This is a genomic window from Streptomyces sp. NPDC005423 (assembly GCF_040606415.1).
GTDB lineage: Bacteria > Actinomycetota > Actinomycetes > Streptomycetales > Streptomycetaceae > Streptomyces.
On sequence record NZ_JBEXET010000014.1, the window covers coordinates 38,919 to 96,075 of the forward strand.

The 57,157-nt window shown below is 72.2% G+C and carries 52 protein-coding genes and 1 riboswitch (1 of these 53 running past the window's edge); of the genes, 34 read left to right on the plus strand and 18 right to left on the minus strand.

All coding sequences use genetic code 11. From position 1 onward, the window contains the following. Positions 1-157 precede the first annotated feature (157 nt). On the plus strand, positions 158-391 hold the full coding sequence (locus tag ABZT12_RS17165) for a (2Fe-2S)-binding protein (protein WP_356384257.1): 234 nt from the start codon (positions 158-160) through the stop codon (positions 389-391). 22 nt (positions 392-413) lie between these two features. On the opposite strand, the gene bfr is transcribed toward ABZT12_RS17165, so the two are convergent. Continuing rightward, the gene (bfr, locus tag ABZT12_RS17170) at positions 414-890 is read right to left on the minus strand and encodes a bacterioferritin (RefSeq protein WP_356384260.1); all 477 of its coding nucleotides are present in this window, start codon (positions 888-890) and stop codon (positions 414-416) included. Positions 891-1,051: 161 nt separating this feature from the next. On the opposite strand from bfr, the gene ABZT12_RS17175 reads away from it, so the two are divergent. Then, a complete protein-coding gene (locus ABZT12_RS17175; protein WP_356384263.1) occupies positions 1,052-1,669 on the plus strand; it encodes a sulfite oxidase-like oxidoreductase in 618 nt (205 codons plus the stop codon). Here the strand turns inward: ABZT12_RS17175 and ABZT12_RS17180 are convergent. The 5 genes from ABZT12_RS17180 to thiO form a co-directional block, all read right to left on the minus strand. Next, positions 1,664-2,533: a deoxyribonuclease IV gene (locus ABZT12_RS17180; RefSeq protein WP_356384266.1), complete on the minus strand. Its 870-nt coding sequence runs from the start codon at positions 2,531-2,533 to the stop codon at positions 1,664-1,666. The genes ABZT12_RS17175 and ABZT12_RS17180 overlap by 6 nt on opposite strands. Positions 2,534-2,567: 34 nt before the next feature. Then, positions 2,568-4,496, minus strand: a complete 1,929-nt coding sequence (pknB, locus tag ABZT12_RS17185) for a Stk1 family PASTA domain-containing Ser/Thr kinase (protein WP_356384269.1) — start codon at positions 4,494-4,496, stop codon at positions 2,568-2,570. A 363-nt stretch (positions 4,497-4,859) separates the two neighbouring features. Further along, positions 4,860-5,663 (minus strand): thiazole synthase, encoded by an 804-nt coding sequence (locus tag ABZT12_RS17190; RefSeq protein WP_356384272.1) that lies wholly within the window; start codon positions 5,661-5,663, stop codon positions 4,860-4,862. Positions 5,664-5,666: 3 nt separating this feature from the next. Beyond that, positions 5,667-5,867 carry a sulfur carrier protein ThiS gene (gene thiS, locus ABZT12_RS17195; protein ID WP_356384275.1) on the minus strand — a complete coding sequence of 67 codons (201 nt, stop codon included), beginning with the start codon at positions 5,865-5,867 and terminating at the stop codon, positions 5,667-5,669. Further along, positions 5,864-7,021: a glycine oxidase ThiO gene (thiO, locus tag ABZT12_RS17200; RefSeq protein WP_356384278.1), complete on the minus strand. Its 1,158-nt coding sequence runs from the start codon at positions 7,019-7,021 to the stop codon at positions 5,864-5,866. The genes thiS and thiO overlap by 4 nt, the downstream gene beginning before the upstream one ends. Then, a riboswitch (TPP riboswitch) is annotated at positions 7,019-7,130 on the minus strand. It overlaps the preceding gene by 3 nt. A gap of 73 nt (positions 7,131-7,203) precedes the next feature. On the opposite strand from thiO, the gene ABZT12_RS17205 reads away from it, so the two are divergent. From ABZT12_RS17205 to ABZT12_RS17230, 6 genes are all read left to right on the plus strand, one after another. Then, positions 7,204-7,575: a hypothetical protein gene (locus tag ABZT12_RS17205; RefSeq protein WP_356384281.1), complete on the plus strand. Its 372-nt coding sequence runs from the start codon at positions 7,204-7,206 to the stop codon at positions 7,573-7,575. A gap of 44 nt (positions 7,576-7,619) precedes the next feature. Beyond that, the gene (locus ABZT12_RS17210) at positions 7,620-8,849 is read left to right on the plus strand and encodes an FAD-dependent oxidoreductase (protein ID WP_356384284.1); all 1,230 of its coding nucleotides are present in this window, start codon (positions 7,620-7,622) and stop codon (positions 8,847-8,849) included. Between the two features lie 74 nt (positions 8,850-8,923). Beyond that, positions 8,924-9,295: an Rv2175c family DNA-binding protein gene (locus tag ABZT12_RS17215; protein ID WP_356384287.1), complete on the plus strand. Its 372-nt coding sequence runs from the start codon at positions 8,924-8,926 to the stop codon at positions 9,293-9,295. Positions 9,296-9,475: 180 nt separating this feature from the next. Continuing rightward, the gene (thiE, locus tag ABZT12_RS17220; protein ID WP_356384290.1) at positions 9,476-10,141 is read left to right on the plus strand and encodes a thiamine phosphate synthase; all 666 of its coding nucleotides are present in this window, start codon (positions 9,476-9,478) and stop codon (positions 10,139-10,141) included. A gap of 110 nt (positions 10,142-10,251) precedes the next feature. Beyond that, positions 10,252-11,175 carry a methylenetetrahydrofolate reductase [NAD(P)H] gene (gene metF / locus ABZT12_RS17225; protein ID WP_356384293.1) on the plus strand — a complete coding sequence of 308 codons (924 nt, stop codon included), beginning with the start codon at positions 10,252-10,254 and terminating at the stop codon, positions 11,173-11,175. 56 nt (positions 11,176-11,231) lie between these two features. After that, positions 11,232-12,239, plus strand: coding sequence for a hypothetical protein (locus tag ABZT12_RS17230; protein ID WP_356384296.1), 1,008 nt, complete (start codon positions 11,232-11,234; stop codon positions 12,237-12,239). A gap of 61 nt (positions 12,240-12,300) precedes the next feature. On the opposite strand, the gene ABZT12_RS17235 is transcribed toward ABZT12_RS17230, so the two are convergent. From ABZT12_RS17235 to ABZT12_RS17255, 5 genes are all read right to left on the minus strand, one after another. Next, the gene (locus ABZT12_RS17235) at positions 12,301-13,782 is read right to left on the minus strand and encodes an NAD(P)/FAD-dependent oxidoreductase (RefSeq protein WP_356384299.1); all 1,482 of its coding nucleotides are present in this window, start codon (positions 13,780-13,782) and stop codon (positions 12,301-12,303) included. A gap of 45 nt (positions 13,783-13,827) precedes the next feature. Continuing rightward, positions 13,828-14,454, minus strand: coding sequence for a DUF4126 domain-containing protein (locus tag ABZT12_RS17240; protein WP_356384302.1), 627 nt, complete (start codon positions 14,452-14,454; stop codon positions 13,828-13,830). Between the two features lie 253 nt (positions 14,455-14,707). Beyond that, positions 14,708-15,337, minus strand: a complete 630-nt coding sequence (locus ABZT12_RS17245) for a TetR/AcrR family transcriptional regulator (protein WP_356384305.1) — start codon at positions 15,335-15,337, stop codon at positions 14,708-14,710. A 62-nt stretch (positions 15,338-15,399) separates the two neighbouring features. Beyond that, positions 15,400-17,484, minus strand: coding sequence for a YhgE/Pip domain-containing protein (locus ABZT12_RS17250; RefSeq protein WP_356384308.1), 2,085 nt, complete (start codon positions 17,482-17,484; stop codon positions 15,400-15,402). Beyond that, positions 17,456-18,193 carry an ATP-binding cassette domain-containing protein gene (locus ABZT12_RS17255; RefSeq protein ID WP_356384311.1) on the minus strand — a complete coding sequence of 246 codons (738 nt, stop codon included), beginning with the start codon at positions 18,191-18,193 and terminating at the stop codon, positions 17,456-17,458. The genes ABZT12_RS17250 and ABZT12_RS17255 overlap by 29 nt, the downstream gene beginning before the upstream one ends. 171 nt (positions 18,194-18,364) lie before the next feature. On the opposite strand from ABZT12_RS17255, the gene ABZT12_RS17260 reads away from it, so the two are divergent. From ABZT12_RS17260 to ABZT12_RS17270, 3 genes are all read left to right on the plus strand, one after another. Further along, complete coding sequence (locus ABZT12_RS17260; protein ID WP_356384314.1) at positions 18,365-18,940, plus strand: SAV_6107 family HEPN domain-containing protein; 576 nt, start codon at positions 18,365-18,367, stop codon at positions 18,938-18,940. Positions 18,941-19,132: 192 nt separating this feature from the next. Further along, positions 19,133-19,903 carry a methyltransferase gene (locus ABZT12_RS17265; protein ID WP_356384317.1) on the plus strand — a complete coding sequence of 257 codons (771 nt, stop codon included), beginning with the start codon at positions 19,133-19,135 and terminating at the stop codon, positions 19,901-19,903. A 276-nt stretch (positions 19,904-20,179) separates the two neighbouring features. Next, on the plus strand, positions 20,180-20,575 hold the full coding sequence (locus tag ABZT12_RS17270; protein ID WP_356384320.1) for a DUF3040 domain-containing protein: 396 nt from the start codon (positions 20,180-20,182) through the stop codon (positions 20,573-20,575). A gap of 458 nt (positions 20,576-21,033) precedes the next feature. On the opposite strand, the gene ABZT12_RS17275 is transcribed toward ABZT12_RS17270, so the two are convergent. The 4 genes from ABZT12_RS17275 to ABZT12_RS17290 all read right to left on the minus strand — a co-directional run bounded on the left by ABZT12_RS17275 (position 21,034) and on the right by ABZT12_RS17290 (position 26,573). Next, positions 21,034-23,412 carry a DUF3488 and transglutaminase-like domain-containing protein gene (locus ABZT12_RS17275; protein WP_356384323.1) on the minus strand — a complete coding sequence of 793 codons (2,379 nt, stop codon included), beginning with the start codon at positions 23,410-23,412 and terminating at the stop codon, positions 21,034-21,036. After that, complete coding sequence (locus ABZT12_RS17280; protein ID WP_356384326.1) at positions 23,409-24,770, minus strand: DUF58 domain-containing protein; 1,362 nt, start codon at positions 24,768-24,770, stop codon at positions 23,409-23,411. The genes ABZT12_RS17275 and ABZT12_RS17280 overlap by 4 nt, the downstream gene beginning before the upstream one ends. Further along, positions 24,770-25,795, minus strand: a complete 1,026-nt coding sequence (locus ABZT12_RS17285) for a MoxR family ATPase (protein ID WP_356384329.1) — start codon at positions 25,793-25,795, stop codon at positions 24,770-24,772. Before ABZT12_RS17285 ends, ABZT12_RS17280 begins: the two co-directional genes overlap by 1 nt. Before the next feature lie 229 nt (positions 25,796-26,024). Further along, entirely contained in the window at positions 26,025-26,573 is a 549-nt protein-coding gene (locus ABZT12_RS17290) for a carbonic anhydrase (RefSeq protein WP_356384332.1), read from the minus strand. A gap of 434 nt (positions 26,574-27,007) precedes the next feature. On the opposite strand from ABZT12_RS17290, the gene rsmH reads away from it, so the two are divergent. The 16 genes from rsmH (at position 27,008) to ABZT12_RS17370 (ending at position 45,006) form a co-directional block, all read left to right on the plus strand. Next, positions 27,008-28,006, plus strand: coding sequence for a 16S rRNA (cytosine(1402)-N(4))-methyltransferase RsmH (rsmH, locus tag ABZT12_RS17295; protein ID WP_356384599.1), 999 nt, complete (start codon positions 27,008-27,010; stop codon positions 28,004-28,006). 79 nt (positions 28,007-28,085) lie between these two features. Further along, positions 28,086-28,709 carry a septum formation initiator family protein gene (locus ABZT12_RS17300; protein ID WP_356384335.1) on the plus strand — a complete coding sequence of 208 codons (624 nt, stop codon included), beginning with the start codon at positions 28,086-28,088 and terminating at the stop codon, positions 28,707-28,709. Positions 28,710-28,714: 5 nt separating this feature from the next. Further along, positions 28,715-30,673 (plus strand): penicillin-binding protein 2, encoded by a 1,959-nt coding sequence (locus ABZT12_RS17305; RefSeq protein WP_356384338.1) that lies wholly within the window; start codon positions 28,715-28,717, stop codon positions 30,671-30,673. A 160-nt stretch (positions 30,674-30,833) separates the two neighbouring features. Next, positions 30,834-32,354, plus strand: a complete 1,521-nt coding sequence (locus ABZT12_RS17310; protein WP_356384341.1) for a UDP-N-acetylmuramoyl-L-alanyl-D-glutamate--2,6-diaminopimelate ligase — start codon at positions 30,834-30,836, stop codon at positions 32,352-32,354. 4 nt (positions 32,355-32,358) lie between these two features. After that, on the plus strand, positions 32,359-33,774 hold the full coding sequence (gene murF, locus ABZT12_RS17315) for a UDP-N-acetylmuramoyl-tripeptide--D-alanyl-D-alanine ligase (protein WP_356384344.1): 1,416 nt from the start codon (positions 32,359-32,361) through the stop codon (positions 33,772-33,774). Continuing rightward, positions 33,771-34,844 carry a phospho-N-acetylmuramoyl-pentapeptide-transferase gene (mraY, locus tag ABZT12_RS17320; protein WP_356384347.1) on the plus strand — a complete coding sequence of 358 codons (1,074 nt, stop codon included), beginning with the start codon at positions 33,771-33,773 and terminating at the stop codon, positions 34,842-34,844. The genes murF and mraY overlap by 4 nt, the downstream gene beginning before the upstream one ends. Then, complete coding sequence (murD, locus tag ABZT12_RS17325; protein WP_356384350.1) at positions 34,826-36,268, plus strand: UDP-N-acetylmuramoyl-L-alanine--D-glutamate ligase; 1,443 nt, start codon at positions 34,826-34,828, stop codon at positions 36,266-36,268. Before mraY ends, murD begins: the two co-directional genes overlap by 19 nt. Before the next feature lie 21 nt (positions 36,269-36,289). Next, positions 36,290-37,660: a putative lipid II flippase FtsW gene (ftsW, locus tag ABZT12_RS17330; protein WP_356384353.1), complete on the plus strand. Its 1,371-nt coding sequence runs from the start codon at positions 36,290-36,292 to the stop codon at positions 37,658-37,660. Positions 37,661-37,666: 6 nt separating this feature from the next. Continuing rightward, the gene (gene murG / locus ABZT12_RS17335) at positions 37,667-38,755 is read left to right on the plus strand and encodes an undecaprenyldiphospho-muramoylpentapeptide beta-N-acetylglucosaminyltransferase (RefSeq protein WP_356384356.1); all 1,089 of its coding nucleotides are present in this window, start codon (positions 37,667-37,669) and stop codon (positions 38,753-38,755) included. 25 nt (positions 38,756-38,780) lie between these two features. Further along, positions 38,781-39,575, plus strand: coding sequence for an FtsQ-type POTRA domain-containing protein (locus tag ABZT12_RS17340; protein ID WP_356384359.1), 795 nt, complete (start codon positions 38,781-38,783; stop codon positions 39,573-39,575). Between the two features lie 278 nt (positions 39,576-39,853). Further along, positions 39,854-41,041: a cell division protein FtsZ gene (ftsZ, locus tag ABZT12_RS17345; protein WP_356384362.1), complete on the plus strand. Its 1,188-nt coding sequence runs from the start codon at positions 39,854-39,856 to the stop codon at positions 41,039-41,041. An 11-nt stretch (positions 41,042-41,052) separates the two neighbouring features. After that, positions 41,053-41,775: a peptidoglycan editing factor PgeF gene (gene pgeF / locus ABZT12_RS17350; protein WP_356384365.1), complete on the plus strand. Its 723-nt coding sequence runs from the start codon at positions 41,053-41,055 to the stop codon at positions 41,773-41,775. A gap of 6 nt (positions 41,776-41,781) precedes the next feature. Beyond that, positions 41,782-42,501, plus strand: a complete 720-nt coding sequence (locus tag ABZT12_RS17355; protein ID WP_356384368.1) for a YggS family pyridoxal phosphate-dependent enzyme — start codon at positions 41,782-41,784, stop codon at positions 42,499-42,501. Positions 42,502-42,630: 129 nt separating this feature from the next. Next, positions 42,631-43,272 carry a cell division protein SepF gene (sepF, locus tag ABZT12_RS17360; RefSeq protein WP_356384371.1) on the plus strand — a complete coding sequence of 214 codons (642 nt, stop codon included), beginning with the start codon at positions 42,631-42,633 and terminating at the stop codon, positions 43,270-43,272. A 59-nt stretch (positions 43,273-43,331) separates the two neighbouring features. Beyond that, on the plus strand, positions 43,332-43,616 hold the full coding sequence (locus ABZT12_RS17365; protein WP_356384374.1) for a YggT family protein: 285 nt from the start codon (positions 43,332-43,334) through the stop codon (positions 43,614-43,616). 46 nt (positions 43,617-43,662) lie between these two features. Continuing rightward, on the plus strand, positions 43,663-45,006 hold the full coding sequence (locus ABZT12_RS17370) for a DivIVA domain-containing protein (protein ID WP_356384378.1): 1,344 nt from the start codon (positions 43,663-43,665) through the stop codon (positions 45,004-45,006). A gap of 198 nt (positions 45,007-45,204) precedes the next feature. Here the strand turns inward: ABZT12_RS17370 and ileS are convergent, their stop codons facing one another. Continuing rightward, the gene (gene ileS, locus ABZT12_RS17375; RefSeq protein ID WP_356384381.1) at positions 45,205-48,342 is read right to left on the minus strand and encodes an isoleucine--tRNA ligase; all 3,138 of its coding nucleotides are present in this window, start codon (positions 48,340-48,342) and stop codon (positions 45,205-45,207) included. A 601-nt stretch (positions 48,343-48,943) separates the two neighbouring features. Here ileS and ABZT12_RS17380 point away from each other — a divergent pair. From ABZT12_RS17380 to ABZT12_RS17405, 6 genes are all read left to right on the plus strand, one after another. Beyond that, entirely contained in the window at positions 48,944-49,981 is a 1,038-nt protein-coding gene (locus ABZT12_RS17380; RefSeq protein ID WP_356384384.1) for a TraR/DksA C4-type zinc finger protein, read from the plus strand. Between the two features lie 73 nt (positions 49,982-50,054). After that, a complete protein-coding gene (gene lspA, locus ABZT12_RS17385) occupies positions 50,055-50,648 on the plus strand; it encodes a signal peptidase II (protein WP_356384387.1) in 594 nt (197 codons plus the stop codon). A 69-nt stretch (positions 50,649-50,717) separates the two neighbouring features. Then, complete coding sequence (locus tag ABZT12_RS17390) at positions 50,718-51,662, plus strand: RluA family pseudouridine synthase (RefSeq protein ID WP_356384390.1); 945 nt, start codon at positions 50,718-50,720, stop codon at positions 51,660-51,662. Next, positions 51,659-52,135 (plus strand): GNAT family N-acetyltransferase, encoded by a 477-nt coding sequence (locus ABZT12_RS17395; protein WP_356384393.1) that lies wholly within the window; start codon positions 51,659-51,661, stop codon positions 52,133-52,135. The genes ABZT12_RS17390 and ABZT12_RS17395 overlap by 4 nt, the downstream gene beginning before the upstream one ends. Before the next feature lie 88 nt (positions 52,136-52,223). After that, positions 52,224-53,810, plus strand: coding sequence for a Na+/H+ antiporter (locus tag ABZT12_RS17400; RefSeq protein ID WP_356384396.1), 1,587 nt, complete (start codon positions 52,224-52,226; stop codon positions 53,808-53,810). A gap of 60 nt (positions 53,811-53,870) precedes the next feature. Then, on the plus strand, positions 53,871-54,611 hold the full coding sequence (locus tag ABZT12_RS17405) for an SDR family oxidoreductase (protein ID WP_356384399.1): 741 nt from the start codon (positions 53,871-53,873) through the stop codon (positions 54,609-54,611). 15 nt (positions 54,612-54,626) lie between these two features. Here ABZT12_RS17405 and ABZT12_RS17410 read toward each other — a convergent pair whose 3' ends face one another. Next, positions 54,627-55,760 (minus strand): mechanosensitive ion channel domain-containing protein, encoded by a 1,134-nt coding sequence (locus ABZT12_RS17410; protein ID WP_356384402.1) that lies wholly within the window; start codon positions 55,758-55,760, stop codon positions 54,627-54,629. A gap of 29 nt (positions 55,761-55,789) precedes the next feature. On the opposite strand from ABZT12_RS17410, the gene ABZT12_RS17415 reads away from it, so the two are divergent. Next, on the plus strand, positions 55,790-56,359 hold the full coding sequence (locus ABZT12_RS17415) for a dienelactone hydrolase family protein (protein ID WP_356384405.1): 570 nt from the start codon (positions 55,790-55,792) through the stop codon (positions 56,357-56,359). Between the two features lie 13 nt (positions 56,360-56,372). On the opposite strand, the gene ABZT12_RS17420 is transcribed toward ABZT12_RS17415, so the two are convergent. Beyond that, a protein-coding gene (locus ABZT12_RS17420) for an alkaline phosphatase D family protein (RefSeq protein ID WP_356384408.1) crosses the window boundary here: on the minus strand, positions 56,373-57,157 show its end. 886 nt of this gene lie beyond the right edge of the window; the window shows 785 of its 1,671 coding nt (coding positions 887-1,671); the start codon falls outside the window, past its right edge — the gene reads right to left on this strand; its stop codon occupies positions 56,373-56,375.

Below are 57,157 nucleotides of genomic sequence, written 5' to 3' on the forward strand. Positions count from 1 at the left end.
GGTGTCCGCGGTCACCCGAATCTCCCGTGCGACCGCAACGATCGGCGGTACTTCAGGGCCCGCACACGCCAGCACAATCCGGCTCCACTTTTCTGGCTCCTGAGCGCCGGGTAAGGTTAGGTTAGCCTTATACGAAATCGGCAGGAGGTGAATCCGCGTGTACGTCTGCAGCTGCTTCCAGGTGACGGAGGCGCAGGTCCAGCAGCACGCGGGTTCGGGTGCCAGTACGCCCCGCCAGATCGCCTCCGCCTGCAAGGCCGGCACCGACTGCGGTTCCTGCGTCCGCCGTATCCAGGCGCTCCTGGGCCGCGGCGGCTGCCCGCGGCGGGAGCTCGCGGAAGAGGGCAGGCCGGTCCTCGGCCCGGTCGAGGCGCTGGAGGACGCGGCGTAGAGCCGCTGCTCAGGCGGGCCGCCTAACTGGGCTGCTCGATCTGCTGCGCGATGTAGAGCGCCTCGCCGAGCTTCTCCACCAGCTCCAGCTGGGTGTCGAGATAGTCGATGTGCTCCTCCTCGTCCGCGAGGATGTCCTCGAAGATGTTCGCGGAGGTGACGTCCCCCTTGGCGCGCATCACCTCGATCCCGCGCTTCAGGCGGTCGATCGCCTCGATCTCCACCTGCCGGTCCGCCTGGAACATCTCCGTGACCGTCTGCCCCACCCGGACGTGGAACAGCCGCTGGTAGTTCGGCAGACCGTCGAGCATCAGGATGCGCTCGGTGATCCGGTCCGCGTGCTTCATCTCGTCGATGGACTCTTCACGCGTGTACTTGGCCAGCTTGGTCCAGCCGTTGTTGTCCTGGATCCGGTAGTGCAGCCAGTACTGGTTGATCGCGGTCAGCTCGCCGGTGAGCTGCTCGTTGAGGAATTCGAGGACCTCGGGGTCGCCCTGCATCGCGGAGGCTCCTTCCGATACGGGGAGGGGGAGTGGCGGTTCGCGCCGCATGATTGCACCGGCGCGAAGAAGACGTCCAGTAAGTGCATGCTTAGTACGAGTTGCCCGAATACGTCCACGGCCGGTCATGTGCACCGCGCCGGGTCTGTCAGGATGGAGCCATGGGTCAGAGAGGGGACGAACCGGCCGAACTTCTGCCGCCGGGCCAGCGGGTCCAGCGCGGCTGGCCGGTCACCCACTACGGCCCGGTGCCCAAGTTCCGCCCCGAACGCTGGGAGTTCAGCGTCTTCGGCGCCACCGCCGACGGCGCCAAGCGCAGCTGGAACCACGACGAGTTCTCGGCCCTCCCCTACGCCTCGGTCGTCGCCGATCTGCACTGCGTCACCAAGTTCAGCATGCTCGGCTCGGAGTGGGGCGGCATCCCGGCCCGCACGATCCTGGAGACCGTCCCGCCCGCACCGGCCGTCAGCCATGTGATGGTCTGGGCCGAGTACGGCTACAGCGCCAACCTCCGGCTCGCCGACTTCGGGTCCGACAGCGCCCTCTTCGCCACCCACAAGGATGGCGAACTCCTCACCGCGGAACACGGCTTCCCGCTCCGCCTGGTCGTTCCCCACCTCTACGCCTGGAAGGGCCCGAAGTGGGTCCGGGGCATCGAGTACATGACCGCCGACCGCCGCGGCTTCTGGGAGGAACGCGGCTACCACAACCTCGGCGACCCCTGGAGGGAACAGCGCTACTCCTACCAGGAGCAGCCCGGCGACGGCCCCGACCTATGAGCTCCTGAGCTTCTTCAGCCGCTCCACGTCCGCCGCGTTCCCCTCCTTGCCGCCGGGCGTCTCGATGATCAGCGGTACGCCCTCGGTCGCCGGGTGGGTCATCAGCGCGCGGAACGGGTCCTCACCGATGTGGCCGGAGCCGATGTTCTCGTGCCGGTCCTTGTGCGCCCCCGCCACGTCCTTGGAGTCGTTGGCGTGCACGAGCTTCAGCCGCCCCTCGCCCACCGTTTCCACCAGCAGGTCCAGCGTCTGGTGCATCCCGCTCGGGCCGGTCAGATCGTGTCCGGCCGCGAAGATGTGGCAGGTGTCCAGACACACGCCCAGCTTCGGATGCGCGTTCAGGGCCTCGAAGTACGGCCCGAACTCCCAGGTCCGCGAACAGAGCGAGGCGCCCTGGCCGGCCGTCGACTCCAGAAGCAGGAACGGATCGTCGTCGTGGGTCAACTCGTCGAGCAGCGGCAGCAGTTGCTCACGCACCTGGGCCAGCGCCACGGACCGCTCCCGCCCGCCGGTCGCGCTCCCGGTGTGCACGACCACGCCGAGCGCCCCGATCTCCCGCCCGCGCCGCAACGAGTGCCGCAGCGACTCCACCGACCTCTCCACCGTCGCCCCGGTGTGCGAACCGAAGTTGATCAGATACGGGGCATGGACGTACGCCGGAACCGACTCCGCCTCGCACGCCGCCCGGAACGTCTCGTCCTGGCGCGGATTCCCGGGCGGCGTGGCCCAGCCGCGCGGGTTGGCGACGAAGACCTGCACGGCCTCGGCGGCCAGCTCACGGGCGTACGACAGGCCCACGGAGTGGAGGCCGCCGGCCACCGGGACATGGCTGCCGACGGGGTTGCGGGAGGGGAGACTGCTCACCCTCTCAGGGTGCCACGCGGGCCGGCCGCTGCCGTCACCGGATCTTGATCGTGATCGTCGAGCCCTTGGCGGCTTGGGCGCCCGCGGCCACGGACTGCGCCTTGACGGTGTCACCGAAGAGGCCGAGCAGACCCCGGTCCTCCTTGACCTTGAAACCCGACTCCTCCAGGAGCTTCGTCGCGGCGTCGACACTCGCGCCGACCACGCTCGGCACCTCGACCATCTCCGGGCCCTTGGACACCGTCAGCGTCACGGTGTCGCCCTCGGCGGCCCGGCCACCGGCGGCCGGGGTCTGCCGGGCGACCTGGCCCGCGTCGTACTCCGAGGTGACCTTCTCGGTGGCGACCTTCACCTTGAGGCCCTCGCCCTGGAGATCCGACTTGGCGCTGTCCAGGTCCTCGCCGGTCACATCCGGTAGGTCCACCGGGCTGCCCTTGCTGACCGTCAGCGCTATCGCGGAGTCCGCGCGGCGCTTGGTGCCCGCCTCCGGGTCCGTGCTGATCACGAAGCCCTTGGAGACGTCCTCGCTGAAGGCCTCGGTGACCATGCCGGGCGCCAGCCCGTCCCGCTTCAGCAGCGCCTGCGCCTTGTCGAGCCGGTAGCCCTGGAGGTCCGGCACCCGCACGGTCCGCGGGCCGTCGGAGACGGTCAGGGTCACCGAGTCGTTGTCCCGGATACGGGCGCCGGCCGTCGGGTCCGTGCTGATCACCGTGCCCCGCTTCACCGTGTCGCTGTAGGCGTGGTCGACGGTCTTGACGTCGAGTCCGGACGCCTTCAGCCGGTTCCGCGCCTGCGCCTCGGTCTTCGCCAGCAGCGGGGGCACCTTCGTGAACTGGCCGGAGTTGATGTACCAGACCCCGGCGCCGACCCCGAGGACCAGCACGAGGGCGGCGACGATCGCCAGCACACCGCGCCGCGGGCGCCCCGGACGGCGGCGCGGCGGCAGCGGCGGCCCGCTCTCGAACACCGTGGTCAGGCTGACGTCGTCCGCGTGCTCGTCCTCGTCGACGGGCAGCGGCCGGGGCACGGTCAGCGAGCGCGGGAGGACGCTCGTACGGTCCTCCGCGCGGGGATGCTCCGCGGGGACCGCCCGCGGCGGCGGCGCGTCCAACTGCTCGGCGCTCAGCCCCGCGTGCGCCGCGCGGGCCATCCCGAGCAGCGCGACGGCGTCGTACGGCCGGAGGCCGGGGTCGCGGGCGGTGGCCGCCGCGACCAGCTCGTCCAGCCCGTAGGCCAGGCCCGGTACGGCGGCCGACGGCGCCGGCACGTTCTCGTGCAGGTGCTTGTAGAGCACGATGGCGGGGGACTCCCCGTCGTGCGGCTTCTCGCCGGTCAGCATCTCGTAGAGGACGACACCGCACGCGTAGACGTCGACCCGGGGGTCGGCGGTGCTGTTCTCGATCTGCTCCGGCGCCAGATACGAGACCGTGCCGAGGAGGGTCCCCGTGGTGGCGGTGACCGTGTCCACGGAGCGGACCAGTCCGAAGTCGGCGACCTTGACCCGGCCGTCGTCCCCTATCAGCACGTTCTCCGGCTTCATGTCCCGGTGCACGAACCCGGCCAGGTGCGCGGCGCCGAGCGCGGCCAGCACCGGCTCCAGGATGTCCAGCGCGGCCCGCGGCTGGAGCGCCCCGCGCTCGCGCAGCACGTCCCGCAGGGTGCACCCGGCGACGTACTCCATGGCGAGATAGACGTACGACCGGTCGGCGCCCTGGTCGAAGACCTGCACCACGTTCGGGTGCGCCAGCCGGGCCACCGACTTGGCCTCGCGGATGAACCGCTCGACGAAGGCGGCGTCGGCCGCCAGCGTCGGATGCATCACCTTGAGCGCGAGGACGCGGTCCAGCCGGGTGTCCACGGCCCGGTAGACCGTGGCCATCCCGCCGACGGCGATCCGCGCGTCGACGCGATAACGGCCGTCGAGCACCTGCCCGACGAGAGGGTCCTGAAGGGTCGTATCCACGCAGGTGAGTGTACGAGCCGACGCTGACAGGGCCACCGGATCCGTGCGTCGGGGGACGTAATGCAGCAGAGCTGTGACTGTTGCGGGACAGCCGACAAGGCCGCGCACCGGCTGCCTCCGGACGCGCACGACAGGCCCCGGGGACTAGGGCCTGTTCCGACAGTCCCGTATGGCCTGCGACGCCGGGCACGGCACTCCCCCAGCCTTCGGCCGGGGGACCCCCACGCCGCGTTGTCGGGATCGCCCGCGTACGCCCAGTACGCGGACGACCCTCCGCCTTGCGATGGTCCCCCACTGCCTGAAGGGCGTGGGAGGTACCCCCAGCACCAGACGCCGCAGGCCCCGCCCTCCGGGCGGACGACGCTACTTTGCCTGGAACGCGGGGCGCTCCGGATCGAGCCGGGCGCGGCCCTCGACGGGGGAGGAGGCCTGCGCGAAGTGGCGCCGGGGGATGCGGCCCGCCCGGTGGGCGAGGCGTCCCGCCTCCACCGCGTGGCGCATCGCCGCGGCCATCAGCACCGGCTCCTGCGCCCGGGTCACCGCCGAGGCGAGCATCACACCCGCGCACCCCAGCTCCATCGCGAACGCCGCGTCGGACGCCGTACCGGCTCCCGCGTCCAGGATCACCGGCACGCGCGCGTGCTCGGTGATCAGCTGGAAGTTGTGCGGGTTGCGGATGCCCAGGCCGGAGCCGATCGGCGAGCCGAGCGGCATGATCGCGGCACAGCCCACGTCCTCCAGCTTCCGCGCCAGCACCGGATCGTCGTTCGTGTACGGCAGCACCGTGAACCCGTCGTCGACGAGGGTCTCCGCCGCGTCCAGCAGCTCGATCGGGTCCGGCAGCAGCGTCCGCTCGTCGGCGATGACCTCCAGCTTCACCAGGCCGGTGCCGAGCGCCTCCCGGGCCAGTCGGGCGGTCAGTACGGCCTCCCCGGCGGTGAAACAGCCCGCCGTGTTCGGCAGCACCCGGATGCCGAGCCGGTCCAGGACGGAGAGCACCGAGCCGTGCACCGAGGCGTCCACGCGGCGCATCGCCACCGTGGTCAGCTCGGTCCCGGAGGCCACCAGGGCGCGCTCCAGGACGTCGAGGCTGGGTGCCCCGCCGGTGCCCATGATCAGCCGGGACGTGAGGGTCGTACCGGCGAGGACGAAGGGGTCGTCGGCCATGGGTCAGCCTCCCTGGACGGCGGTGAGGACCTCGACGCGGTCCCCCTCGGCAAGCGACGTGGAGGGCCACTGCGCGCGCGGGACGACGGTCTCGTTGAGGGCGGCGGCCACTCCGGAGGGGGCCGGGGCGAGCGACCGCACCAGGGTGTCGAGGGGCGTGCCGGAAGCGATCTCCCGGGGCTCCCCGTTGACGGAGATGTTCATGCGGGCTGCTCCAGGAGAGAGAAACGCTTCGGGGTGAACGGGCGGGCCCCGTCCGGGAGTTCACCGGTGGTGAGCGCGTGGGCGAGGGCGTCCCCGGTGACCGGTGTGAGCAGCACACCGTTGCGGTGGTGCCCGGTGGCCAGCAGGAGTCCCGGCAGTTCGGTGGGGCCGAGCAGCGGCGCGTTGTCGGGGGAGCCGGGGCGCAGTCCCGCCCGGGTCTCGGTGAGCGGCAGTTCGGTGATCCCGGGGACCAGCTCGTGCGCGTCGCGCAGCAGCTCGTAGACGCCCCCGGCGGTGACCGTGGTGTCCCACCCCAGCTCCTCGCTGGTGGCCCCGACGACCAGCTCGCCGTTCTCGCGCGGCACCAGATAGACCTGGCCGCCGCGGACCACGGCCCGCACGGTGCGGCTCAGGAACGGCGCGTACCGCGCGGGCACCGTCAGCCGCAGCACCTGCCCCTTCACCGGCCGTACGGGCGGCAGCACCTCGGCGGGGACGCCCTTGAGCCGGCCGCTGAGACTGCCGCCGGCGAGCACCACATGGTCCGCGGTGAGCGCGGTGCCCGCACCGGTGACGACGCCCGTGGCGCGGTCCCGTCCCACCGTGAGCCGCTCCGCCCACGCCCGGTGGAGGACGACCCCGGCGTGCTCGCAGGCGGCCACCAGCGCCGCCGCCAGCCGCCGCGGGTCGACCTGGTGGTCGCCGTCGACCCTGAGCCCCCCGCGCACGCCCGGCGCGAGCATCGGCTCCAGACGCCGGCAGTCGCGCCCGGTGAGCCACTCGGAGTCCAGGCCCGAACGCCGTTGCAGGGCGTGCAGCTCCCGCAGTTCGGCGCGGTCGTCGGCGTCGAGCGCGACGGCCAGCGTGCCGCACGCGCGGTAGCCGAGGTCGAGGCCGGTGAGCTCGGCCAGCTCGGCGACGAAGGACGGGTAGCGGCGCGCCGACTCCAGGTTCAGCGCCAGCAGGGTCTGCTCCCCGTGGTGCAGTTCGGTGACCGGGGCCAGCATCCCGGCGGCGACCTGGGCGGCCCCGCCGCCCGGCTCGGGGTCCACGACGGCGGTCGCCAGCCCGCGTTGCGCGGCCCGCCAGGCCGTCACCAGGCCGATGATCCCGCCCCCGACCACGAGGACGTCTGAGGTGCGTGTGGGCGACATGGGCGTCCAGCCCCTCCCTTCGCCGGCATGACCCGGATCAGGTTCGTACGGTCGGAGGCCGCCAGCCTCCCTCTCAGCCCGGTGCGTCCGGGCTCCCGCGAGTGCTTTACGGTGGCCAGCCTAATCCGCTGTCACGTCTCTCAGTAAGGGAGCCCCGGCTCCCGGTGCAGGAGTTCCGGCCGATGCGCCCTTCCCTTACGACTCCTCTCCCGTCTTCCCTCCCGTCCCTCGACGGACTCGTCCTCGCCCCGGTCGCCGACCAGGCGCCCGGACAGGTCGGCACGCGCACCCGGTTCGCCTACCACGAGAAGGACGGCGTCATCTGGGCCGAGTACGCGGGCGGTGACGTGGAGCGCGGCCATCTGGTCGGCACCCGGGACGGCGACCGGCTCGACTTCCGGTACGTACAGCTGAAGCGGGACGGGAGCACCTCCTCCGGGCACTGCGTCTCCCGGGTGGCCGTGCTCGCCGACGGCCGGGTGCGCCTGGAGGAGCGCTGGGAGTGGGAGTCGCAGCCGGGCAGCGGGACCAGCGTTGTGGAACAGGTCACCTGACACGCCCGCTGACTGACGGATCATCAGGTGGCTATGGTGACCGGGTGAGCGAGCAGACACGGGAACAGGGCACGTCACCAGGACGGCGCGTGGTCGTCGTCGGCGCGGGCATGGCCGGGGTGCAGACCGCCGTCGCCCTGCGCGACCAGGGCTTCACCGGCACCGTCACCCTGATCGGCGCGGAACCCCACCAGCCCTACGACCGCCCCCCGCTCTCCAAGGCCGTACTCCTCGGGAAGGCCGAGGGCTCCGCCTTCGACGTCGACTTCGAGGCGCTCGGCATCGGACTCCGGCTGGGCCGCGAGGTGACGGGCGTCCGCACCGCCGACCACGAACTCGACACCCCGCGGGGGGCCGTCCCCTACGACGTGCTGGTCCTCGCGACGGGGGCCGAGCCGATCCGGCTGCCGGGCGCCGACGGCATCCCCGGGGTGCATCTGCTGCGCACCCTGGACGACGCCGAGCGGCTGCGGCCCGTGCTCGCCGGCCGGCACGACATCGTGGTCGTCGGCGCGGGCTGGATCGGCGCCGAGTTCGCCACGGCCGCGCGCGAGGCGGGCTGCGCGGTGACCGTCGTGGAGGCCGCCGACCGGCCGCTCGCGGGCGCGCTGCCCGCCGAGGTGGCCGCGCCGATGGCCGCCTGGTACGCGGACGCCGGCGCCTCGCTGCGCACGCACGCGCGCGTGCGGCGCGTCGAGCCCGGCTCCGTCGTCCTCGACGACGGCTCCCGGGTGCCCGCCGACGCCGTCGTGGTAGGCATCGGGGCGCGGCCCGCCACGGGCTGGCTGACCGGCTCCGGTATCGCCCTCGGCGCCCACCGGGAGGTCCTCGCCGACGAACGGCTGCGCACCTCGGTGCCGGACGTGTACGCGGTCGGCGACTGCGTCTCCTTCCCTTCCGGCCGGTACGCCGAGCGCCTGCTCGTCCACCACTGGGACAACGCCCTTCAGGGGCCCCGCACGGTCGCCGCGAACATCGTCGGCGAGGAGCCGGCGGTGTACGACCCGGTGCCGTACTTCTGGTCCGAGCAGTTCGGCCGCTTCGTCCAGTACGCCGGCCACCACGCCTCCGCCGACACGACCCTGTGGCGCGGCGACCCGTCCGACCCGGCCTGGTCGGTGTGCTGGCTGCGCGGGGAGCGGCTGGTCGCCCTGCTCGCGGTGGGACGCCCCCGCGACCTGGCGCAGGGCCGTCGGCTCATCGAGGCGGGCACCGCGGTGGACGCCGCGCTGCTGGCCGATCCCGCGCGCCCGATGAAGGCCGCCGTGCGGTAGTTCGCGAGGGTTTGTCCCCCCGGGTCGGACCGGCCCGGCTTCCGACTGTCAGTCCGGGATGGCACGCTGTTTACGTGACCGAGATTGACGCAAAGATCGATGCTCTCGTCCCTGCCTGGCTCACCCTCCCCGACATCGCGGAGATGCTCGATGTCGAGGTGACACGGGTGCGGCAGCTGGTCAAGGAGGGCCAGCTCATCGCCGTACGCCGTGGTGAGAACCGCGCGCTGCACGTTCCCGCCGACTTCATCGACGGGGCCGAGCAGAAGGTCGTCAAGGGCCTGACCGGCACCTTGACGCTGCTCAGGGACGACGGCTTCTCCGACGAAGAGATGCTTGAGTGGCTCTTCACCCCCGACCCGAGCCTGCCCGGCACCCCCGCGCAGGCGCTGAGCGAGAATCGCGGCACGGAGGTGAAGCGCCGCGCCCAGGCGCTCGCCGTCTGATCCGAACCCTCCCCGGGGCGGCGGGCCGCGGCGACGCTCGGTCGCGGCCCGCACCCCTCCGCACGGCACCGGACACCAGGTACCGAGCACCACGGCGCCACGTACCGAGCACCACGGCGCCTCGCACCAGGCGCAACGGCACCATCGCGCCAGGCACCACGACCACAGGGGGATGCACGTATGCCCGACACCGCCGACGCTGCCGACGCCGCGCGTGCGGCGCTCGCCGACGCCCGGGTCTATCTCTGCACGGACGCCCGCAGACGCCAGGGCGACCTCCCCGAGTTCCTGGACGCGGTCCTGGCCGGCGGCGTGGACGTCGTGCAGCTGCGCGACAAGGGCATGGAGGCCGCCGAGGAACTGGAGCACCTCCGGGTCATGGCCGACGCCTGCGCCCGGCACGGCAGACTCCTCGCGGTCAACGACCGCGCCGACGTCGCCCACGCCGCCGGCGCCGACGTCCTCCACCTGGGCCAGGGCGACCTCCCGGTCCCCGCGGCCCGTGCCCTGCTCGGCGACTCCGTCCTGATCGGCCGCTCCACCCACGCCGAGTCCGAGGCGGCGGCGGCCGCCGTCCAGGAGGGCGTGGACTACTTCTGCACCGGCCCCTGCTGGCCCACCCCCACCAAACCCGGCCGCCACGCCCCCGGTCTCGGCCTGGTCCGCGGCACCGCCGCGCTCGGCACCGCCCGCCCCTGGTTCGCCATCGGCGGCATCGACCTCGGCAACCTCGACGAGGTCCTCGAAGCGGGCGCCCGCCGGGTCGTCGTCGTACGGGCGATCACGGAGGCCGAGGACCCGGGCGCCGCCGCCGCGGAGTTCGCGGAGCGGCTGCGGCGGATGTGACGGCCGCGCGGTCCAGGCGTGCGCGTCCGAGGCGTGGACAACAGGTCGACAATTCGGGCAAATATCCGGTTCCGGTTGGGGGACCGGCGCCCCCTGGCTAACCTGCCAGTATGGCCCTCGGAACCGCATCCACCAGGACTGATCACGCACGGACGGTGCGCGACATGCTCGCGACCGGCAAGCGGACGTACTCGTTCGAGTTCTCCGCGCCGAGGACGCCCAAGGGCGAGCGGAGTCTGTGGAGCGCGCTGCGCAGGGTCGAGGCGGTCGCCCCGGACTTCGTCTCGGTGACCTACGGTGCCGGCGGCTCGACCCGGGCGGGCACCGTCCGGGAGACCGAGCAGATCGTCGCCGACACCACGCTCACCCCGGTCGCCCACCTCACCGCGGTCGACCACTCCGTCGCCGAACTGCGCAACATCATCGGCCAGTACGCCGACGCCGGGATCCGCAACATGCTCGCGGTGCGCGGCGACCCGCCCGGCGACCCGATGGGCGACTGGGTGCCGCACCCCAGCGGATTGACGTACGCGGCCGAACTGGTGCGCCTCATCAAGGAGTCGGGCGACTTCTGCGTCGGCGTCGCCGCCTTCCCGGAGATGCACCCGCGCTCCCCCGACTGGGACACGGACGTCGCGCACTTCGTCGACAAGTGCCGGGCCGGAGCCGACTACGCGATCACCCAGATGTTCTTCCGCCCGGAGTCGTATCTGCGGCTGCGCGACCGGGTCGCCGCCGCCGGCTGCGACACCCCCGTCATCCCGGAGATCATGCCCGTCACCAGCGTGCGGATGCTGGAGCGGCTGCCGCAGCTCAGCAACGCCGACCTCCCCGCCGACCTGAAAGAGCGGATCCTCACAGCCAAAGACGATCCGGCCGCTGTACGCTCGACCGGAATCGAGTTCGCCACCGAGTTCTGCGCCCGGCTGCTGGCCGAGGGAGTGCCCGGACTGCACTTCATCACGCTCAACAACTCCACGGCGACGCTGGAAATCTACGAGAACCTGGGTCTGCACCACCCGCCGAGGGCCTAGACCGGCCGCCTCGAAATAGGACACACTGCGTAGCGGCCACTGGGAGAGGGGCGTACATGGGCTGGACGGTCCTCTACATCGCGTTCGGCGTCGTCGCACTCTGGCTGCTCGGTGAGGTGCTGCTGCAGTACAAGGCGCGGCTGCGCTGGCGGCTGCTCGCCTTCGGCGGCTTCCTCGGCGTCGTGCTCGGTGTGCTGATCCCCTCCGTCATCGTGATCGGCCTCGGCGCGATCGCCTTCGCGGTCGGCCAGACCTACGTCACCCTGTCGTTCCGTCAGGGCTTCGAATCCGGCTGGGCCGTCACCGGGCGTCCCGGCGCGGGCGCCGGCAAGCGTGGCCGCGGCGAGCCCGACGAGCCCGCCGACCCGTCCTTCGCCGCCCCGGGCGCCGAAGCGGCCGACGCCGGGTACGCGGCCGACTACCGCCGCGACGACGCCGCCTACGGCCAGGACGACCAGGACCGCGACGACGTCTTCACCCGGGCCCGCCCCGCCGAGCCGTCGGCCGCCGAGAGCACCGCCGTCTACGAACCCCAGCCGCTGCCCGACGACACCGGCTCCTACGGCGTCTACGACGAGGCGGCGGCCTACCGCCAGCCCCCCGAGCAGCCCTACGCGACCGGGGATCCCTCCTACGCCACCGCCGGCCAGTCCCAGGACCAGGCCTACGCGACGGCCGCCCAGGGCGTCGACCCGAGCTACTCCTACGACGGCTACCAGGGCTACGACCAGCAGCAGTACGGCTACGACGCCTCGGGCCAGCAGCAGTACGCGGCCTACTCCGACCCGTACATCGGCACCCAGACGTACGGCGGCGGCGCCTCCTACGACGCCAGCGGCTACGACGGCCAGCAGCAGTACCCCCAGCAGGGGTACGCCCAGGAGCAGCAGTACGGCACCGGCGGCTACGCGGCGGAGACCCCGGCCGGCGGGGTGTGGGTGCCCCAGCAGCGCACCGACGCCTTCGGCGGCGAACTCCCGCCCGAGCAGCAGTACCCCTACGACGCCAACGGCCAGCAGCAGAGCGGCACCGGCACCGGGTACGACGAGCAGTACCGCTTCTGACCCCCGGGTTCCTCACCAGCGGGGTCGCCTTCCGGGGCCCCGCCCCGGCACCCGGTGGCCGCTACCGGGAGCCCCGGAACTCGGGCCCCTCCACGATCAGTCCGGCGACCAGCGCCCCCGACATCCCGGCGTGCGGCAGCCCGCCGCCGGGGTGGGACGAGCCGCCCACGCGGTACAGCCCCGCGAGGGCGGTCGAGTTGGCCGGGTAGAGGAAACGGGCGCCGCCGCCGGCCAGCGCGGGAGCCGACACCGCCGCCGGGCCGCTGCGCACCTCGCGCCAGAGGAGCCGCTCGCGCAGCTCCGGCACGGCTGCCCCGGCGGCCCCGACGAGCAGGTCCGCGAACGCCTCGCCTCTCCCGTCGGCCGACCATTCGGTGCCGGCCGGCACCACCGCGGACAGGACCACCGACTCGTGCTCCCCGTCGGGCCGCAGCGCCGGATCGTCGGGCCGCAGCACGGTCACCGTGGGCCGGGCGGGCGCACCGGGGCGGGCGCCGCTCAGGAAGTCCAACTCGGCCACCCGGTCCGGCGTGTGGACGACCGTACGGTGCGCCGCACCGGCCGTCCGGGCACCGCGCAGCGCCAGCAGCACGGTGAACCGGTCCGCGCGCGGCGCCTCCGGTACGGGCCGTACGTCCCTGTCGCCGTACAGGCCGTGCCCGGTCAGCCCGTCGAGCCGGACCGGATCGATGCCCGCCACGACGTGGTCCGCCTCGGCCACCGTGCCGTCGGCCAACTCGACCCCCGCCGCCCGGCCGTCCTTCTCCACGATCCCCGTGACCTCGGCTCCGAAGGCGAACACGACCCGGCGGGCCACGCACCGCTCGTGCACCGCGCGCGCCAACTCCCGCACCCCGCCCCGGACATACCAGGTCCCGAAGGCGTGCTCCAGGTACGGCAGCACCGCCGCGCTCGCCGGCGCCACCCGGGGATCCAGGCCGTGCGCGAGCGCGTGGCTCTCCAGCAGGGCGGTCAGGCGGGGGTCGCGCAGCTCCCAGGCGCCGACCTCCGCGAGGGTGGCCGCGCGGCGGGTGCGCAGCAGTCTCTTGTGCGGGACCGAGGGGTAGGGCTCGCGCTCGGCCAGCACCTGCCAGTTCGGCCACAACGGCTCCTCCAGGAGCGGTCTGCGGGTGCGGTCCCAGGCCTCGCGGGCCCGGACCAGGAAGTCGCCCCAGCGCGCTCCCGCGCCCGCGCCGAGCGCCTCGTCCAGCGCCGCGACGACACCCGCGCGGGACGCGTTCGGCAGGGCGACCTCCGTGCCGTCCGCGAAGAGGTGGCGGGACGAGGGGTCGACCTGGACCAGCTCGACCAGCTCCTCCAGCGGCTCCTTGCCGGTCTTGACGAACAGGTCGCGGTAGACCGCGGGCAGCGTGAGCAGCCCCGGTCCCGTGTCGAAGGCGAAGCCGTCCCGCTCCACGCGGCGCACCGCCCCGCCGTAGGTCTCCGTACGCTCGTACACCGTCACCCGGTGGCCCGCGACGGCCAGCCGGGCGGCGGCCGCCATCGCGCCCGTCCCGGCGCCGATCACCGCAATCCGTGCCATGCCAGGGACTTTATCGGCCGCCACCGACAATCCGGCCGCGGCCTCTCACCAGGACGACGGGTCCGGAGGCCGGCCCGGCTGGGCGGCCAACCGTCTCTCCTCCCGGCGCTGCGCCCGGCGGCGCAGGAACCGGCGGATCCGGGAGATCAGGAAGACCAGCACGATCAGCCCGGACAGCAGCAGCGTGCCCGCGATCACCGCCGCCGCCCCGGGATGGAACATCGCGAAGGTCACGATCCCGCCGACGCCGAGGTCCTCGGCGAGACTCATGACCACGTTGCTGAACGGCTCGGGCGAGGTGTTGATCGCCATCCGGGTCCCGGCCTTGACCGTATGGCTGGCCAGCGCCGTCGAACCGCCGACCAGGCCGGCCGTCACATCGGAGAGCGAGCCGCTGTGCCCGGCCAGCACCGCCCCGACCCAGGCCCCGGCGGCCGGCCGGATCACGGTGTGCACCGAGTCCCAGACCGAGTCGACGTAGGGAACCTTGTCGGCGACCGCCTCGCAGAGGAAGAGCACACCGGCCGTGATGAGGACCTCGGGGCGCTGGAGCGACTCGGGGACCGCGTCGCTCACCCCGGTGGCGCCGAAGATCCCGAGCAGCAGCACCACCGCGTACGCGTTGATGCCGCTGGCCCAGCCGCTGGTGAAGACCAGGGGAAGTACCGACACGCAGACGATCGTAGTCACTCGGGAGGCGGCACGTCCTGGGCATGAACACGTAGGGCTGAGTATCCGTACTCGGGCGGGGAGTTGAGTACCCGCGCGGATGGGGCCCGACCTGCGGGAACGGGAGAGTGGGGACGGGGAAGGGGCGCGGCTCCGGTACCGGCGGCACGGGGCGCCGGTACCGGGCGGCCCTCGATCCGCTCCTTCCGCCGGTCCGCCGCGTGCTCCGCCGCGGGGAACCGCCGGCCCCGGAGGGTCAGCGGCTCCCCGTCACCCGCCCCTGGAGCAGCCGGGAGAGCGCCGCGTGGACGTCGTCCAGGGAGCGCTCGGGCTGGAAGGACTGCCAGTCGAGCGCTGCCACCAGGACCATGCCGACCAGGGCGGCCGCGGTCAGCGAGACATCGATCTCGTCGTCGAACTCGCCGCTCGCCACGCCCTCGCGCAGCACGTCCTCGATGGCGGCGGTGACCTGTCGGCGCACCACCATGAGCGTGGACTGCCAAGTCCGGTTGGTGCGCCAGAGCTCGGCCACGAAGAGCTGGGTGAAGGACGGGTAGCGGGCGATGAAGCCGAGGCCCGCGCGGACCATCGCGTCCAGGGCGTCCACCTGGCCGCCGCCGTCCCGGACCGTCCGCTCGGCCGCCTCCCGCAGAGACGCGGTGAGGAGACCCACCCCGTGCCGCAGCAACTCCTCGAAGAGCACGGACTTGCTCGCGAAGTTGTAGTAGACGGTGCCCTTCGCGACCCCGGCGCGCTCGGCGATCTCGTCGACCGTGGTGGCCGAGAAACCCTGTTCGGCGATGAGGGTGACGGCCGCCTCGTAGAGCTTCTGCCGGGTGGCCTCCCGGCGGGTGCTGCCGCCCGACGGGGCGCTGCTGCTTTCCATGACCCCGATTGTCACAGGCCCACGCGCCCGCGCGGGTACGCGTGGCGGTGTCCTGGGCGGGGTCACAGGCTCAGCTCCGGGTGCAGCCGGTCCAGGGTCCACACCTGGTGGCGGCGCGCGGACAGCGCGGTGAGCGCGAGGGCGCCCGCGGTGAAGCCCGCCAGCACCGCGCACGCCGTCCAGACGGGTTCCGTACCCCCGCCCGTGATGAGCCTGCGCAGCGCCTCGACGACGTAACTCATCGGCAGGAAGGGGTGGATCGCGTTGAAGAAGCCCGGACTGGTCTGCACCGGGTAGGTGCCGCCCGCCGACGTCAACTGGAGCATCAGGAGGGCGAGTACGAGGATCCGGCCCGCCGCTCCGAAGCGGGCGTTGAGCCACTGCACGATCGCCGCGAAACACGCGGCGACCAGGAACAGGAAGCCGACCGTGCCGGCCGCCCGGGTCATCTCCAGGCCGATCGCCCAGTGCAGTACGGCCATCAGGGCGGTCGTCTGGAGCACCCCGACCGCCGCCACCGGCAGCCAGCCCGCCACCGCGATCCGCCACGCCGGGGCGCCCGCGGCGAGGGCGCGCCGGTTCATCGGCGCGATCAGCATGTAGGCCACCATCGCGCCGACCCACAGGGACAGCGGTATGAAGTAGGGGGCGAACCCGGTGCCGTAGTTGGGCGCGTGGTGCAGGTCCCTGGAGGCGAGCTGGACCGGGTCGGCCATCACCCCGGTGCGCCGGTCGCGGTCCTGCTTGTCGTAGTCCGGTATCCGTCCGGCACCGTCGTGCAGCCCGCCGGCGAGCTTCCCGGAGCCGTCGACGAGCTTGTACATTCCGCCGCTCAGGTCCTCGGCGCCCGTCTTGAGCGCGCCGACGCCGCTGTCCAGGTCGGCGGCGCCGCCCTTCGCCGTACCGAGGCCGGAGTGGAGCGTCCTGGCGCCGGCGGCGACCTTGCCCGCGCCCGCGTTCAGGTCGTCGATCCGGGAGACGGCGTCGTCGAGGTCCGCGGAGAGGTGCGGGGCGCGGTCGGCGAGCGCCTGGGCCTGCTTCTGGAGCGTGGCCAGGTTCGTGTCGAGGGTCTTCAGGTCGCCGTTCTGATCGGCCACCAGGGTGTTCACCTCGTCGGCGATCCGTGCCGCGTCGGCCGCCGCGTCCCTGGCCTTCTTCAGGTCGGGGCAGGCGGCGTCCGGGGGCACCGCGTCCGTACAGCGCGTCCCGTAGACGTCGTCGAGCGTGCCTGCGGCGGCGTGGGCCCCCTTGGCGGCGACCGGGGCGGTCTTCACCAGGGTGCGCAGATGGGCGCGGACCGTCCCGGCCGAGTCGGCGACCAGCTGGGCCGTGTCCCCGATGGTCTTCTCGTTGTCCTTCAGGAAGGGGCCCACCTTGTCCGCGACCCCGTCGACCGTGTCGGCGAGGGTCTGGGTGCCCTCGGCGACCCGCTTCGAACCGTCCGCCAGCTCGCCCGCGCCCGAGTCGAGTTTCTTCAGGCCCTTGGACAGCTTGGCGCTGCCCTTCTTGGCGTCCGTCAGCCCGTCGGCGAGGTCCTGGGAGCCCTTCTCCGCCTTTCCGATGCCGCTCTTGAGCTTGTCGGCGCCGTTCGCGGCCTTCACGGTCTCGCCGTGGATGTCGGCGAAGGAGATGAAGATCCGGTCCAGGAAGCTCCGCGACGCCTTCGTGGACGCGGCCGTCCGCACCTCGCTGAAGACCGTGCGCGAGATCTGTCCCACGATGTAGTTGTTCGCGTCGTTGGTGCGCACCTGGAGGGCGCCCGTCTCCGGGTCGTCGCCCGCGCTGGAGGCGATGCGACGGCTGAAGTCGGACGGCATGGTCAGCGACAGGTAGTACGTGCCGTCCTCGACGCCCTCGCGCGCCTCGGCGGAACTCACCTCGCGCCAGGCGAAGGTCCGGCTCGCGCGCAGCCCCTCGGTGATGTCCGCGCCCGCGGTGACCTTCTTCCCGTCGGCGGTCGCCCCCTTGTCGTCGTTCACCAGCGCCACGGGGATACGGTCGAGTCGGCCGTACGGGTCCCAGAAGGACCACAGGTAGAGGGCGCCGTACAGCAGGGGCAGCAGGAGAAGGGCGACCAGGGCGGCGCGCGGCAGCCGCCCCCGGCCGAACCTCCTCAGCTCAAGCGCGGCGAGCCTCGGCGAGCGCATCGGCCGTCTCCTTCCCGTCGGTACGGACCTCTACGGCGTTCTCGGGAGCCTCGTCGCACACGGCCACCACGGTCGTCCCGGTCTCCGCGAGCGACCCCAACATGGCCCAGGCGTCGGCCCGTTCGGGCGCCGAGAGCTTGAGGTCGAGGTCGTCCACCGCCAGCAGCGCCGGCCGCCCCATCAGCGCCAGCGCCACGGAGAGCCGTAGCGCCTCCAGCCGCTCCAGATCCCGTACGGCGGTCCGGGAGCCCTTGGGGAGGGCCTCGCGGTCGAGCCCGGCGGCGGCGAGGGCGGTGTCGATCCGCGCCTTCGCCTCGGCGGCCCGGTCGGCCCGTGGCCGCAGCAGCCCGCGCAGGGGGCCTCCGAACCGCCTTTGCAACAGCGCCCGTTCGCGCAGGTGCTCGCCGACGGTCAGGGCCGGTTCGAGGTCGGTGACACCGTCCACGTGGGCCAGGGCGCCGATCCGGCGGACGGCGGCGAGCTGCTCGGGCAGCGTGCACCCGCCCACCCGGGCGGCCCCCTCGGCGGCCTTCATCCGTCCCGTCAGCGCGAGCAGCAGACAGGTGCGGCCGGATCCAGACGCTCCCCGCACCGCGATCACCGAACCGGGCGGAGCGGTGAACGAGACGTCGCGGAACGCCCAGCCGCGCGGCCCCTTCACCCCGAAACCCTCGGCCTCCACCCGGGCCCCGCTCGTGCCCTCGTCCATGGCTCCCCGCCCCATCAAACTGCACTGACTAGTCAGTGCAAAAACTAACGCGAACCTACGATCGAGGCAAAAGGCCAGGTCAGATCGGATTGTCAGTGGCATACCGCACGATGGGCACATACGGCGCTACCTGACAGGGCGTGCCGTCACACAGACGACAGGAGGTTCGTCATGGCCAACTCGTCCGCAGCCGCCGCCCGTCGGCACCGCGCAACCGGCCCTGCCCCCTCACTGACCGGCCCCCCGAGCGATGTCCACCCGGTCCTCCGCCGGGCCACCGCCCCACCCGCCGCCCTCGACCTCCTCGCCCAGGCCCGCACGGGACTCGACGAGGCGACAGCCCTGGACACGCCGAACGAGCGGTACGCGACGGCCCACCTCGCCGCCCTGCGCACCGCTGCCGCCGTCCTCGCCGCCCGCGCCCGCCCCGAACCACCGTCCCGGCGCCGGCCCCGGATCCGGAGCGCCTGGGAGGTGCTCCCCGAGATCGCGCCCGAACTCGCCGAGTGGAGCGCCCTGTTCGCGGCGGGTGCCCGCCGCCGGGCCCGCGCCGAGGCGGGCATCCAGGGCGCGGCCACCCGCCGCGACGCCGACGACCTGATACGTGACGTGGCGATGTTCCTGCGCCTCGTCGAGCGGATGCTCGTCCTCCAGCCGGTGCTGCCCCAGCCCCGGCCTGACCAGGACCGCGACCGCGTCCGCGACGGCTACGGAGACGTGGCGCGGCCGGGGGACCGGGCCGGATGACGCGGCGGGCCCGGAGCGGCCCGCGCCCCGCCGCCGTCCCGTCCGCCGCGCGAGACGGATGACCGGGCGGGGCGGCCGAGGCAATAGGGTGGAAGGCGCCTGAAGGCTTCCCTCCGCCCGGGTTCGGGCCGGGGAGGCAGACCGTTCGCTCCGCCGTGTCACAGGCGGTGCCGCGCCGAGGAGTCAACTGCCGTGCCGGACCTGAGCCGTCCCCGCGCCTCTCTCCGTACCGCCGTGGTCTGGGAGGTCCTCCAGGACGCTCTCGACCGACGCGTCAAGGCCACGGGACGGGACTCGCTGGACGTCCTCGACACCGGGGGTGGCAGCGGCAACTTCGCGGTGCCCGTCGCCCGCCTCGGCCACCGCGTCACCGTCGTCGACCCCAGCCCGAACGCGCTGTTCGCGTTGGAGCGCAGGGCCGCCGAGGCCGGTGTCGCCGACCGCGTCCGGGGCGTCCAGGGCGACGCCCAGGGCCTCTTCGACGTCGTCGAGCGGGGCGGCTACGACGCGGTGCTGTGCCACGGCGTCCTGGAGTACGTCGACGACCCCGCCGACGCCGTCCGCACGGTGGCGGGCGCGCTGCGTCCCGACGGTGTCCTCAGCCTGCTCGCCGCCGGACTCGGCGGCGCCGTGCTGGCCCGCGCCCTCGCCGGGCACTTCACGGAGGCCCGGCAGGCGCTCGGCGACCCGGACGGCCGTTGGGGCGCCGCCGACCCCGTCCCGCACCGCTTCACCGCTGAGCAGCTCACCGCCGCCGTCGAGGGCGCGGGGCTCCGGGTCGGTTCCGTGCACGGCGTACGGGTCTTCGCCGACCTCGTCCCCGGTGTGCTGGTGGACACCGAGCCCGGCGCCCTGGACGCGCTGCTGAAGCTGGAGGCCGCGGCGGCCGAGCTGCCGGCCTTCCACTCGGTGGCGACCCAGCTCCATGTGCTCGGCGAGACGCGGGCGGCCGCCGGGGCCTGAGCGGCACCCCGTGACGCACCCCTGATCAGGGCCTCGGCCGCAGATGGAGTACGCCACAGGCCCCCCGTACGGGGACCCGGCGCCGTATGATCGAGGGAGACCGCCCGGCATGACGGGACGGCCGTTGGGGAATGGAAGCCTCAGCGAGCCGGAACGCTCATGGCGGGTTCCGGTTGCCAATTGGCGTAGAGGGGCGGGTTTCACGGGGGCGATTCCCTGCCTATCCTGAAGGGACCCCCCGGGTCGCCCCGGCGACTGCACGATGAGGAGGACTCCGTGCCGCTCTCGGAGCACGAGCAGCGAATGCTCGAGCAGATGGAGCGAGCGCTGTACGCCGAAGATCCCAAGTTCGCGACAGCGCTTGAGGGCAACGGCCTGCGCACGTACACCCGGCGACGGGTCTACCAGGCCGTGGCCGGCTTCCTCGTGGGTATCGCGCTCCTCATGGCCGGCATGGTCGCGAAGCAGATTTGGGTCAGCGTGGTGGGGTTCCTCGTCATGCTGGGCTGTGCGGTACTCGCCGTCACCGGTTGGCGCAAGGCTCCCAAGCCGGGCGAACAGCCCGTCGCCGGCGCCCCGCAGGCCCGTCGTCAGGGCCGGCAGCGGCGCTCCGTGATGGACCGGATCGAGCAGCGCTGGCAGCGCCGTCGGGACGAGCAACAGGGCCAGTAGGGCCCGCCCTCCCCAGAACACGGAACGAGGGGTGACCACCGCACCGGTGGTCGCCCCTTCCGCATGCCCCGCCTCGCGCGGCGCGCCGCCCCTCGCCCACCGGGCCCGTCCCGGCCCGTCCCCAGCACCGGCTCGCCCAAGACCGGTCCCTCACCCGCGCTATGACCCCCGACGGACAGACACCGGGAACAGCACCTGCTCCGGGAACAGCACCGGCTCCGGGAGCAGCACCGGGCTCTGGAACTACACGGGCTCGCGGAGCAGCACCGGTTCTCGGAGCCGCACGGGCATCTGGAACGACACTGGCCCCTGGAACAGCACAGCCCCTCGGAACAGCCGGGCTCTCGGAACAGCCGGGTTCCCGGAACAGCACAAGGCCCCGGTGCCCCGTACCTCTCTGGCTGCCGGGGCCCAGGCCCGCGCGTGCGACTCGCCCCCTGCGGGACGGCCGGCCTCTCTCAGCCGCGCTGTCCCGACGGCTTGCGCAGCGTCGGGCGGGCCGCCGCCGCGCGGGCCGTGACCGATGTCCACCAGGCCGACGCCGCCCACACCACCCGTACGGTCGAGCGCGGGGCGAGCAGCGCCCGCAGCCTCGTCGCACGGCCGGCCGTGGTCCGGAACCCGGCGATCACCTGGCGCACGTCCGCCGCCAGCCCGGCCGTCAGACGGGGCCGGGGTGCGTAGAGGACCTGCTCCACCGCGTCCGCCACCCGGTGCACCGCTGCCACCGCCGTCGGATCGAGCCGCCCGAGCCCGGTGATCCGGGCCGCGGCCTGGCGCGGGGTCTGCGACTCGTCGGGAGTGATCCCGAAGTCCCAGGCGGTATCGGTCAGTTCGGCCCAGACGGCGAGGGTGTGCGGTGCCGCGTCCGCTTCCGTACGGCCGTGCGCGCCGAGCCGTACGGCCCGGGTGCGCCGCCGCCACAGCGACGGCGCGAACGGCACCAGCAGCGCGACCAGGCCCCCCAGCGACCAGGCCAGCGCCCCGTATCCGCGCAGTCCGCCGTCGCCCGTGACCGCCGTGGCCGCCGCGGACCGGCTCGGGCAGGCCTCCAGCTTCCGCTCCTGCGCGGTGCAGCTCTGGCCCGCGGAGGGCGCGGTCGACGGCGCCGCGGTCGACGCCTTGGAGGGGAGCGCCGGGTCCGGCACGGAACTGTCCGGCGAGTCCGACTGGGTGTACGACGGGACCGAGCCGCGGTTCGGCGTCGGCTCGAAGCGGGTCCACCCCACCCCCTGGAAGTAGAGCTCGGGCCAGGCGTGCGCGTCCTTCAGGCCCACCGAGACCGTGCCGTCCGCCTGCGGCGTGCCGGGCGCGAAGCCCACCGCGACCCGGGCCGGTATGCCCAGGGTGCGGGCCATCGCCGCCATCGCGAAGGAGAAGTGGACGCAGAAGCCCCGCTTGTCCCGCAGGAAGCGCGCGATCGCGTTCGCACCGGTGCCGACCTGCACCTGGGTGTCGTACTGGAAGCCGCCCGTCACCGCGAAGTAGTCCTGAAGCTTGACCGCCTCCTGGTAGTGGCTGTTCGAGCCTGAGGTGATCTCGCGTGCGGTCCTGGCCACCACCGCCGGCAGCGCGTCCGGCACCTTGGTGTACTCGCGTCTCACCGCCGCCGGCGGCTCGGGCGCCGCGGCCAACTGCTCCGCGGTCGGCCGCACTTGGACGCTGTTGACCTGGTACGTCGCCCCGCGCGTGTTCTGCCCGCGGTCGCCGACGATCGTCATGCCGACCGGCTCGTAGCGCCAGCTGCCGTCGATCTGCACGCCGCTCGGCGGGTACGGCATCGGCAGCCAGTCCTGCGCGTACCAGTCCGCGGCCGAGATCCGCGTCTGGATCTCGGCGCGCTTGACGTCGGCGGCGAGGCCGGTCGGGGTGGGGAACGGGTTCGGGACGCCGACGATGTGCCGCTGGGACGGCTTCCAGGTGGTGCCGTCGAAGTCGTCCAGGGAGACGATCCGCAGATACAGGTCGGAGACGTCGTCCGAGTTGGTGCGCAGGGAGAGCACCTGGCGGTCCTCGCCCACGTTCAGGCTGTCGCGCAGGGACACCAGCGGGTTCACCGCGGAGATCGTGCCGCCACCCCCGTTGCCCGCGCCCACTCCGGTCCCCGCGGCGTCCAGCAGACCGCCCGAGACGGTGGGCAGCGGGAGGAGGGCGACGGCCAGCGCGACCGCGCCGATCCGCCGCCCGGTGCGGACCGGCGCGAGCGGGCCCGAGGACTCCGCGCCCGGCGTGGTGCGCGGTGCGCCGCCGAAGACCCGGCCCCACTGCGCGAGCCGGTCGCGCCCCTCGGCGAGGAGAAGCATCAGGTAGCCGCCGGCCGCGAGCAGGAACCACAGCCAGTCGGCTCCGCTGTCGGACAGCCCCGCGGCCACCGAGTACAGCGCGAGCAGCGGCAGGCCGGCCGGGGCCGCGCTGCGGAAGGTGACCGCCAGCGTGTCCACCGCGAGGCCGATCACCAGCACACCGCCGATCAGCATCAGCCGGATGCCGTCGGAGAGCGGGGCGGGGATCGCGTACCGCGAGACGTCGTCGCCGCCCTGCTGGAGCAGATCGGCGAGGTGCCGGAAGGCCTCGGGCCCCGGAACCAGCCCGGCGAGGGCCTGCTCCCGGGCGAAGACCAGGGTCATCATCAGCAGCGTGACCAGGGCCTGGGACGCGACGGTCAGCGGCCGGGGCAGCGGGACCCGCCGGGTGGCCGCGCCCACGCCGGTCTGGACCGCCAGCAGGAAGGCGGCCTGAATGATCCAGGTCGCCGGGGAGACCAGGGGCAGCAGCGCGCAGGCCGTCAGCAGGGTGGCCGCCGCGGCGCACAGCGCCAGTCGTGCCCGCCCGCTCATGACCATCCCTCCCCGCCGCCGGCCGCCGCCACGCCGTTGCGCTCGCGGTCGGCGCGGCGCCACAACTCGGCCAGGGACGCGCCGCGCTCCACGCTCAGCGCCGTCCAGCCCGCTTCCCGCAGCGGCCGCAGCCGTTCCTCCCGCTGGTCGAGGCCGCCGGGGCCGGGCACGTCGGTCGCCTCCCGCACCCACGCGTCGCTCTCCAGGACGAAGGCGAGGGCGCCGCCGCTGCGCTGGCGCATCCGGGTCACCACCGTGGCCTGCTCCTCGTCGAGGTCGCCGAAGAAGGCCACCAGGAGTCCCTCGTTCCCGCCGCGCAGCACGTCGTAGGCCCGGGACAGGCCCGCGCCGTCCGAGTGGTCGATCACCGCCAGGGTGTCCATCATCAGCCCCGCCGCGTCGGCCGACTCCTGGCTCGCGCCCGCGAACCCGTCGGCGCCCTCGGCCGGCACCGAGGTACCGGTGTCGGTCAACAGCCTTACGGAGAAGCCGCGTTCGAGCATGTGCACCAGGACGGAGGCGGCGCCGGAGACGGCCCACTCGAAGGGCGAGTCGGGGCCCGCGCCCGCGAAGCCGATGCCCCGGGTGTCGAGGAGGACGGTGCAGCGGGCGCGCTGGGGCTGCTCCTCGCGGCGCACCATCAGCTCGCCGTAGCGGGCGGTGGAGCGCCAGTGCACCCGGCGCAGGTCGTCGCCGTAGCGGTAGCCGCGCGGGATCACGTCGTCCTCGCCCGCGAGGGCCAGCGAACGCTGCCGTCCGTCGCCGTACCCCTTGGCCTCGCCGCTGAGGCGGACCGGGGGCAGCGCCTCCACGCGCGGGATCACCGTCAGGGTGTCGAACGTCGAGAAGGAGCGCGTCAGTTCGCACATCCCGAACGGGTCCGTCAGCCGCAGCTGGAGCGGGCCCAGCGGATAGCGGCCGCGCAGATCGGAGCGGACCCGGTAGGAGACCTCGCGTCGGCCGCCCGCCTCCACCCGGTCCAGGACGAACCGGGGGCGCGGGCCGAGCACGTACGGCACCCGGTCCTGGAGCATCAGCAGGCCCGTGGGCAGCCGCGAGACGTTGTCCATCCGCAGGTGGACGCGGGCCTCGGAACCGGCGGGCACGCGCGCGGGGGAGAGCCGCCGGCTGCCGGCGACCCGGTAGCGGGTGCGGTAGAGCACGGTCGCGCAGATCAGGGGCAGCACGGCGAGCAGCAGTCCGACCCGGAGCAGATCGCTCTGCCCGAGGACGTACGCGCAGATGGCGGCGGCGATACCGGCGGCCAGGAAGGAACGGCCCCGGGTGGTCAGCCCGGCCAGGGCCGTACGGACGCCGCCCCTGCCCTCCTGGTCGGCCGCCGCCTCGCCGGGGGCCATCACAGCCTCCGGCGCGGCGGCCGGCCGTAGGCCCCGAGGCCCGCTCCGCTCTGCGCGGCGGGCGCCGCGGGCACGGGGGTGCGCTGGAGGATCTCCTGGACCACCTGCTCGGCCGTACGGCGGTTCAACTGGGCCTGGGCGGTGGGCAGCAGCCGGTGCGCGAGCACCGCGACGGCGAGCGCCTGGAGGTCGTCCGGCAGCGCGTACTCCCGGCCGCTGAGCGCGGCCGACGCCTTCGCGGCGCGCAGCAGATGCAGGGTGGCGCGCGGTGAGGCGCCGAGTCGGAGGTCGGGGTGGGTACGGGTGGCCGCGACCAGGTCGACCGCGTATCTGCGCACCGGATCGGCGACATGGACGCCGCGGACCGCCTCGACGAGCTTGACGATGTCGTGTGCGTGCGCCACGGGCTGGAGGTCGTCCAGCGGGCTCGCCCCGCCGTGCACGTCCAGCATCTGCAACTCGGCCTCGGCGCTGGGGTACCCGATGGAGACGCGGGCCATGAAGCGGTCGCGCTGGGCCTCGGGCAGCGGGTACGTGCCCTCCATCTCGACCGGGTTCTGCGTGGCCACCACCATGAAGGGGCTGGGCAGTTCGTAGGTCTGGCCGTCGATGGTGACCTGGCGCTCCTCCATCGACTCCAGGAGGGCGGACTGGGTCTTCGGCGAGGCGCGGTTGATCTCGTCGCCGATCACGATCTGCGCGAAGATGGCGCCCGGCTTGAACTCGAAGTCGCGGCGCTGCTGGTCCCAGATCGACACACCCGTGATGTCCGACGGCAGCAGGTCGGGGGTGAACTGGATGCGCCGCACGGAACAGTCGATCGACCGTGCCAGTGCCTTGGCGAGCATCGTCTTGCCCACACCCGGGACATCCTCGATCAGAAGATGTCCCTCGGCGAGCAACACGGTCAGCGAAAGCCGTACGACCTCGGGCTTGCCCTCGATCACTCCTTCCACCGAACTGCGCACACGCTCCGCAGTGGCGGTCAGATCTGTGAGGCTCGCTCGATCGTCATAGGTCGTCACCCGGCCCTCCTCGGCCCGTTCTTTCCATGGGCCGACGCCTGTGATGCGGACCGGCCCACCCCGAAACACGGACACCGCGCGGAAAAAGTTCCGCGCGACGCCACAACCGCATTGTTGTTGCCGTTACCGGTTCGTGTCACTCGCCTGTGGACAACTGCCCGCACTTTGTCGGGCCTTACGACCTTTTGGGTGGTCCGCAAGCAAGCTGTTCTCGGGGTGGGAAGACCGTTCAGGCAGGGTCGATCTCGCGCAGCAGACCGGTCTTGACGTCGAAGACGAAGCCGCGCACGTCGTCGGTGTGCGGGAGGAAGGGCGAGGTCCGCACGCGCTCCATCGACTGCCGTACGTCCTGGTCGACGTCCCGGAAGGCCTCCACGGCCCAGGCCGGGCGCTGGCCGACCTCCAGCTCCAGCTCGTGCCGGAACTCCTCGGTGAGGGACTCCATGCCGCAGCCGGTGTGGTGGATGAGGACGACGCTGCGGGTGCCGAGCGCCCGCTGGCTGATGGTGAGTGAGCGGATCACGTCGTCGGTGACCACACCGCCCGCGTTCCGGATGGTGTGGCAGTCGCCGAGCTGGAGGCCGAGAGCGGCGTGCAGGTCGAGACGGGCGTCCATGCAGGCCACCACGGCGACGCGCAGGACCGGGCGGGCGTCCATCCCGGGGTCGCCGAAGGCGGCGGCGTACTGTGCGTTCGCCTCGACGAGGCGGTCCGTCACGGTCCCACCGTCTGGTATGGCGCCTTCGGGCTCTGTGGTTACGGATGCGGAGGTCGTCATACCTATGACGATACTGGTCACCGCTGGTTCGGTCATGGAGCGGGAGTGGAAAAAGCGCGTCATCGCATCCTCTTGTGAGGTAACCCACACGGTGGCGGAGGTGCACCCTTACGGGGGGTTATTCCCCTTTTGAGGCTTCGCATTCACCCCGACCCGCGACGCGCAGGCCGATTGATTGACCGCGAGACACGGTGGACTAAAGTGACGCGAAGCGGGAGGCGAGGCCCTCCCTGCTGGACTGACTTCCCCGAGGACCCCGGCGACTTTCCGGGTTCTTCACGCGTGCGCGGCGCGCACGTACGGCTCGGCCTCCTCCCGCTCCCGGTCGGCCGACGCTTCCGGCGCCGGCCGGTCTCGTTACCTCCGCGAGCGGGCGGGTACCCGGCGGTGCGTGCGACCCCGCCGGACCTGAGAGGGCCCAGAAGCCGATGGAGATGGAGCGCGCGGCGCGTTCGGACAAGGGCGGCGGCCGGCCGGAGGGACAGAGCCGCCACGTCCCGGTGATGCTCCAGCGGTGTCTGGACCTGCTCGCCCCCGCCCTGGAGCGGCCCGGAGCGGTGGTCGTCGACTGCACCCTCGGACTCGGCGGCCACAGCGAGGCCCTGCTCACCCGGTTCCCCGAGGCCCGGCTCGTCGCCCTCGACCGCGACAAGGAGGCCCTGCGCCTCTCCGGCGAGCGGCTGGCCCCCTTCGGTGAGCGCGCCACCCTGGTGCACGCCGTCTACGACGAACTGCCCGCCGTACTCGACCGGCTCGGCGTCCCGCGCGTCCAGGGCGTCCTCTTCGACCTCGGCGTCTCCTCCATGCAGCTCGACGAGGCCGACCGCGGCTTCGCCTACGCCCAGGACGCCCCCCTCGACATGCGCATGGACCAGACGACCGGCATCAGCGCCGCCGAGGTCCTCAACACCTACCCGCCCGGCGAACTCGTGCGGATCCTGCGGGCGTACGGCGAGGAGAAACAGGCCAAGCGGATCGTCTCCGCGGTCGTACGGGAACGCGACAAGGACCCCTTCGACACCAGCGCGCGGCTCGTCGAGCTGATCCGCGACGCGCTGCCGCAGGCCGCCAAGCGCACCGGCGGCAACCCGGCCAAGCGCACCTTCCAGGCGCTGCGCATCGAGGTCAACGGCGAACTGTCCGTCCTGGAGCGGGCGATCCCCGCCGCGGTCAAGACGCTAGCCGTGGACGGACGGATCGCCGTCCTGTCGTACCACTCGCTCGAAGACCGCCTGGTGAAGCAGGTGTTGGCGGCCGGTGCCGCCAACACCGCGCCGCCCGGGCTGCCGGTCGTCCCCGAGCGGTTCCAGCCGCGGCTCAAGCTCCTGACGCGCGGTGCCGAACTTCCCACCGAGGAAGAGGTCGCCGAGAACCGACGGGCGGCCCCGGCGCGGCTGCGCGGGGCCCAGCGCATCAGGGAGGACGCCGAGTGACGCAGGCGCAGGGGGAGCCGGGGGACGGATCGCCACGCAGGTCCCGTACGTCCGAGATCCCCACCCCGGGGAGCGTGAGGTGAGCCGGAAACCCGAACTGAGGGGCAGGGGTGCCCGGCTCGCGCGGCTCTTCCCGGCCGGACCGGGGCAGGCGGCCCGCACCCCGTTCGTCCTCCTGGTGGTGCTGCTCCTCGGCGGCGGCCTCATCGGGCTGCTGGTGCTGAACTCGGCGCTCAGCGAAGGGGCGTTCAAACTGGACGACCTCCAGAAGCGGACCAAGAACCTCACCGACGAGGAACAGGCCCTGCAACGTGACGTCGACGCCTACTCGGCCCCCGACGCCCTCCAGCGCCGCGCCCACGAACTCGGCATGGTCCCCGGCGGCGACCCCGCCTTCCTGGACCCGAACGGCACCGTCCGGGGCGTCCCCGAAACCGCGGGCGCCCTCGGCACCGCCGTGCGCACCCCGCTCGTGCTCGCCCCCGAGGCACTCGTCAACCGCACCGGCACCGGCACGGCACCGGCCCGGACCCTGGTCGCCCCGCCGGCCCCGGCGAGCCCGCCTGCTCTGCCCCGGACCCGGGTCGCCCCGCCGGTCCAGGCCACCCCGCCGGCCCCGGCCTGGACCCCGGCCGCCTCGCCGGCCCTCGCCGTGACCCACTCCCCGGTACCGCCCATCCCGACCCCGACCCCCGGCAGGTGACGGAAGTGTCCGACAGGGAACCGCCGCGCCGCCGCGTGCCAGGACCCGCGAGGCCCGCCCGCCCCGACGCCCGGCGCCGCCCCGGGCCGGGCGCCCGCCCGCCCCGCCGCCCGACCCCGCCCCGTCCGGCGGCGCCGGGCGCTCTCCGGCTCGGCAGCCCCCGCCCCCGGCTGCGCATGATCAGCCTCGGGCTGACCCTGGTGCTCATCGCGTTCGTCGTACGACTCCTCCAGGTGCAGGCGGTGGACGCGAGCGCCTACGCCGCCAAGGCCGCGCAGAACCGGTACGTCGACTACGTACTGGCCGCCGAGCGCGGCGAGATCACCGACCGCTCCGGAGTGGCCCTCGCCAACAGCGTGGACGCCTACACGATCACCGCGGACCCCACCCTCTTCACCCGCGCACAGCTGAAGGTCGACGACGGCCCCGAACAGGCCGCCGCCCTCCTCGCCCCCATCCTCGGGGTGGACCAGGCGGGGCTCGCCAAGAAGCTCCGGCCCGGCAACAAGGAGCTGCGCTACGTCGTGCTCGCCGACCGCCAGAGCCCGCAGGTGTGGAAGCAGATCAAGGACCTGCGCTCCGCCCTGATCACCAAGGCGGCCGCCGGCAGCGGCACGGTCAACGTCCTCGCCGGTGTCCTCGCCGTCCCCACCACCAAGCGCGTGTACCCCAACGGCGACCTCGCCGCCGGGATACTGGGCTGGGTCAACGCCGACGGCAAGGGCGGCGGCGGGGTCGAGCAGCAGCTGAACTCCGCGCTCTCCGGCAAGGACGGCAAGGTCCGCTACGCGCAGTCCGGCGGCATCCAGGTGGCCACCGCGGGCTCCGCCGAGACGCCGGCGGTGCCCGGTTCCGACGTGGAGCTGACCATCGACCGCGACATCCAGTGGGCCGCGCAGAACGCGATCACCGAACAGGTGCGCAAGTCCAAGGCGGACCGCGGCTACGTGGTGGTGCAGGACACCCGCACCGGACAGATCCTCGCCATGGCCGACTCGCCCGGCTTCGACCCCAACGACCTCTCCCACGCCGACTCGGCCGCCCTGGGCAACGCGGCGCTCCAGGACGCCTACGAGCCCGGTTCCACCGCCAAGGTCATGACGATGGCCGCCGTACTCCAGGAGAACGCCGCCACCCCGCTGACGCATGTCGTCGTACCCAACCGGCTGCACCGCGGCGACCGGCTCTTCCAGGACGACATCGACCACGCCACCTGGAACCTGACGCTCAACGGCGTCCTCGCCAAGTCCAGCAACATCGGCACCATCCTGGCGGCCGGCCAGCTCGGCAAGACGCAGCCGCAGGCGAACAAGGTCCTCTACTCGTATCTGCGCAAGTTCGGCATCGGCAGGCCCACCGGGCTCGACTTCCCCGGCGAGACGAGCGGCATCCTCGCGCCCGCCGACAAGTGGTCCACCTCGCAGCAGTACACGATCCCTTTCGGCCAGGGCATGTCCCTCAACGCGGTGCAGGCGGCCTCCGTCTACTCCACGGTCGCCAACGGCGGAGTCCGCGTCGAACCCTCCCTGGTGCGCGGCACCAAGGGTCCCGACGGCCGCTTCACCCCCGCCGCCGAGCCCGCGAAGACCAGGGTCGTCAGCGCGAAGACGGCCAAGTCCCTGGCCCAGATGCTGGAGTCCGTCGTCGACGACGAGCAGGGCACCGGCGGCAAGGCAGCGATCCCCGGCTACCGGGTCGCGGGCAAGACCGGTACCGCCAACCGGGTGGATCCGGCCACCGGCAAGTACAAGGGCTACACCTCGTCGTTCGCCGGGTTCGCGCCCGCCGACAACCCGCGCGTCACCGTCTACTGCGCCATCCAGAACGCCACCAGCGGCAGCTACTTCGGCGGCCAGATCTGCGGACCGATCTACAAGCAGGTGATGGAGTTCGCCCTGAAGACCCTCCAGGTCCCGCCCACCGGGGCGAAGGCCGCGAATCTGCCCGTCTCCTTCACGCCCTGACCGGCGCAACCAGCCAGGAATGCCCGTGACCATGATCACTCCCGACGCCGGGAACCAGGGCGCGCCAAGCCCCTCGCTTCGCTCCGGGGCGGGTGCGCCCGGTACGCTCACCGCCGTGCCACACCCTGATCAGATCCAAACCCCCCGGAAGGGCGTTTCCGTGACATACCCGGGGCCGCCCAGGCCGGCGCAGGTCTCCGCAACACCCCTCGCGGAGCTGGCCGATCAGCTGGGCGCCGCCGCGCCGACGATGAGCGCGGAGGTCACCGGCATCACCCACGACTCGCGCGCCGTCCGCCCGGGCGACCTGTACGCCGCCCTGCCCGGCGCCCGGTTGCACGGAGCGGACTTCGTCGCGCAGGCCGCCGGTCTCGGCGCGGTCGCCGTCCTGACCGACCCGGCCGGCGCCGACCGCGCCGCCGCGACCGGCCTGCCGGTCCTGGTCGTCGACGACCCGCGTGGACGGATGGGCGGACTCGCCGCCACCCTCTACGGCCGCCCCGGCAGCGATCTGCTCCAGGTCGGCATCACCGGCACCTCAGGCAAGACGACCACCGCCTATCTCGTCGAGGGCGGCCTGCGGACGGTCCGCTCCACCGGCCTGATCGGCACGGTCGAGACCCGCATCGGCGACGAGCGCATCAAGTCCGAGCGCACCACGCCCGAAGCGACCGATCTCCAGGCCCTGTTCGCGGTCATGCGCGAGCGCGGGGTGGACGCGGTCGCCATGGAGGTCTCCAGCCACGCGCTGGTCCTCGGCCGGGTCGACGGCTGCGTCTTCGACATCGCCGTCTTCACCAACCTCAGCCCGGAGCACATGGAGTTCCACTCCGGCATGGAGGACTACTTCCAGGCCAAGGCGCGGCTGTTCACTCCGGAACGCAGCCGGTCCGGCGTGGTCAACCTCGACGACGAGTACGGCCGCAGACTCACCGCGCAGGCCACGGTCCCCGTGGTCACCTTCTCCGCCGAGGGCCGCCCGGACGCCGACTGGCGCGCCGAGGACGTCGAAGTCGGCCCGCTGGACTCGACGTTCACCGCAGTCGGCCCCAAGGGCGAGCGGATCAGCGCCCGTTCACCGCTGGCCGGCTCCTTCAACGTGGCCAACACCCTCGCCGCGATCGCCGCCCTGGCCACCGCGGGGCTCGACCCGCAGCTCGCCGCCGACGGCATCGCCGCCGTACCGGGCGTACCGGGGCGCCTGGAGCGGGTCGACGCGGGACAGCCGTACCTCGCGGTGGTCGACTACGCGCACAAGACGGACGCCGTCGAGTCGGTGCTGCGGGCGCTGCGCAAGGTCACCGAGGGCAGCCTGCACGTCGTCATCGGCTGCGGCGGCGACCGGGACCGCACCAAGCGCGGGCCGATGGGCGCCGCCGCGGCCCGGCTCGCCGACACCGCCGTACTGACCTCCGACAACCCCCGCTCCGAGGACCCCCTCGCGATCCTCGCGGCCATGCTGGAGGGCGCCGCGTCCGTGCCCGCGCACGAGCGCGGCGAGGTCCAGGTCTTCGAGGACCGGGCCGCCGCCGTCGCCGCCGCCGTCGCCCGGGCCCGCCCCGGGGACACCGTGCTGGTCGCCGGCAAGGGCCACGAGCAGGGCCAGGACATCGCCGGAGTGGTCCGCCCCTTCGACGACCGCCAAGTGCTCCGCGAAGCTATCCAGAAGACCCAGGGATGAATTTGTGATCGCCCTCTCTCTCGCCGAGATCGCAGAAGTCGTCGGCGGGCAGACGCACGACATACCGGATCCGTCCGTCCAGGTCACCGGACCGGTGGTCCGCGACTCCCGGGAGGTGCGGCCCGGCAGCCTCTTCGTCGCCTTCGCCGGCGAGCGCGTCGACGGCCACGACTTCGCGGCCCAGGTCGTCGGGGCGGGCGCGACGGCGGTGCTGGCCGCCCGGCCGGTGGGCGTCCCCGCGATCGTCGTGGACGACGTCCAGAGCGCCCTCGGCGCCCTCGCCCGGCACGTCGTACGCCGGCTCGGCGCGACGCTGGTGGCCCTCACCGGCTCGGCGGGCAAGACCAGCACCAAGGACCTCATCGCCCAGGTGCTCGCCCGCAAGGCGCCCACGGTCTTCACGCCGGGCTCGCTCAACAACGAGATCGGGCTGCCGCTGACCGCGCTGAGCGCCACCGAGGAGACGAGGTTCCTCGTCCTGGAGATGGGCGCCCGGGGTATCGGTCACATCCGGTACCTGGCGGGTCTCACCCCGCCGAGAATCGGTCTCGTGCTCAACGTCGGCACCGCCCACATCGGCGAGTTCGGCGGCCGCGAACAGATCGCACAGGCAAAGGGCGAACTCGTCGAGGCCCTTCCCCCGGCCGAGGACGACGGCGTCGCGATCCTCAACGCCGACGATCCGCTCGTACGGGCCATGGCATCCCGTACGAAGGCGAAGGTGATCCTTTTCGGAGAGTCCGGCGAAGCGGACGTACGGGCCGAGAACGTGCGACTCACGGACAGCGGACAGCCCGCCTTCAGGCTCCGCACACCCTCCGGTGCAAGCGACGTGACCATGCGCCTGTACGGTGAGCACCACGTGTCGAACGCGCTCGCCGCGGCCGCCGTCGCCCATGAGCTGGGCATGTCCGCAGACGAGATCGCCACCGCGCTCTCCGAGGCGGGCTCCCTCTCCCGCTGGCGCATGGAGGTCACCGAGCGCCCGGACGGCGTGACCATCGTCAACGACGCCTACAACGCGAACCCCGAGTCCATGCGAGCCGCCCTGCGCGCGCTCGCGGCAATGGGCAGAGGGCGGCGGACCTGGGCGGTGCTCGGCAAGATGGCCGAGCTCGGGGACGAGGCGCTCGCCGAGCACGACGCGGTCGGACGGCTCGCCGTCCGGCTCAATGTCGGCAAGCTCGTCGCGGTCGGGGGCAGGGAAGCGTCCTGGCTGCAACTGGGCGCATATAACGAGGGTTCGTGGGGTGAGGAGTCGGTGCACGTGTCCGACGCACAGGCGGCGGTCGACCTGTTGCGCAGCGAGTTGCGCCCGGGAGACGTCGTGCTCGTGAAGGCGTCCCGTTCGGTAGGCCTCGAAAGCGTTGCGCAGGCGCTGCTGGAGACCGGTGCCGCGGGCGGGGGCGATGTCCGATGATGAAGCAGATCCTCTTCTCGGGCGTCATCGGTCTCTTCCTGACGCTGGGCGGCACCCCGCTGCTGATCAAGCTGCTGGCCCGCAAGGGCTACGGCCAGTACATCCGTGACGACGGCCCGCGCGAGCACGCCAGCAAGCGCGGTACGCCGACGATGGGCGGTATCGCCTTCATCTTCGCGACGGTCGCCGCGTACTTCCTCTCCAAGGTCATCACCGGCTACGCCCCGACCTACTCGGGCGTGCTGGTGCTCGGCCTGATGGTCGGCATGGGCCTGGTCGGCTTCCTCGACGACTACATCAAGATCGTCAAGCGGCGTTCGCTGGGCCTGCGGGCCAAGGCGAAGATGGCCGGTCAGCTGATCGTGGGCATCAGCTTCGCGGTGCTCGCGCTCCAGTTCAAGGACGCCCGGGGCAACACCCCGGCCTCGACGAAGCTGTCGTTCATCACCGACTTCGGCTGGAAGATCGGCCCGATCCTCTTCGTCGTCTGGGCGCTCTTCATGATCCTGGCGATGTCGAACGGCGTGAACCTGACGGACGGTCTGGACGGCCTCGCCACCGGCGCCTCCGTGCTCGTCTTCGGCGCCTACACCTTCATCGGCGTATGGCAGTTCCAGGAGTCCTGCGCCAACGCGCAGACCCTGACCAACCCCAACGCCTGTTACGAGGTCCGCGATCCGCTCGACCTCGCGGTCATCGCCTCCGCCCTGATGGGGGCCTGTCTCGGCTTCCTGTGGTGGAACACCTCGCCGGCCAAGATCTTCATGGGCGACACCGGTTCGCTCGCCCTCGGCGGTGTCCTGACGGGGCTGGCGATCCTCTCCCGCACCGAGCTCCTCGTGGCGATCATGGGCGGCCTCTTCGTCCTCATCACGATGTCCGTCGTGATCCAGGTCGGCTCCTTCAAGCTCACCGGCAAACGGGTCTTCCGAATGGCGCCCCTCCAGCACCACTTCGAACTCAAGGGCTGGTCGGAAGTGCTCGTGGTGGTCCGCTTCTGGATCATCCAGGGCATCTGCGTGATCGTCGGCCTGGGCATCTTCTACGCGGGATGGGCGGCCGACAAGTGACCGACGGGCAGGGGATCTCCTGGGAGGGCAAGCACGTCACCGTCGCCGGACTCGGTGTCTCCGGAATGCCGGCGGCCAGGGTCCTGCACGGCCTGGGCGCGGTCGTCACAGTAGTGAACGACGGCGACGACGAACGCTCCCGCACCCAGGCCGCCGAACTGGAGGCGCTCGGCGTCACCGTGCGGCTCGGCGACGGAGCGACCCTGCCCGACGGCACCGAACTCGTCGTCACCACCCCCGGCTGGCAGCCCGACAAGCCGCTGTTCACCGCGGCCCGGAAGGCCGGCGTGGAGATCTGGGGCGATGTGGAACTGGCCTGGCGGCTGCGCGGCCTGGGCGGTGGCGAACCGGCGCCCTGGCTCGCCGTCACCGGCACCAACGGCAAGACCACCACGGTCCGGATGCTCGCCTCGATCCTCGAAGCGGCGGGCCTGCGCACGGCGGCCGTCGGCAACATCGGGGTCTCGCTCCTCGACGCGGTACTCGGCGAGGAGCGCTACGACGTACTCGCCGTGGAGCTGTCCAGCTACCAGCTCCACTGGGCGCCCTCGCTGCGCGCCCACTCCGCCACCGTGCTCAACCTCGCCCCCGACCATCTCGACTGGCACGGCTCCATGGAGGCGTACGCCGCCGACAAGGGCCGTGTCTACGAAGGCAATCGGGTCGCCTGCGTCTACAACCTCGCCGACCCGGCCACCGAGCGCCTCGTCCGCGAGGCCGACGTCGAGGAGGGCTGCCGGGCCGTCGGATTCACCCTGGGCAGCCCCGCGCCGTCCCAACTCGGCGTCGTGGACGGCATTCTGGTCGACCGTGCCTTCGTCGAGGACCGGCAGCACAACGCCCAGGAACTGGCGGAGATCTCCGACATCGACCCGCCCGTCCCGCACAACATCGCCAACGCCCTCGCGGCGGCGGCCCTGGCCCGCGCCTTCGGGGTGCCCGCCAAGGCCGTACGCGACGGACTGCGGGCCTTCACGCCCGACGCCCACCGCATCTCGCACGTCGCCGAAGTGGACGGTGTCGCCTACGTCGACGACTCCAAGGCCACCAACACCCATGCGGCGCAAGCCTCGTTGGCGGCCTACGAGTCGGTCGTGTGGATCGCGGGCGGCCTCGCCAAGGGCGCGACCTTCGACGAGCTGGTCGCCGCGTCGGCGAAGCGGCTGCGGGGCGTGGTCCTCATCGGCGCCGACCGGGCGCTCATCCGGGAAGCCCTGGCGCGACACGCCCCGGAAGTACCCGTCGTCGACCTCGAACGGACCGACACTGGGGCGATGCCCGCGGCGGTCCAGGAGGCCCGGCGGCTCGCGTCCCGGGGCGACACGGTGCTCCTCGCCCCGGCCTGCGCCTCCATGGACATGTTCGCCAACTACAACAAGCGCGGTGACGCGTTCGCCCAGGCGGTTCGCGAACTCGGCGCCTGACCGAGCCAAGCGGAGGCGCTGATGCCCAGTAGCCGTACCGGCCGTCCGCCCGTGGAGCAGCGGCGGGCCCCCAGAAGGCCCGCCGCCGCCCGGACCGTCCGTGACAACCCCGTGGCCCGCCTCCACGACCGCGCGCGCAGAGCCTGGGACCGGCCGCTGACCGCCTACTACCTGATCGCCGGCGGCAGCGTACTGATCACCGTGCTCGGCCTGGTCATGGTCTACTCGGCCTCCCAGATCACCGCGCTCCAACTGTCGTTGCCGGGCTCGTACTTCTTCCGCAAGCAGTTCCTCGCCGCCTCCATCGGCGGGGTGCTGCTGCTGGTCGCCTCGCGGATGCCGGTCCGGCTGCACCGGGCGCTGGCCTATCCGATCCTCGCCGGCGCCGTCTTCATGATGGCGCTGGTGCAGGTGCCCGGCGTGGGGATGTCGGTCAACGGCAACCAGAACTGGATCTCCCTCGGCGGCTCCTTCCAGATCCAGCCCAGCGAGTTCGGCAAGCTCGCCCTCGTGCTGTGGGGCGCCGACCTGCTGGCCCGCAAGCAGGACAAGGCGATGCTGGCCCAGTGGAAGCACATGCTGGTGCCGCTGGTGCCGGCCGCGTTCATGCTGCTCGGGCTGATCATGCTCGGCGGCGACATGGGTACGGCGATCATCCTCACGGCGATCCTGTTCGGCCTGCTCTGGCTGGCCGGCGCCCCGACCCGGCTCTTCGTCGGCGTGCTGTCCATCGCCGCCACGCTCGGTGTGATCCTCATCAAGACCAGCCCGAACCGGATGGCCCGGCTCGCCTGCATCGGTGCCACCGAGCCGAAGGCCGGGACCACCGACTGCTGGCAGGCCGTGCACGGCATCTACGCCCTGGCCTCGGGCGGCATCTTCGGCTCCGGGCTCGGCGCGAGTGTGGAGAAATGGGGGCAACTCCCCGAAGCGCACACCGACTTCATCTTCGCCGTCACCGGCGAGGAACTGGGTCTGGCGGGCACACTGTCGGTCCTCGCCCTCTTCGCGGCTCTAGGCTATGCGGGTATCCGCGTGGCCGGACGCACGGAGGACCCCTTCGTGAGGTATGCCGCGGGAGGCGTGACCACCTGGATCATCGCGCAGGCGGTGATCAACATCGGTGCGGTGCTCGGGCTGCTGCCGATCGCCGGCGTCCCGCTCCCGCTGTTCTCCTACGGGGGCTCCGCCCTGCTGCCGACCATGTTCGCCATCGGGTTGCTGATCGCCTTCGCGCGCGACGAGCCCGCTGCGCGGGCGGCGCTTGCGATGCGGCAACCCCGCTTTGGTAGAAAGCGGGGGGCGAAGGGCTCCAAGCTCGGCCGGAGTCCCCGTAGATGGAACACGATGCGACGGCGTGCCTCGGCGGCGCGTTCGTCCGGAGAGCGGTGAATTTCGGTGCATGTCGTACTCGCTGGTGGAGGGACCGCCGGCCACATCGAGCCCGCGCTCGCCCTCGCGGACGCCCTGCGCAGGCAGGACCCCACCGTGGGGATCACGGCGCTGGGCACGGAGCGCGGCCTGGAGACCCGCCTCGTACCGGAGCGGGGCTACGATCTCGCGCTGATCCCGGCCGTACCGCTGCCGCGCAGGCCCACCCCCGAACTGATCACCGTCCCGGGCCGGCTGCGCGGCACGATCAAGGCCGCCGAGCAGATCCTGGAGCGCACCAAGGCGGACGCGGTCGTCGGCTTCGGCGGCTACGTGGCGCTGCCCGGCTACCTCGCGGCCAAGCGCCTCGGAGTGCCGATCGTGATCCACGAGGCCAACGCCCGCCCCGGCCTGGCCAACAAGATCGGCTCGCGGTACGCGGCCCGGGTCGCCGTCTCCACCCCCGACAGCAAGCTGCGCGACGCCCACTACATCGGCATCCCGCTGCGCCGCACGATCGCCACCCTCGACCGCGCCGCCGTACGGCCCGAGGCGCGCGCCGCGTTCGGCCTGGACCCGAACCTGCCGACGCTGCTGGTCTCCGGCGGCTCGCAGGGCGCCCGCCGGCTCAACGAGGTCGTCCAGCAGGTCGCGCCCTACCTCCAGCAGGCCGGGATCCAGATCCTGCACGCGGTCGGCCCGAAGAACGAACTGCCGCAGGTGCACCAGATGCCGGGGATGCCCCCGTACATCCCGGTACCGTACGTGGACCGGATGGACCTCGCGTACGCCGCGGCCGACATGATGCTCTGCCGCGCGGGCGCGATGACCGTCGCCGAACTCTCCGCCGTCGGACTCCCGGCCGCCTACGTCCCGCTGCCCATCGGCAACGGCGAACAGCGGCTCAACGCCCAGCCGGTGGTCAAGGCGGGCGGCGGACTGCTGGTCGACGACGCGGAACTGACGCCCGAGTGGATCCAGGGCAACATCCTGCCCGTGCTCGCCGACCCGCACCGGCTGTACGAAATGTCCCGCGCCGCCAGCGAGTTCGGCCGCCGGGACGCCGACGACCTGCTCGTCGGCCTGGTGTACGAGGCGATCGCCGAACGCCGTTAGGCGCGGGCAGGAGAGGCAGGGCAGCGTGGCCGGACCGACCACCGCCGAGCGCGGTGCACGCCAGCAGGAGTCGTCCGGCCCGCCGCTGGTCCGGCGGTGGGGGCGACGGCGCCTTCGGATGATCGTCGTTCTGGCGTGCGCCGTACTCCTGTCGGGCATCGGCGCGGTCTGGCTGCTGTACGGCTCGCCGTGGCTTCGGGTGGCCCGCGTATCGGTGTCCGGGACCGGCGTGCTGACGCCGGCTCAGGTCCGTGCGGCCGCCGACGTACCGGTCGGAGCGACGATGATCTCCATCGACACCGACGCGATCGAGGCACGACTGCGCCGGCGGCTGCCCCGGATCGACGGGGTCGACGTGGTCCGTTCCTGGCCGCACGGAATCGGACTCAGAGTGACCGAACGCACTCCCGTCCTGGTGGTGAGGAAGGGCAAGGAGTTCGTCGAAGTCGACGACGACGGCGTCCGGTTCGCCACGGTCCCCCGACAGCCGAAGGGCGCCCCCGTACTGGAGTTGAAGCCCTCTCCCCGCGGCTCGGCCGGCCCGAGCCTGCGCCGCTTCGACGAGAGCAGCCTGGTCCGCGAGGCGGTCCTCGTCGCCGGCCGCATCCCGGCCGCGGTCGCCCGCTCCACCCGGACCGTCAAGGTCCGTTCCTACGACGACATCTCGCTGGAGTTGGGCGACGGACGGACCGTCTCCTGGGGGAGTGGCGACCAGAGCGCCGCGAAGGCCCGTACGCTGACCGCTCTCATGAAAGCGGCTCCGGCCGCGCGGCACTTCGACGTGAGTGTCCCCACGGCCCCTGCCGCGGCGGGGAGTTGACGCACGTCCGCGCAGGTCGGCCCCCCGGTTGGGCAGCGCTATGGCTGATCACATAGGGTGAAAAGAAAAACGGGAGGTTCGGCGTGTTCGTTGAACGTGCGCCACTTGTCGACTTAGTGTCCTGTTCGGAAGAGTCCAAGGAACAGACACACTGGTAACCCTAAACTTCAGCGTTAGGGTTCGGGTCGGCGTTCGGACCGTCCCCTTCGGCATCAGTCGTCGGATCGCGGCAGGGCCGCGAGGCGACGACACGTAAATCGAGGCGAGAGGCCTTCGACGTGGCAGCACCGCAGAACTACCTCGCAGTCATCAAAGTCATCGGTGTCGGCGGCGGTGGTGTCAATGCCATCAACCGGATGATCGAGGTCGGTCTCAAGGGCGTCGAGTTCATCGCCATCAACACCGACGCGCAGGCGCTGTTGATGAGCGACGCCGACGTCAAACTCGACGTCGGCCGTGAACTCACCCGCGGACTCGGCGCCGGCGCCAACCCGGCCGTCGGCCGCAAGGCCGCGGAGGATCACCGCGAGGAGATCGAGGAGGTCCTCAAGGGGGCCGACATGGTCTTCGTGACGGCCGGTGAGGGCGGCGGCACCGGCACCGGCGGCGCGCCGGTCGTGGCCAACATCGCCCGCAACCTGGGCGCCCTCACCATCGGCGTGGTCACCCGCCCGTTCACCTTCGAGGGCCGCCGCCGCGCCAACCAGGCCGAGGACGGCATCGCGGAGCTCCGCGAAGAGGTCGACACCCTCATCGTCATCCCGAACGACCGCCTGCTCTCCATCTCCGACCGCCAGGTCTCGGTCCTCGACGCCTTCAAGTCGGCCGACCAGGTCCTGCTCTCCGGTGTCCAGGGCATCACCGACCTCATCACCACGCCCGGCCTGATCAACCTCGACTTCGCCGACGTCAAGTCGGTCATGTCCGAGGCCGGTTCGGCCCTCATGGGCATCGGCTCGGCCCGCGGCGACGACCGCGCGGTGGCCGCGGCCGAGATGGCGATCTCCTCCCCGCTCCTGGAGGCGTCCATCGACGGCGCCCGGGGCGTGCTGCTCTCCATCTCCGGCGGCTCCGACCTCGGCCTGTTCGAGATCAACGAGGCCGCCCAGCTGGTCAGCGAGGCCGCCCACCCGGAGGCCAACATCATCTTCGGCGCCGTGATCGACGACGCCCTCGGCGACGAGGTCCGGGTCACCGTGATCGCCGCCGGGTTCGACGGCGGCCAGCCGCCGGCCCGCCGGGACACCGGTCTCGCCTCGGCCGGCTCCAAGCGCGAGGAGCCCACCCCCGTACGGCAGGAGAGCCGTCCGTCCTTCGGGTCGCTCGGCAGCGTCAAGCCGAAGGAGGAGCCGGCGCCCGCGCCCGAGCCGATGGCCGACCTTCCGGTCGCCCCGCCGGTCCCGCCGTCGCGGACCTACTCGGACAGCGCCGCCGAGGAGCTGGACGTGCCGGACTTCCTCAAGTGATAGAGCAACGCTTGGGAACGAGCACCGCGAGCGGCGCGCACTTCGCCTTCACCGACAGGTGGGGCGGGGTGAGCGCCGTTCCGTACGAGGAGCTCAACCTCGGCGGAGCGGTCGGCGACGACCCCGACGCCGTCCGCGTGAACCGTGAACTGGCCGCCAAGGAACTGGACTTGGACCCGGCCGACGTGGTCTGGATGAACCAGGTGCACGGGCCGGACGTGGCCGTGGTCGACGGGCCGTGGGGGACCGGGCCGGTGCCGCGGGTCGACGCGCTCGTCACCGCCCGGCGCGGCGTCGCCCTCGCCGTGCTGACCGCCGACTGCACCCCGGTGCTGCTGGCCGATCCGGTCGCCGGAGTGGCCGCCGCCGTCCACGCGGGACGCCCGGGCATGGTCGCCGGGGTGGTTCCCGCCGCCGTACGGGCCATGACCGAACTCGGCGCCGACCCCGCGCGGATCGTCGCCCGCATCGGACCCGCCGTCTGCGGCCGGTGCTACGAAGTGCCGGACGACATGCGGGCCGAGGTGGCCGAGGCGGAACCGGCGGCGTACGCCGAGACGAGTTGGGGCACTCCCGCGGTCGACGTGACCGCCGGCGTTCTCGCCCAGCTCGAACGGCTCGGGGTGCGCGACCGGGAGCAGTCACCGGTGTGCACCAAGGAGTCGGCCGACCACTTCTCGTACCGCAGGGACCGCACGACCGGTCGGCTCGCGGGCTATGTGTGGCTGGACTGACGGGACATGACGGACCGTGAGCGCGAACTCGCCGCGAACCTGGCGAAAGTGGAGGAGCGCATCGCCGCCGCCTGCGTGACCGCCGGGCGGAAGCGCGCGGAGGTGACCCTCATCGTGGTCACCAAGACCTACCCCGCGAGCGATGTGCGGATCCTGGCGGAGCTGGGCGTCCGGCACGTCGCCGAGAACCGCGACCAGGACGCCGCCCCCAAGGCCGCCGCGTGCGCGGACCTGTCGCTCGACTGGCACTTCGTCGGTCAGTTGCAGACCAACAAGGTGCGTTCCGTGGCCGGTTACGCCCGGACCGTGCAGTCCGTCGACAGGGCCCGGCTCGTCACGGCCCTGTCGAAGGAGGCCGTACGGGCGGAGCGCGAGGTGGGCTGTCTCATCCAGGTCGCGCTGGACGCCGGGGCCACCGGGCGGGGCGAGCGGGGCGGGGTCGGGCCGGGCGGGATCGAGGAGTTGGCCGGACTCCTCGCCGAGGCGCCCGGACTGCGGCTCGACGGTCTGATGACCGTCGCACCGCTCACCGGCGAGTACGCGGGGCGTCAACGGGCGGCGTTCGGACGGTTGATGGATTTGTCGACTGACCTGCGCCGAGCCCATCCGGCTGCGAACATGGTGTCGGCAGGGATGAGTGCGGACCTCGAAGAGGCCGTGGCGGCCGGAGCGACACATGTACGCGTCGGCACTGCGGTGCTCGGAGTCCGTGCCGGGCTCGGGTAACGTCGCCAAGAAGTCGGACCACAGCAGAAAATATGGTCAATGTCACCGAAAGGCTGACGTAACGACCTCGTGGATCGCGGGCACTTGGCAGTCGTCAGCCGATCCACCACAGAGCGGAGGACTCAGAGCATGGCCGGCGCGATGCGCAAGATGGCGGTCTACCTCGGCCTCGTGGAGGACGATGGGTACGACGGCCGGGGCTTCGACCCCGATGACGACTTCGAACCCGAACTGGACCCGGAGCCCGAGCGTGACCGTCGACGGCACGAGCCGTCCCACTCGGCACACGGCCCGCACCAGTCCGCGAGGGACGAACCGGTACGAGTGGTGCAGCCGCCGGTTTCTCGCGACCCGGTCTCCCATTCCGCTTCGCTACCCGCGGAATCCGGGCGTCCGGCGCGAATCGCGCCCGTGGCATCCATCACACAAGAACGCCAGTCCCTGGAGAAGAACGCACCGGTGATCATGCCCAAGGTCGTGTCGGAAAGGGAGCCGTACCGCATCACCACGCTCCACCCCCGGACCTACAACGAGGCCCGTACCATCGGGGAACACTTCCGTGAAGGCACCCCGGTGATCATGAATCTGACGGAGATGGACGACACGGACGCGAAGCGACTTGTCGACTTCGCGGCCGGTCTGGTGTTTGGTCTTCACGGCAGCATCGAGCGGGTGACGCAGAAGGTGTTCCTGTTGTCGCCTGCTAACGTCGATGTCACGGCGGAGGACAAGGCCCGTATCGCAGAGGGCGGGTTCTTCAACCAGAGCTGAGACAGACCACCGGAACATCGGTACTGCCGCACGGATCAGGGGAGAGGGAAGCGCGGGTCATGAGCGTGGTTCTGGATGTCATTCACATCGCGCTGATGTGCTTTCTCATCGTGCTCATCTTCCGGTTGGTCATGGACTACGTCTTCCAGTTCGCCCGCTCATGGCAACCCGGCAAGGCGATGGTGGTCGTTCTGGAGGCCACCTACACTGTCACTGATCCACCGCTCAAGCTTCTACGGCGGGTCATCCCGCCGTTGCGTCTCGGGGGCGTGGCGCTCGACCTGTCCTTCTTCGTACTGATGATCATCGTCTACATCCTGGTCTTCGTCGTGAGCCGGCTGTGAACGATACGGTCTTGCCGAATGCCGACGACTACGTTGAGGTGAAGAGATGCCGTTGACCCCCGAGGACGTGCGGAACAAGCAGTTCACGACCGTCCGCCTCCGAGAAGGCTATGACGAGGACGAGGTCGATGCCTTCCTCGATGAGGTCGAAGCCGAACTGACGCGACTGCTCCGCGAGAACGAGGACCTGCGCGCCAAACTGGCAGCGGCCACGCGCGCCGCTGCCCAGAACCAGCAGAACATGCGCAAGCCTCCGGAACAGGACCAGCAGCAGGGTATGCCTCAGCAGGGCATGCCTCCGCAGGGAATGCCGCAACAGGGCATGCCCCAGCAGGGGATGCCGCAGCAAGGAATGCCGCAGCAGGGGATGCCCCAGCAGGGCATGCCTCAGCAGGGGATGCGAGGCCCCGGCGCCCCGGTGCCCGCCGGCATATCGGGCCCGCCGCAGCAGCAGATGGGTGGCCCCATGGGTGGCCCGCCCCAGCTGCCGAGCGGTGCCCCGCAGTTGCCCGCGGGCCAGGGTGGCCAGCAGGGCCAGGGTCAGATGGGCCAGGGCCCGATGGGCCAGGGTCAGATGGGCCAAGGCCCCATGGGCCAAGGCCCCATGGGCCAGGGTCAGATGGGCCAAGGCCCCATGGGCCAGGGGCAGATGGGTCAGGGCCCCATGGGCCAAGGCCCGATGGGTCAGGGTCAGATGGGCCAAGGCCCCATGGGCCAGGGTCAGATGGGCGGTCAGCCCATGCAGCAGCACATGGGCGGTCCCATGGGCGGCATGCCCGGTCAGGGACCCGGCGGCGACAGCGCGGCCCGTGTCCTCTCGCTCGCCCAGCAGACCGCCGACCAGGCGATCGCCGAGGCCCGTTCCGAGGCCAACAAGATCGTCGGCGAGGCCCGTAGCCGCGCCGAGGGTCTGGAGCGGGACGCCCGAGCCAAGGCGGACGCCCTGGAGCGGGACGCGCAGGAGAAGCACCGCGTCGCGATGGGCTCCCTGGAGTCCGCCCGCGCCACGCTGGAGCGCAAGGTCGAGGACCTGCGTGGCTTCGAGCGCGAGTACCGCACGCGGCTGAAGTCCTACCTGGAGTCGCAGCTGCGTCAACTGGAGACCCAGGCCGACGACTCGCTGGCTCCGCCGCGCACTCCGGCGACCGCGTCGCTGCCGCCGTCCCCGGCGCCTTCGATGGCTCCGGCCGGCGCCGGCGCCCCGTCGTACGGCGGCGGCAACCAGGGGATGGGCGGCCCGCCGCAGGCCGGTCCGTCCTACGGCGGCCAGCAGCAGATGACCCCGGCCATGACCCAGCCGATGGCTCCGGTCCGGCCGCAGGGCCCGTCGCCCATGGGTCAGGCGCCCTCGCCGATGCGCGGGTTCCTGATCGACGAGGACGACAACTGACGGCCTCTAGTACGCCACAGGCGTCGGCAGCGTTCAGGGCGGGGCCCCGGATTTCGATCCGGGGCCCCGCCCTTTTGCCGTGCCCGTTCCCCGCACGTGCGGCGGGGCGTACGGCGGGTGCTGCCGCGTCGGTCTCCGCGACGACGAAGGCCCGGGTCCGCCACGCGAGTTGGCGGACCCGGGCCTCCGTAGCGGTGGCTACGCCTTGCGCAGTCGGAACACCAGGGACAGTCCCTCGTCCGTGAACGGGGCGCCGTAGGAGTCGTCCGCCTCGCCCTGGCCGAAGTCCGTCGCGAGGACCTCGTCGGCGATCAGGGCCGCGTGCGCGGAGAGCGCGGCGATGACGGCCGGGTCCGTCGACGTCCAGCGCAGGGCGATCCGGTCGGCGACGTCCAGGCCGCTGTTCTTGCGGGCCTCCTGGATCAGCCGGATCGCGTCACGGGCCAGGCCCGCCTGTCGCAGCTCCGCCGTGATCTCCAGGTCGAGGGCGACCGTCGCACCCGAGTCGGACGCCACGGACCAGCCCTCGCGCGGGGTCTCCGTGATGATCACCTCGTCCGGAGCGAGGGTGACCGTCTCGCCGTCGACCTGCACCGAGGCCGTGCCCTCACGCAGGGCCAGGGAGAGGGCGGCCGCGTCCGCGTCGGCGACGGCCTTCGCCACCTCCTGGACGCGCTTGCCGAACCGCTTGCCCAGCGCGCGGAAGTTGGCCTTCGCGGTCGTGTCGACCAGCGAGCCGCCGACCTCGCCCAGGGACGCGAGCCCCTCGACGTTCAGCTCCTCCGTGATCTGCGCGTGCAGCTCCCGGTCGAGGGAGTCGAAGCCGGTCGCCGCGATCAGCGCCCGCGACAGCGGCTGGCGCGTCTTGACGCCCGACTCCGCGCGCGTGGCCCGGCCCAGTTCCACCAGCCGCCGGACGAGCACCATCTGCCGGGACAGCTCCGGGTCGATGGCGGACAGGTCCGCCTCCGGCCACGAGGACAGGTGGACGGACTCGGGGGCGTCCGGGGTGACCGGCACCACCAGGTCCTGCCAGACCCGCTCGGTGATGAACGGAGTCAGCGGGGCCATGAGCTGGGTCACGGTCCCCACGACCTCGTGCAGCGTGCGCAGGGCCGCCTTGTCGCCCTGCCAGAAACGCCGACGGGAGCGCCGTACGTACCAGTTGGAGAGGTCGTCGACGAACGCCGACAGGAGCTTGCCGGCCCGCTGGGTGTCGTAGGACTCCAGCGCCTGTGTCACCTGGTCGGTGAGGGCGTGGAGTTCGGAGAGCAGCCAGCGGTCCAGGACCGGACGGTCGGCGGGGGCCGGGTCGGCCGCGCTCGGCGCCCAGTCGGCGGTGCGGGCGTACAGGGCCTGGAAGGCGACCGTGTTCCAGTAGGTGAGGAGCGTCTTGCGGACGACCTCCTGGATGGTGTTGTGGCCCACCCGGCGGGCCGACCACGGCGAACCGCCCGCCGCCATGAACCACCGCACCGCGTCCGCGCCGTGCTGGTCCATCAGCGGGATCGGCTGGAGGATGTTGCCCAGGTGCTTGGACATCTTGCGGCCGTCCTCGGCGAGGATGTGGCCCAGACAGACCACGTTCTCGTACGACGACTTGTCGAAGACCAGGGTGCCGACGGCCATCAGCGTGTAGAACCAGCCGCGGGTCTGGTCGATCGCCTCGGAGATGAACTGCGCCGGGTAACGGCTCTCGAACAGCTCCTTGTTCTTGTACGGGTAGCCCCACTGCGCGAACGGCATCGAACCCGAGTCGTACCAGGCGTCGATGACCTCGGGCACGCGGGTGGCCGTCTCGCCGCACTGCGGGCAGGCGAAGGTGACGTCGTCGATGTACGGGCGGTGCGGGTCCAGTTCGGACTGGTCGGTGCCGGTCAGCTCGGTCAGTTCGGCGCGGGAGCCGACACAGGTGAGGTGGTCGTCGGCGCAGCGCCAGATCGGCAGCGGGGTGCCCCAGTAACGGCTGCGGGAGAGCGCCCAGTCGATGTTGTTGTTCAGCCAGTCGCCGAAGCGGCCGTGCTTGACCGTCTCCGGGAACCAGTTGGTCCCCTCGTTCTCCTCCAGGAGGCGGTCCTTGACGGCCGTGGTGCGGATGTACCAGGACGGCTGCGCGTAGTACAGGAGCGCGGTGTGGCAGCGCCAGCAGTGCGGGTAACTGTGCTCGTACGGCACGTGCTTGAAGAGCAGCCCGCGCTCCTTGAGGTCCTCGGTGAGCTTTTCGTCCGCCTTCTTGAAGAAGACGCCGCCCACCAGTGGGACCTCCGCCGCGAAGGTGCCGTCGGGCCGGACCGGGTTCACCACCGGCAGGCCGTAGGCGCGGCAGACCTTGAGGTCGTCCTCACCGAAGGCGGGGGACTGGTGGACCAGACCCGTGCCGTCCTCGGTCGTCACGTACTCGGCGTTGACCACGTAGTGGGCGGGTTCGGTGAACTCGACCAGTTCGAAGGGGCGTTGATACGTCCAGCGCTCCATCTCGGCGCCGGTGAACGTCTCGCCGGTGCTCTCCCAGCCCTCGCCCAGCGCCTTGCCGACCAGGGGCTCGGCGACGACCAGCCGCTCCTCGCCGTTGGTCACCACGACGTAGCTGACACCGGGGTGCGCGGCGACGGCGGTGTTGGAGACGAGCGTCCAGGGGGTGGTGGTCCACACCAGGAGGGCGGCCCGGCCGGCCAGCGGACCGGAGGTGAGGGGGAAACGGACGTAGACGGACGGGTCGACGACCGTCTCGTAGCCCTGCGCCAGCTCGTGGTCCGAGAGGCCCGTCTCGTCGCGCGGGCACCAGGGGGCGACGCGGTAGTCCTGGACCAGCAGCCCCTTGTCGAAGATCTCCTTGAGGGACCACCAGACCGACTCGATGTAGTCGGGGTCCATCGTGCGGTACGGGTTGTCGAGGTCGGTCCAGTACCCCATGCGGGTCGTCAGCTCGGCGAAGGCGTCGGTGTGCCGGGTCACGGACTCCCGGCACTTGGCGTTGAACTCGGCGATGCCGTACGCCTCGATGTCCTGCTTGCCGGTGAAGCCCAGCTCCTTCTCGACCGCCAGCTCGACCGGGAGGCCGTGGCAGTCCCAGCCCGCCTTGCGGGCCACGTGGTAGCCGCGCATGGTGCGGAAGCGGGGGAAGACGTCCTTGAAGACGCGGGCCTCGATGTGGTGGGCGCCCGGCATGCCGTTCGCCGTGGGCGGGCCCTCGTAGAACACCCACTCGGGGCGGCCCTCGGACTGGTCCAGGGTCTTGGCGAAGATCTTCTGCTCACGCCAGAAGTCGAGCACGGCGTGCTCCAGCGCGGGCAGGTCGACCTGGGCGGGCACCTGGCGGTATGTCGGCGTTGTCATCAGCGAGCTTCCTCCGGCGGACTTTCTGCCTTCCGTCCGGAGGGACGAGAGCTACGACTGTGCGTACGCCGGCTTCGGCGCGCTCCCGCGGTACCACCCTCCTTGGCCCGCCGGCGCATCCCGCGCCGATGAGCCCCCTCATTGGGGTCGCGATACCGGGTCTACTCGCCGCGGCTGGTGTGCTGCGGCTTTCTTCCGGCGGCTCCGGGGTGATCTTCACGTCGCGCTCGCCCCCGGGCTTCCACCGTCCCCGGGTCGCTCTGGGCTGCGTACGCCGCTACTCGTCCCCATCCACGCTTCTCGCTGCGCCCAGTGTACGGCGCCGCGCCGACAGCGGCCGACCGGTTTTCCGGAGCCCTCCGCCGGGGCCCCGGCGGGCGCGAGGCGACCCGTACGGCGGGGTGGGCGGGCCGGAGTTCCGGGGCGTCCCGTACGGCGGATTACCCGGCGGGGAGCTGGGCACAACGGATGAGAATCCGCCGCGCCGCACCCGCGGGGCGGTTGCGGCGGGCGGCGTGCCCCGTTGCCGCGGGACGGAAGTCGATTTATCGTCCCAGCAGGATTCGCGAGCAAGATCACAAAATGTGAAGGGGCCGCGGCCATGGTGGCGAAGAAGACCGCCGAACAGCAGTCGGCGTCCGGGCCCACCCGTGCGTCCGGCGGCCCGGCGAAGAACGTGCACGGGAAGAAGGCGGCCACGAGATCGGCGACCACGAAGACCGCCCCGACGGCCGCCGGCAAGAAGGCGGCTGCTTTGACGGAAACGGCGGAAACGGTGGAAACGGCGGAGGTGGCGAACGCGGGGAAGGCGGCGAACGCGGATGAGGGGGAGGGTGCCGGGAAGGCGGCAGCCGGGAGAACGTCGGCCAAGAAGGCGGTGGCGGGGAAAACGGTGACCAAGAAGGTGGCCGAGAAGGTGGCCAAGAAGGTGACCGGGAAGACGACGGCGGCGGTGGAACGAGCGGGCAAGCAGGCCGCCGCCGCCCCGGAGAAGCCCCCGAAGGGCACGGCCGGGAGCACGGCCCAGAGCGCGGCCGAATCCGCTGCCAGGCGCTCCACGAGCGCCAGCAGCACCAAGACAGGTACACAACGTGCGGCCGGGAAGAGCACGGCCAAGAACGCGGGCGCGGCGCGGGCCGCGGAGCAGACGGGAGCCACGACCGTGGTTGCGAAGAAGACCCCTGGCACGGCCACGGCGGCCAAGTCCCCCCTCCCCAAGGCCCGGATCGCCGCGGCGGAGCCCGGCGAACTGGCGGTGCGCCCCGGCGAGGACCCCTGGACGCCCGAGGAGGTCGAGGAGGCGCGGTCCGGACTGCGGTCCGAGGTGGAGCGGCTGGGCGCCGAGATCGCCGCCTCCGAGGAGGCGGTCGCCGGCCTGATGCGCGACTCCGGGAACGGCGCGGGCGACGACGAGGCCGACACCGGCTCCAAGAACATCACGCGCGAACACGAGATGGCGCTCGCCGCCAACGCCCGCGAGATGCTCGACCAGACCCGGCACGCCCTGCAACTGCTCGACGCGGGCACCTACGGCCTCTGCGAGAACTGCGGCAACCCGATCGGCAAGGCCCGCATGCAGGCGTTTCCCCGGGCCACCCTCTGCGTCGAGTGCAAGCAGAAGCAGGAACGCCGCTCCTAGACCGGCACATGTGCGTGCCCCGGGGTGTGCCGTAGTCTCGTCCCCAGTCAGGTACCTAGGTCGAGGGACTCACGTGGCAGAGGCGGAGCGCATCATCGGTACGCCGGACATTCCGGACGCGGAGCGGGGCGGGCAGGAGCGGGAGGAGCGGGAGGAGACCGCGGCGGCCCAGCGGCCCAGGGGCAAGCGCCGGATCGCCGTGCTCTTCGCGGTGGCGACCTTCGCGTACGGCCTCGACCTGGTCAGCAAGCTGCTCGTGGTCGCCAGGCTGGAGCACCACGCGCCGGTCGAGCTGATCGGTGACTGGCTGGAGCTCAACGCGATCCGCAACCCGGGTGCCGCCTTCGGTTTCGGCGCGGCCTTCACGGTCATCTTCACGATGATCGCCGCGGCCGTGATCGTGGTGATCGCCCGGCTGGCGCGCAAGCTGCACAGCCTGCCCTGGGCGATCGCGCTCGGCCTGCTGCTCGGCGGCGCGCTCGGCAACCTCACCGACCGGATCTTCCGCTCGCCCGGCATCTTCCAGGGCGAGGTCGTCGACTTCATCGCCCCCAAGGGCTTCGCGGTCTTCAACCTCGCCGACTCGGCGATCGTGTGCGGCGGCATCCTGATCGTGCTGCTCTCCTTCCGCGGCCTCGACCCGGACGGCACCGTCCACCGGGACTGAGGCACCGCGTCCGCGGAGTTGTCCACAGGCGCGGTCGGGGGGCTCGCGCCGGTCCGGCATACTCGACGGGTGAGCTTCATTCCCGAGATCCGTACCCTGCCCGTGCCCGACGGCCTGGAGGGCGAGCGTGTCGACGCCGCCATCTCCCGCATGTTCGGCTTCTCCCGTACGAAGGCCGCCGAGTTGGCTGCGTCGGGGAAGGTCTCGGTCGAAGGCTCGGTGGTCGGGAAGTCCGAGCGGGTCCACGGCGGGGCCTGGATGGAGGTCGAGATGCCACCGGCGCCCGCCCCGGTCCAGGTGGTCGCCGAGCCCGTCGAGGGCATGGAGATCATCCATGACGACGACGACGTGGTCGTGATCGTCAAGCCGGTCGGGGTCGCCGCCCATCCCAGCCCCGGCTGGAGCGGCCCGACCGTCATCGGCGGTCTCGCCGCCGCCGGGTACCGCATCTCCACGTCCGGCGCCGCCGAGCGCCAGGGCATCGTGCACCGGCTCGACGTCGGCACCTCGGGGCTGATGGTCGTCGCCAAGTCGGAGCGCGCGTACACCTCGCTCAAGCGCCAGTTCAAAGAGCGCACGGTCGACAAGCGCTACCACACCCTGGTCCAGGGCCACCCCGATCCGACCAGCGGCACCATCGACGCCCCGATCGGCCGCCACCCCCACCACGACTACAAGTGGGCGGTCACGGCCGAGGGCAAGCCCTCCGTGACGCACTACGACCTGATCGAGGCGTTCCGCTCGGCCTCCCTCCTCGACGTGAAGCTGGAGACCGGCCGCACCCACCAGATCCGTGTCCACATGGCCGCCCACCGCCACCCCTGTGTCGGCGACCTGACCTACGGCGCCGATCCCACGCTCGCCAAGCGCCTGGGCCTGACCCGCCAGTGGCTGCACGCCGTACGGCTCGGCTTCGAGCACCCCGGGGACGGCGAGTGGGCCGAGTTCGCGAGCGAGTACCCGGACGACCTGCGCCAGGCCCTGGACCGGGTCCGCGAGGAGACCTACGCGTGAGCCCGGCACCGTACGCGTACGCCGTGCGTGTCGCCGAGGATCCCGCCGACCGCGAGGCCTGTCTCGCGGTCCGCGAGGAGGTCTTCGTCGTCGAGCAGGGCGTCCCCCAGGAGATCGAGTACGACGCGTACGACGCCGTGGCGACGCACGTCCTGGCGGTCCGCGAGGACGGGGAGCCGCTCGGCACCGGGCGGCTGCTGCACGGCGGGGCCGCCGCCGCGAGGACCGGCGGGGACCCGACCGTGGGCTCCCTGGGGCGGCTGGCCGTGGCGAAGGAGGCGCGCGGGCTGGGCGTCGGCGTGGCGCTGGTGCGGGCCGTCGAGGAGGCGGCACGCGCGCGTGGCCTGACCGCCGTGGACCTGCACGCCCAGACCCACGCGCTCGGCTTCTACCGGCGGCTGGGCTACGAGGCGTACGGACCGGAGTTCCCGGACGCCGGGATCCCGCACCGGGCGATGCGGCGCGCCCTGTAGGGCGGGCGCCGAAGAGGCCGGTGCGCGGGGGGCGTGGCACGCTTGGACTCCGCTGTGTGAACGTCGATATCCCGCCGGAGCGTTGACCGTGGATCAGTTGGCCCTGTTGTTCGTGTTGTTGCTCGGGGCCGTGGTGAGCGTCCCGGTCGGAGAGCGGCTCAAGCTGCCCGCCCCGGTGCTGATGACCCTTCTCGGGATCGTTCTCGCGATCATCGACTTCGTGCCGAACGTGAGCATCCCGCCCGAGCTGATCCTGCCCGGACTGCTGCCGCCGCTGCTGTACGCGGCCGTACGGCGCACCTCCTGGCGGCAGTTCACGGCCAACGTACGGCCCATCTTCCTGCTGGCCGTGGCGCTCGTCTTCGTCACGACGCTGGTGGTGGCAGCGGTGGCGAGCGCCATCGTGCCCGGGCTGCCGATCGCCGCCGCCGTGGCCCTCGGCGCGCTGGTCGCCCCGCCCGACCCGGTCGCGGCCACGGCCGTCGCCGGACAGCTGGGGCTGCCGCGCAGGCTGGTCTCCATCCTGGAGGGCGAGGGCCTGTTCAACGACGTCACGGCGATCGTGCTCTACCACGTGGCGATCGCCGCCGCCGTCAGCGGCACCTTCTCACCGTGGCGGGCCGGGCTCGACCTGGTGCTGTCCGCGGTGGTCGCCGTCGCCGTGGGGCTCGCCCTGGGCTGGGGCGCCAACAAGCTGATGGACCTGCTGGGGGACGCCACCCTGCAGATCGGGCTGACCCTGCTCGTGCCGTACGCCTCGTACGTGCTGGCCGAGGAGTTGCACGGGTCGGGTGTGCTGGCGGTGCTCACCACCGCCCTGTTCCTCGCGGAGTTCGCCATCGGCGCCGACGACGTGCTGACCCGGCTCGCCGGCTACACCTTCTGGGACGTCGTCGACACGCTCGTCACCGGAGTCGCCTTCGGGCTGATCGGACTGGAGCTGCACAACGCGCTGCGCACGGCGGCCGGCCGCTGGGGCGAGCTGCTCGGCTGGGCGGCCGCGATCGTGGCCGTGGTGGTGCTCGTACGGCTGGCCTGGCTGCTGCCGGCGACCTGGCTGACCAAACGGCTGCACGCGAAACGGGACTACGACGAGGACATCCCGACCAGTTGGCGGGAGACGGTCGTCATGTGGTGGGCCGGGATGCGCGGGGTGGCCTCGGTGGCGCTGGCGCTGGCCATCCCGCTGAAGACCGACTCCGGGGCGGCGTTCCCGGACCGGGACGAGATCGTGTTCATCGCGTTCGGGGTGATCATGGCGACGCTGGTGATCCAGGGGCTGACCCTGCCCTGGCTGGTACGACGGCTCGGGGTGCGGGCCGACACCGACGCCGAGCAGGCCTTCGAACGGACCCTGGCGGTCCGGGCCGCCAAGGCGGCGAAGGCCCGCCTGAAGGAGATCGAGGCCGTCGAGGAACTCCCCGACGAGCTGTCCGAGCAGATGCTGCGCCGGGCCCTCGACATCGGGGTGCGGATCAGCCCCGACATGGGGGACGAGGAGCGCCGGGCGGCCCACCACCAGCGGGCCCGGAGACTGAAGCGGATCCGGCGCATCCAGGGCGAGATGATGAGCGCGGCCCGCCACGAGGTGCTCGCGGCCCGCAGCGAGCCCGGGGCGAACCCCGAGGTGGTGGACCGGGTCCTGCGCCACCTGGACGTGCGCAGCCTGCGCTGACCGCCGGTCCCGGTCCCGGTTCCCGCGCGCGGTGGCCTCCGGCTGCGTACGCTCGGCCCCATGTCTCGCAACGTCGTGATCAGTGGTGGTGGAACGGGGATCGGGCTCGCCGTGGCGCGGGTCTTCGCGGACGGCGGGGACCGGGTGCTGCTGCTCGGGCGCCGGCCCGAGGTGCTGGCCGAGGCCGGGGTGCCCGGGGCCCTCACCCACGCCGGTGACCTCAGCGAACCGGAGGTGGCGCGGGGCGTCGAACGGTTGGTCGCCGAGCGGTTCGGGACCGTGGACGTCCTGGTGCACAGCGCCGGCGGCAACGGCTCCCTGGAGCCGGGTGCCGCGAGCGGCGATCCGCTGGACGCCGTGGCGCACGACTGGACCGTCAACTTCCGGATCAACACGCTGAGCGCCGCCCTGCTCACCGAGGCCCTGCGCGCGCGGCTCGCCGAACCGGGCGGCCGGGTCCTCTTCGTCAGCTCCATCGCCGCCTACCGGGGGTCGGGCAGCGGGGCGTACGGCGGGGCCAAGGCCGCGCTGCACCCGTACGCCCATGATCTGGCGCGGGATCTCGGGCCGCGCGGGATCACCGTGAACGTGGTGGCGCCCGGGTACATCGAGGAAACCGGGTTCTTCGGGCCGCGGATCGACCCTGCCCGGCGCGAGCGGATGATCCGCGACACCTCGACCGGGCGGGCCGGCACCCCAGGTGACGTGGCCGCCACCCTGCACTGGCTGGCCTCCCCGGCCGCCGGCCACGTCACCTCGCAGGTCATCCAGGTCAACGGCGGTGCCGAGCGCGGGCACTGACCCGCGTCAGGCGTCTCAGTCGCCGCCCTCGCCCCCGCCTTCGCCTTCACTCCCGCCCTGGGGTGCGCGGGCCGGGCGGGGGCCGGCGCCGTTGGAAGAGGAGCCGCCGGGGCGCGGCGGCGGTGCCGCGTCCGCGGTGTTGACCCGGGGCAGGGCGTAGGGATGGTCCCGGTACAGCCAGCGGATCATCTGCTCCCGGACGGTGACCCGGACCGTCCAGATGTCGTCCGCGTCCTTCGCGGTCATCAGGGCCCGCACCTCCATGGTGTTGGGGGTGGTGTCGGTGACGACCAGGCCGTAGCCGCGGCCGTCCCAGGCCGGGCAGGCGCGCAGGATGTCCTGGAGCTGCTCGCGCATGGCGTCGACGGGGGCCGAGTGGTCGACCTGGAAGTAGACGATGCCCGTCATCTCCGGGGTGCCGCGCGACCAGTTCTCGAACGGTTTGGACGTGAAGTACGACACCGGCATGGTGATCCGGCGCTCGTCCCAGGTCCGTACCGTCAGGAAAGTGAGGGTGATCTCCTCGACGGTGCCCCACTCGCCGTCCACCACCACGGTGTCCCCGATGCGCACCATGTCGCCGAAGACGATCTGCAGCCCGGCGAAGAGGTTGGCCAGTGTGGACTGGGCGGCCACACCGGCGACGATGCCGAGGATGCCGGCCGAGGCCAGCAGCGAGGCACCGGCCGCGCGCATCGCCGGGAAGGTCAGCAGCATCCCCGCCGCCGCCACCACCCCGACGACGGCCGCCACCACCCGCATGATCAAAGACACTTGGGTACGGACCCGGCGTACCCGGGCCGGATCGTGGTGCACGCGCGCGTAGCGCCAGTACGACGTCTCGACGATCGCCGCGGCGATGCGGATCACCAGCCAGGCGGCGGACCCGATCAGTACCAGGGTCAGGGTGCGCCCGACCCCGACCCGGTGCCGTTCCAGCAGCTGCGCCTGGTCGTACGAGCCTCTCAACAGGGCGGCGCAGAGCACCAGTTGGTAGGGGACGCGGGCACGGCGCAGCAGACCCCACAGGGGGGTCTCGCCGTGCCGTGCGTCCGCCTTGCGCAGCAACAGGTCGGTGGCCCAGCCGATCAGCAACGTGAGGACGACAGAGCCGCCGACGACGATCAGCGGGCGGAGTACGTTCTCCATGCGTCCGACCGTACTGGCACGATGGCTCCATGAACATCGTGCTCTTCCACTCGACGCTCGGTCCGCGGCCCGCGGTGCGGGAGGCGGCGGACCGGCTGCGCGCGGCGGGCCACGAGGTGTGGACCCCCGACCTCTTCGGCGGGCGCGCCTTCGAGACGGTCGAGGAGGGCATGGCCTTCGCCACCGGGACCGGCAAGGACGAACTGCTCAGGCGGGCCGTGCTCGCCGCCGCGCCCTACTCGGAGCGGGGCCTCGTCTACGCCGGGTTCTCGCTCGGCGCGTCCGTCGCGCAGACCCTCGCCCTCGGCGACGAGAAGGCGCGCGGCCTGCTGCTCCTGCACGGCACGTCGGACATCGCGGCGAACGCCTCGGCGGACGGCCTGCCGGTGCAGCTGCATGTCGCGGAGCCGGATCCGTTCGAGACGGACGACTGGCTGAGCGCCTGGTACCTCCAGATGGGCAGGGCCGGGACCGACGTCGAGGTCTACCGGTACGCCGGGGCCGGCCACCTGTACACCGACCCCGGTCTGCCGGACTACGACCAGGAGGCCGCCGAGGCCACCTGGCGGGTGGCGCTCGGCTTCCTGGACAGCCTCTAGTCACATCCCCCGGTCACACGGGGTCGTACGTCCGCTCCACCTTCTGGGTGCCGGAGCGCGTGCGGTACGACCGCTGCCAGGACGAGGTGGCGGTGGCCGACGTACGGTCGGAGAGGACGTAGTAGTCCATCTGCGCGCGGTCGGCCGTGATGTCCAGCACGCCGTAGCCGTGGTGGTCGGTGTCGACCCAGTGGACGTGCCGGTTGGCGGCCCGGATGACCGGCGCGGCGATCGCGGAGACCGTGCCCTCGGGGACCTTCACGATGTCGTCGAGGTTGTCGGAGGTCACCGAGGTGACCACGAACTCGGTGGCGGCGGACGCGGAGAGCGGGTAGGTACCGGCGTCGACCGGCACGTCGTTGGCCCATGCCATGTGGATGTCACCGGTGAGGAAGACCGTGTTGCCGATCGCGTTCGCCCGCAGGTGGCCGAGGAGTTCGCGGCGGTCGTCGGTGTAGCCGTCCCACTGGTCGGTGTTGAGGCCGATGCCGTCCTGCGGCAGGCCCAGCAGCTTCGCGAGCGGCTTCAGCAGGTCGGCCGGGAGGGAGCCGATCACGAACGGCGAGATCATCACCGAGTTGCCGACCAGCCGCCAGGTGGTGTCGGACGCCGTCAACCCGGCCTTCAGCCAGTTGAGTTGGGCCCGGCCGGTGATCGTACGGTCCGGGTCGTCGACCGTACCGCTGCCCGAGGCCGCCTGCTGCGAGCGGAAGGAGCGCAGATCGAGCAGGGAGAGATCGGCGAGCTTGCCGAAGCGCAGCCTGCGGTAGGTGGTGCCGGCGATCGCCGGGCGGACCG

Bases quoted from the DNA above. Each gene is read 5' to 3' on its own strand.
- ileS (WP_356384381.1), bottom strand. From the start codon at position 48,342: ATGACAACGCCGACATACCGCCAGGTGCCCGCCCAGGTCGACCTGCCC.
- rsmH (WP_356384599.1), top strand. From the start codon at position 27,008: ATGGAGCGCGCGGCGCGTTCGGACAAGGGCGGCGGCCGGCCGGAGGGA.
- ABZT12_RS17205 (WP_356384281.1), top strand. From the start codon at position 7,204: ATGCGCCCTTCCCTTACGACTCCTCTCCCGTCTTCCCTCCCGTCCCTC.
- ABZT12_RS17175 (WP_356384263.1), top strand. From the start codon at position 1,052: ATGGGTCAGAGAGGGGACGAACCGGCCGAACTTCTGCCGCCGGGCCAG.
- ABZT12_RS17250 (WP_356384308.1), bottom strand. From the start codon at position 17,484: ATGCGCTCGCCGAGGCTCGCCGCGCTTGAGCTGAGGAGGTTCGGCCGG.
- ABZT12_RS17280 (WP_356384326.1), bottom strand. From the start codon at position 24,770: ATGGCCCCCGGCGAGGCGGCGGCCGACCAGGAGGGCAGGGGCGGCGTC.
- ABZT12_RS17415 (WP_356384405.1), top strand. From the start codon at position 55,790: ATGAACATCGTGCTCTTCCACTCGACGCTCGGTCCGCGGCCCGCGGTG.
- ABZT12_RS17365 (WP_356384374.1), top strand. From the start codon at position 43,332: ATGAGCGTGGTTCTGGATGTCATTCACATCGCGCTGATGTGCTTTCTC.
- murD (WP_356384350.1), top strand. From the start codon at position 34,826: ATGGGCGGCCGACAAGTGACCGACGGGCAGGGGATCTCCTGGGAGGGC.
- ABZT12_RS17230 (WP_356384296.1), top strand. From the start codon at position 11,232: ATGGGCTGGACGGTCCTCTACATCGCGTTCGGCGTCGTCGCACTCTGG.
- ABZT12_RS17275 (WP_356384323.1), bottom strand. From the start codon at position 23,412: ATGAGCGGGCGGGCACGACTGGCGCTGTGCGCCGCGGCGGCCACCCTG.
- thiO (WP_356384278.1), bottom strand. From the start codon at position 7,021: ATGTCGCCCACACGCACCTCAGACGTCCTCGTGGTCGGGGGCGGGATC.
- bfr (WP_356384260.1), bottom strand. From the start codon at position 890: ATGCAGGGCGACCCCGAGGTCCTCGAATTCCTCAACGAGCAGCTCACC.
- sepF (WP_356384371.1), top strand. From the start codon at position 42,631: ATGGCCGGCGCGATGCGCAAGATGGCGGTCTACCTCGGCCTCGTGGAG.
- metF (WP_356384293.1), top strand. From the start codon at position 10,252: ATGGCCCTCGGAACCGCATCCACCAGGACTGATCACGCACGGACGGTG.
- ABZT12_RS17410 (WP_356384402.1), bottom strand. From the start codon at position 55,760: ATGGAGAACGTACTCCGCCCGCTGATCGTCGTCGGCGGCTCTGTCGTC.
- thiE (WP_356384290.1), top strand. From the start codon at position 9,476: ATGCCCGACACCGCCGACGCTGCCGACGCCGCGCGTGCGGCGCTCGCC.
- ABZT12_RS17370 (WP_356384378.1), top strand. From the start codon at position 43,663: ATGCCGTTGACCCCCGAGGACGTGCGGAACAAGCAGTTCACGACCGTC.
- ABZT12_RS17380 (WP_356384384.1), top strand. From the start codon at position 48,944: ATGGTGGCGAAGAAGACCGCCGAACAGCAGTCGGCGTCCGGGCCCACC.
- thiS (WP_356384275.1), bottom strand. From the start codon at position 5,867: ATGAACATCTCCGTCAACGGGGAGCCCCGGGAGATCGCTTCCGGCACG.
- ABZT12_RS17260 (WP_356384314.1), top strand. From the start codon at position 18,365: ATGGCCAACTCGTCCGCAGCCGCCGCCCGTCGGCACCGCGCAACCGGC.
- ABZT12_RS17245 (WP_356384305.1), bottom strand. From the start codon at position 15,337: ATGGAAAGCAGCAGCGCCCCGTCGGGCGGCAGCACCCGCCGGGAGGCC.
- ABZT12_RS17290 (WP_356384332.1), bottom strand. From the start codon at position 26,573: ATGACGACCTCCGCATCCGTAACCACAGAGCCCGAAGGCGCCATACCA.
- ABZT12_RS17235 (WP_356384299.1), bottom strand. From the start codon at position 13,782: ATGGCACGGATTGCGGTGATCGGCGCCGGGACGGGCGCGATGGCGGCC.
- mraY (WP_356384347.1), top strand. From the start codon at position 33,771: ATGATGAAGCAGATCCTCTTCTCGGGCGTCATCGGTCTCTTCCTGACG.
- ABZT12_RS17190 (WP_356384272.1), bottom strand. From the start codon at position 5,663: ATGGCCGACGACCCCTTCGTCCTCGCCGGTACGACCCTCACGTCCCGG.
- ABZT12_RS17355 (WP_356384368.1), top strand. From the start codon at position 41,782: ATGACGGACCGTGAGCGCGAACTCGCCGCGAACCTGGCGAAAGTGGAG.
- ABZT12_RS17255 (WP_356384311.1), bottom strand. From the start codon at position 18,193: ATGGACGAGGGCACGAGCGGGGCCCGGGTGGAGGCCGAGGGTTTCGGG.
- ABZT12_RS17405 (WP_356384399.1), top strand. From the start codon at position 53,871: ATGTCTCGCAACGTCGTGATCAGTGGTGGTGGAACGGGGATCGGGCTC.
- ftsW (WP_356384353.1), top strand. From the start codon at position 36,290: ATGCCCAGTAGCCGTACCGGCCGTCCGCCCGTGGAGCAGCGGCGGGCC.